Genomic DNA, 57,671 nt, shown 5'->3' with positions numbered 1-57,671 from the left:
CGGCTCGATCGAGATCGCCTGCTGCATGCCGGAGGGCGCGGTCACACCGGCGGGAGGCGCGCTCTTTATCACCTTTTGCTGCGGCGTCGACTTGAGATTGCCCGCGGCCTCCGCGCGCTGGCGCAGGGTCTGCACGGCGCTCATCACGTCCTGCTCCTGCGCGAGGAAGGCGTCGCCAAGGTGCTGGGTCCAGTCGAGCTTGTCGTTCATCATCTGAAGAACCTGCGGCACCGCCGCGAGGGCCTTGACGCTCGGATCCCACGACTGCTTCTGCATGGCGTCTTCGAGCGCCTTGCCGGTGACGGTCTTGTTGTCTTGCGACCAGCGCGCCGCCTCGACGACTTCCAACGGATAGGTCGACGCCATCAGGATCTGCGACAGCAGCGCGTCCGGATAGAGCGCGATCGGCGCGACCAGCTGCTCGATCTGTCCGTTCGGAAGCTTGCTGGCTGTCGGGCCCGGCGCCGGCGCGGTAGCCTGGTCCTGGGCCGGCTTCTGGTCCGCGGGTGTCTGCGCGTACGCCGGGCCCCCGAGCATCAGACCAACCGCCAGCGCCGCGCTCGCGAAGGTAAGCCGACGCATTCCCGGAAGAAGTCTTGTCATGATGCCTCCTCGTTCTTCGTCTCGCTTGCATCACCGGCGGCGCTGGCGTGCTCCGCGGCGCCGGGCGTCAGCGATGACTACGCAATCCTTCGGCCTCTATTCAAAACGGAACATGCGTTTCCAGTCGTCTTTCATGCTAACCACGATCCAGCCATTGGCGCTCGCCGCGTCGAGCGCCTTGTCGAGTTTGCCGAACGAGGACTTCCGATCGTATGCATATTCTCGTTCGGCATCGGTGTGATGCACGATCAGGCCAAAGCGTTTCCCCGATGATTGCGTCGCCCATTGCAGCATCTGGAAGTCGCCGTCCGAATTGCCGAAGGCCGCGATCGGCCGGCGACCGATATGCGAGTTGATGCCGACCGGCTTGCCGGGTCCGTCGTCGACGAGATCGATCGCCGGCAGCCGGATCAGTGTCGGCTTCCCCTTGTCGATCTCGAACTTCGTCTTGATGCTCGATCCCACGACCTGCTCGGGCGGGATGCCATAGACCCGCTCGCTCCATGGCCGCATGAACTCGATGCCGCCGCCCGAGACGATGAAGGTCTTGAAGCCATTGGCCCGCAGATGGGCGAGCAGTTCCAGCATCGGCTGGTAGACGAGGTCGGTATAGGGCCGGTTGAACTTCGGGTGGCGCGCACTCGCGATCCAGTCGCCGGCAATCTGCGCGAACTCGGCCGTTGTCATGCCGGCATGGGTCGCCATGACGAGTTCGACCAGGCCCTTCTCGCCGGCCTTGGCCAGCGCAGCGATGTCGTTGTCGAGAACCGCCCTGAAGGGCTGCTTCTGCTTCCACTCCGGATGTTTGGGAGCGAGGGCCTTCACCCGGTCCAGCGCAAACGCAAGCTGCACATACATCGGCTGCTCGCACCAGAGCGTGCCGTCATTGTCGAATGTCGCGATGCGCTCTGGCGCCGGCACGAAATCCGGCGTGCCTTCCCGCATCACCGCGGAGACGAAGTCCAGGATCGACTTCTTGGCGCGGCCCTCATTCCAGGAAGGCAGAGGATCGCTTTGCGCGCGAGCGATGCGGCCGGAAACCGACAGGGTGGCCGCCGACACCAGCAGACCGGCCAGGATCGTACGGCGGTCAACCAAGCTTTCGTTCACGAATCACCGTCCTCCGGTTCAGCCATTCGCAACAGCGGAACGGCCCCTCGATGTGGGGCCGCTCCCATTCGCATCGATCAGTTGCCCGTCGGCAAGCCGATCTGGAAGCCGTCCTTGGCGAGTTGATCCCTGAAGAACGCGAAGCGCTCGTACTGCTGGATGGTGATCGGTCCCGCGTAGGTCTCGCTCTGTATCTTCCGTGGCGGATACTTCACGTAAGTCTGCATCAGATCCTTGATCGCGGCATTGATCGAAACCAGGGACCAGGTGTGCTCGGTGTAGTTATTCATGAAGATGTCGTAGCGCTCCTGCGGGTCCTGCCAGAGATCGAAGACCTGTGGAACGGTCGCCACGTAGGACTCCGGTCCCTTCCAGCCGAGGTTGCTGTCGACCGCCAGACCGCCGGTCTTTGCGCCGTTGTCGCCGCGCAGATTGAACACCGCCTTGTAATTGCCGACACGGGCGGCGCCAGGCGAGAGTTCGGACTCCGTGAAATAGAACCAGTTCTTGCGCTCGGACTTGCCGGTTCCGAACAGAATCGGAGACATGTCGATGCTGTCGAAGATGATAGGCTTACCCTCGCGATCGTTCTCCGGCAGCTTCACGCCGGCAAGCTTCGCGAACGTCGCCATGTAGTCGAGGCCGCCGACGATGTCCGAATTCTTCGAGCCGGCCTTGATGCCCGGACCCCATGCGATCGACGGGACGCGGTTGCCGCCCTCGCGAACCGTGCCCTTGGTGCCGCGGAACGGCGTGTAGCCGGCGTCCGGATAGACGTCCTGCCAGGCGCCGTTGTCCGTCGTCCAGAACACATAGGTGTTCTTGTCGAGCCCGAGGGACCGCACCTTGTCCATGATCCGGCCGATACGCGTGTCGTTCTCGACCACGGAGTCGGCGTACTTGCTCTTGGACATCGACTTGCCCTGGAATTCGGGCGCCGGCATGTTGGGCTGGTGCACCTTCATGAAGTTGATGCTCATGAAGAACGGGCCCGATGACTTGTTGCGGTCCAGATATTCGAGCGAGGCCTTCTCGACATAGTCGTCGAAGAAAGGAATGCCGACGACGCCCTTGTCCGGCGTGTTGACATACTGGCCGTTGATCTTGAAATCTTCCTTCGCCGGCTGCCCGGCATTTCCGGAAAGTGCGCCTTTGGTGACCTTCTCGAACATCGCCCTGAGTTCGGGGTCCATGTCGGGAAACCAGGTCGGATCGGCGTAGGTGTAGGCATTGAGATGATAAAGGCCGGCATACTTCATCTCGTCGTAGCCTTGCGCGCTCGGCAACGCATAGTCGGCCTCGCCAAGGTGCCATTTGCCCGTGAAGAACGTTTTGTAACCACCGGTCTTCAAAACCGAGGCAAGCGTCCATTCCGCCGCCGGCATGCCGCCGCCCTGGCCCTGGAACGCGACGGTCGTCATGCCGCTGCGATTTGGAATCCGGCCGGTTTGCACCGCGGCACGACCGGGCGTGCAACTCGGCTGCGCATAGAAGGACATGAATTGCAGTCCTTCATTCGCGAGGCGATCGATGCTCGGCGTTGGCATGCCGCGATTTTCGCCGCCACCATAGGGCCCGGAGTCACCATAGCCAAAATCATCCGACAGGATCAGGATGATGTTCGGCTTTGCGCCGCCGGCCGCGCTCGAGGGTTGCGTGGTCCCTTGCGCCTGGGCTGTCTGGATGGGCGCCATCGCCGAGAAGGCGGCGATGGTGGCGAGCGAACTGGAGGCCGCGAGCAGGTTGCGGCGGCTGAAGGTCTCTGTCGTTGTCTTCTCAGTCATCACTTTCTCCCTGAACGTGTGATGCAGCGAAATCCGAGATGGCTGGTCGACGTATCGATCGGCTCGGCATGGCGCGCCGCCGGTCGATAGCGCCGGCAATAGTTCGGCGCGCAGAGATGCGAGCCGCCCTTGATCACCTTGCGCGGTATCCTGCTGAGCGGCAGCGACGGATCGTGGCTGTCGTGCTCGCAGCCGCCCCGCGGGTTCTGGGGAATGCAGCAGTCCTTCTTTGCGTCGGCGCTGTGTTTTGGAGCCCACCAGTCACTGGTCCACTCCCAGACATTGCCGATCATGTCGAACACGCCATAGCCGTTCGGCGGAAAGGTCATCACCGGCGACGTGCGCGCATGGCCGTCCTCACACCGGTTCTCGAACGGGAAGTGACCTTGCCACGTATTGGCTTGATGCACGCCGCCCGGCACGAATTCATCGCCCCAGGCGAACTCGGCGCCATCGAGGCCGCCGCGTGCGGCAAACTCCCACTCCGCTTCGGTCGGCAGGTCCTTGCCGGCCCATCGGGCGTAGGCCAACGCGTCGGCGTATGCGATATGGACGACCGGATGGTCGTCGAGCGATTTGATGTTGCTCTTGGGGCCGTAGGGATGCCGCCAATTCGCGCCCTTGAGCAGCGTCCACCATTGGCCGTAGTCGCGCAGATCGACCGGATAATCCGGGGGAGTGAAGACGAGCGAGCCGGCGAAGATCAAATGCGGCAATGCATCAGGATAGTCCTTGGGATCGGGAGCGACCTCGGCGAAGGTGACGTGGCCCGTGGCACGCACGAACTGCTTGAACTGCCGGTTCGTCACCGGCGTGCGGTCCATCCAGAACCCGTCGACGCTCACCATGTGGGACGGCGCTTCTTCCGGATAATGCCGATCCGATCCCATGCGAAACGTGCCGCCGAGAATGAAGATACTGTCTGACGCGCCGGTTTCGTCCACGTTCGGGACCGGTCTCTCGGCAATATTCAAGAAGGTTGCCTCCAGTTACTCGTTGCGGCCGATTGCGTGCTTGGTCGGTTCGGCGGCCTCGCTGCGCAGGTTCTGTGTCTGACCGATCGCAGCACGCAGCATGCCCGCGGCAAGCACGCCTGATATCGAAAGGTTGATAAGAATCGTATCGTTCACGCACTGCTCCAGTTATGCGAACGCCCCTCGATCACGGCCGGTTCAGATGAACCAGGGCCTCGGCTTCCAGGTCGGCAACGAGCCGTTCGTAATCCGCGGCCTTCCGACTTCCTTCGCGGTCGCCTTGCTTTGCCGCCTGTTGCCAATGACGAAGCGCTTTCACAGCTTCGTCATAATCTGCGCAAATGGCTCTAAACTGCGCGTCGCGATTGAAGCAGCGGCGAATGTCAAGTTCGCGCAGCGGAAAGCGGGTCACAATCGCGCGGAACTCCTCCATGATGAACTCGCTTGTGGCCAACGTGACCTTTGCTGCTGGTTCATCGGGGCTTCAAGGTACGAACATGTTCGTACACGGCGCGACGCTCGTTGAGCGCGCTGTCTCAGGCGCGACGGCTTCAAGGCCGATGCGACCAGCTGTCGCTGCAGTCGGGAACTCATTGTTCTGATGATCGAAAGCTGTCGCGTCAGCGCCGGCTGCCTGCTTCGCTTACGAGTTGCAACATGTACTGGGAAGGCCTACCGTCGATCGACGATTGGGGTTGCCGGTTGATGCCTGATGTACCCTTCGCTCACGACGCCGTCAGCGGCGCATCCGAGGTCCCGCGTCGTGATGATTCCGCGGTGCCGCCGGCGCATGTAGCGAAAGAGCTGGACCGCATCCTCGCAAGCCCGCATTTCCAGGCGAGCGAACGGCGGCAAGCTTTCCTTCGTTTCATTGTCGACGAGACGCTTGCAGGCCGCGCTGAAAGCCTGAAAGGCTACACAATTGCCTTGGCCGTGTTTCGGCGCGACGATTCTTTCGATCCCCAGGCTGACCCTGTCGTTCGTCTTGAAGCTCGACGATTGCGCCGCGACCTCGATAGCTACTATGTGGATTCGGGCCGGGATGATCCGGTACGCATCACAATTCCAAAAGGCTCCTATGTGCCCCATTTTGAGTGGCACAAAATGCATGTTGCCGACACTCCATCTCGCGAACCTGCCCTTGAACTCCACGATCATTCGACAACTGCTGCTGCTACACGTGCGAATTGGACGACCAAGTTTGGCATCAGACGCTATGCGCTCGTCGCTGCCGCGCTGGCAGCCGGCGTGACGGCTTGGATATGGCTTGCAGCAAGACCGCCGCCGTCCCCAATGACGCCACGCGAACCCGCGGTCCTCGTGATGCCGTTCGAGCCACTCACTCCCGGGGAGAACACGCGGCTCTTCGCCATCGGCATGGGACAGGAACTGACCAGCAACCTGTTTCGATTCGGAGGATTTCGGCTCTATACGTCGCCCCCGAATGCGCTCTCCGCAAAAGGCGACAAAGCGCCCCAACCCGGTCGTCCTCTCGGTGCTTCCTATGTCGTCCGTGGAAGCGTTCAAACGAGCGTCGAAGAGGTGCAGGTCACAACGACCGTCTTCAACGCCGAGAACGACGAGATCGTATGGATGCGGACATATGCTCGACCGTTCGATCCTCAGTCGCTCATGAATGTCCAGCGCGAGCTCGCAAGCGAAATCGCAACTGTCGTCGGCCAATCCTACGGCGTGGTCAGAAACGATATTCGCGCGGATCCACCGAGGAATATGGAAAGCTATCTCTGCGTCCTGCGCGCTCAGGCCTATCGCAGCACGTTCCGGCGCATCGACTTCGATCCGGCCATGCAGTGCCTTCAGCAAACCGTTCAGCGGGATCCGCAGTATAGCGATGCATGGGCCATGCTTGGGTGGCTGCATCTCGACGCCGGACGGTTGGGCTATTCAGCCGACGGCAATCGGCAAACGGAGTATGACAAGGCCCTTGAGGCCACGTCGCGCGCCATCGCCCTGCAGCCGAACAGTCCCCTGGCGCTGAAGGCCCTGGCTGCGGCCTACCATTTCACCGGACGTTACGCCGATAGTGATCGCATCAGCCATCTGGCGATCGATCTCAATCCTAACGATCCCGACATACTTGCCCAGTTCGGCTGGCGGCTTTCCATCCGCGGGAACTTCTCGGAAGGAGTTCCGATGCTCAAACGCGCGATCGAGCGCACGTTGCATCCGCCAGCCTGGTATCTTCATTTCATCGCGGTCGACCTTTACTTGAAGGGTGAATACAAGCAGATGCTCGATGTTGCCGAGACGGCATCGTTGCGCGATTCCGGATTCAGCCAACTGTTGATTGCGATGGCGAATACAGAGCTGGGGCGCCGCGATGCGACCCAAACGGCCTTGAACGGAATGTCGCAGTACAAAGCGTTGGCCGATGATCCGGCCGGCTTCTTGCGCCGCAACGGAGCCGCAGATCAAGTTGTCGACGTTCTCATGACCGGATTGCGCAAAGCCCAGGCTCTCGTCGCAAGCTGACGTTCCCTGCAGTTTCGGCGCCGCTCAGCCGGCATCCTCGGCTTTCGACGGCCATGCTGCCGTCGCCGTTTTTCACTTGTCGCATCTGCGCATGGAATAGACCGCCCGAAGGCGGCCTTCCATGGGTTAGCGGAAACCAAAGCAATGCTTACGGGCGAATACCGTTCTTTCGCGCGCAATCCCGATAAGCGGAATAGCCCGCCGAGTTTCGGGCGGCAGTCGCCCCGCTTGTCATGTTCGCACCGCCGGCGGCAGCGGCTTCATTCGCCTGCCTGAAGCATTCAGCACGAATTGCATCGACATTCTTGCCACTATTCTTCGGAGCCGCATTTGCCGGAACCGCGACGAGCAAAACCAGCGCGCCAAGCACTCCTGTCTTCCACATGGTCGTCTCCCTGTAGTGGACCAGCTGCCGTACCGGCTCGCCAATCCTGCTGCGCCGGCACGTGAGCATCAGCATTGTTTCATGCGGGGAGGCCATCAAGGTACGAACACGTTCGTACCTGCCTTGCGCAGCCGAGGTCCGGAGGATTGAACTCAACAATTGCCGAGAACCGCGCTTGCCTCCCAAGCCGCGACGCGTTTTTTGAGTATGCAGTTTGTGCCAACGCGATACGCAGTTGAACCAACGGAACGAAGCACGTTCGGCGGGATTGATCGGGACACCCTTGCAAGGAGTCCAGATATGCGACCAACCAAGGCTTTGCTTGTTCTCAGCTTCATCGCATCTGCAGCAATGATACTTCCTTATGACGCGCAGGCCCGGCGCGGAGGAGCCGGCGCTCGATCGGCTCACTTCCACGGCGGAGGAATGCGACCTGGTTGGCACGGTGGCGGTACGCGATGGCATGCCGGCGGCTGGCACGGCGGCCGCGCGCGTTGGGCCGGCGGCGGCTATTACCGCGGGGGCGGTTACTATCGCGGCGGTTGGGGCCCCGGAGCTGCCGCAGCCGGTTTGGCGACTGGCGCAGCCATCGGAGCCGCGACGGCCTACAACTCCTGCTATCAGACGCGAAACGTGTGGAACGGTTATGCGTATGTTCAGCAAAGCGTGAGGGTCTGTTAGGCATCTCCTCGTCCGCGATACCGGACTGACTGCAATTTGGCCGGGTCTGCGCGAGCGCGTTCGGCAACGAGGCCTGCGCGCGCGTGTGGCGAACGCAGCTTTGCGTCTTCGCCGACGGGGCGCGGCATTTTGATTCATGTGGTGTGGCTTGGCCCCTCCTCAGTCGGCACTGCGCCGCGCCTGTGCCGCTTCGAAGTCATTCTTCCAATCGTCCATCAGTCACGTCGATTTGATGCTGCGCACGAGATGCACAGGAACCACTTCCGGAGGTTGCATTTGGTTAGGTGCGAGAAAACGGGAACTCGCAAGCCAACTTGCAGACTTGGCATTCAGTCATGCCAAGCGTCGCAAGCAAACCAAATCCAGGGAGCAAGCCATGATGAGTCTAAGAGTTCTTGGCGCGGCCGTGATAGTGGCGTCCGCAGTTTCGAGCCCCGCATCGGCGCAAGCGGTCTTCTCCAACCCGGCCGCCTGTTCATCTCAATTCGCCAGCGCCAACTGCCTCAACAGAGGAGCCGGGAGCCCGTACGACAGCAGGCGGGGCTATTATCAGCGGCGAACCGCCTATCGTGAACCCGTGGGACCGGTGGGGGCCGCGGCCGGCGTGGCCGGCGCTGCCGTCGGAACAGCCGCGGCGATCGCGACCGCTCCCTTCGGCGGCTGGCGCAATTCCTACGCCGCATACGGCACGTATGATCAATCCGGTGCATATGGCGACTACTACGCGTGGAACGGCGACTGGAACACCTACGCATCGCACAATGGGATCGTCTGCAGGCCCGGTACCACTTTCAAGGGGTCCGACGGACTCCAGCATCTCTGCCAATAGAGCTCGTCTGCTCGCAGGCTAATCAATCCAGGCGGCCTGCAAGGGCCGCCTGCCTCTTGCCCTGTCGCTGGCGGCAGCGTCGTCACCGGCGCGGCTGCAGGTCACGTTCGCGCCTGAGCGGTCGACGCATCGATTGCTGATTACGGTAGGTAGCATCAAGGGGATGGTGCCCAGGGAGGGAATCATACGCAACCACCGACACGAGGAACCGCTGTTTGTCCTTCGTATGGTGGCGTGAGCGCTTGGCACGGTGGGGGAGCTTCGGTACATCGCAAAATCCGCAATGGCGGGAGCCTGCTTTGCTATTGGCAGCCTAATTCACTGGGAGGCACCACCTTATGCCCACGCTAGGTGGCCGGCGAGATGAGCGCGCCAAGCTCTCATCTCCCCGGTTGCTCGTCATTTCACGAGTGCATCATACGCTCGAGACCGGAGCAGCCTTCATCGCCGGCTCCGAGTCCGCATCGGCCTTGAAGCCCTTCGCGGACAAATCCCGACCGAGCGTCTCAGGAAGCAGAAGAGAGGCAAGAACGAAGACAGCTGCAGCGGGAAGGGCCACGGCAACCATGCCGTTCAGCAGGCTTCCGCCGAAATGAGTGGCCGCAAGGGGCACGATAACCGGCGCGATGCTGCCAAGGCCGCGACCGCCCATATAGAATGTAGACACCGCCGTCGCGCGCAGGTTGACCGGATAGAGCTCCGAGATCCAGACGCCCGTCACGCCGAGCGCAACGTTGCCAATACCGAAACCGATATAGAGCCAGAACATCGGCCACTCGGCCTTCGAGCCGGCGTAGAGCTGACTTCCCCACACCGCCATGCCAACCAGGGATCCGACCCAAAACAATGCCGGCACGAGAGCACCGAACCGGCGGCCAGCCCTGTCGTTGAAAAAGCCGTTGGCGAGGTAGCAGATGCCGCTGACCACGGAAAGAAGAACGGCCGTGGTGCGAACGACGTCGCCTGGCGTGTGCATGTCCCGGAGCAACAGCGTGGGAATGAAGGAGACTACGCTGTAGTAGCAAAGCATGTAGCTCATCAGCCACACGAAAGCAGTGACGGTCTGCCGCGCCAGACCATTGCGGAACAAGTCTGCAAGGGGAAGAGTGCGGGCCGCGGCCACGACCGGACCGGCCTTGCGTTGCGCCTCGTACTCCAGCCAGATCTTCGACTCAGGCATGAAGAAGCGAATGAAGATGATCAGCAGGATCGGCACTCCGCCGCTCAGCAGGCCGATGCGCCAGCTCCACTCGTCGCTGAACGTCGCGATAAGCCAGATCCCGACGATCGAAGCCGTGGACGATGCGATCACGGCGCAGCCCTGAAGCGCAGCTGCACCCAAGCCTCGGCTGCCTTTTTTCCAGGCCTCGTTGAAAAGCACCATGCCAACGCCATACTCGCCGCCAAGACCGATGCCGGTGATGAAGCGCAGCACTGCAAGCGACCAGTAATTCCATGCGAACGCGGAAATGATCGCCGCGACCGAGAACAGCGCGATGGCGAGCTGAAGCGAGGTCTTCCGGCCAAGGCGATCACCGATGACGCCGAACAGAGCCCCGCCGATCGCCGATCCGAATAGTGTCAGGGCCTGCAGAGAGCCGATCTCTGTCAACGATAGCGACATCGACCGCTGGATCGCGGGCAGGAGAAACGGAAAGATCAGGACATCATAGAAGTCGAGAATGTATCCCAGCATCGCCGAGATCATGATCGAATACCGTTGCCTGGCCGTGTAATCTTCCGCGCCTGAGAGGGTTTTGGACATGCAATGCGTTTCCCATTGAAAGAGCTGGACAGTGGATGGTCGTTGCCGAAACGCTTTCCGCGTTATTGGGAACCGCGGATGCGGCTCCAGGTCTTGATCAGGCGGGCGCAGCCTAGCGGCCGGGTGCCCTCAACTCCGGGTAGGCAAACTCGCCCCTGTCGAGGATATGGACATCGTCGAGCCAGAGGCTGCAGCCGCGAAGTGGGATGTCGAGATGACACGGCGTGTCGTTCGTGCCGCCAAGCTCGGTATTCGGCCCCGTCGAGAACAGAACGTTTCCATAAAAGGAAAGGGCGTTCATGATATGCTCCGACGCGATCTGCTGAGATGCAGCTATGTGGTGCCAGTCGGCGCGCTCATTTGATCCCCACCCGATATGCGAGATTGCCCATCCGCGCCGATCGCCGAAACTGTCGATATAGTTCTTGATGAGCGTTGCGTCGGTCCCTTCGCCCTTGAGGTCGACAATGTAGCCGTCCTTGATGGTCAGCGTGACCGGAGACTGAATATAGCGCTTGAATGCGCAGAGAATGTCGCCTGGCATCAGAACGACAGTTCCGTTGACGTCACCATCCGTGGCTTGCGTGAAAGCAAATCCTGACGGGAAATGATCCCAGCGGCCCGGTTCATCGGTGTATCCGTACTCGGAAATGACCGGATACTGCTTTAAGCCGTAGGTCACATCCGTTCCGCCCGGCGACGTGATGCGCATGGTTCTGGCTGACTGCAGGAGCGTTCGTGAGAGCTCGGTCCGCCGGCGGAGATCCTCAGTCGGGAACATCTTCTTGAGAATGTGGAACGGCTCCATGACGCGCAGAATGCGCGTGCCCGCCTCCTGAATCTCGAGCTGCTCGCGCGAGAACAGCAGGCCCAGAAGATCAATCACCATATCCACGCGCTTGAGCGTGTCGATTGCCGGCTGGTTGCCGCTCAACGCGTGCCTGCCCTGCTGGCCCGCAACCTTGCTCTGGCCGTACTTTGGAACATTGAGGTGGAAGGTTGTCGCGCCAAGGCTCCGCGCGGCCAGCATGAACGTCTGGGCATACTCCGACTGATCCTTGCCGCCGCTCAGGACAGCCACGACCTCGCCTTCCCTCACCTTGCAGAGTGCAAGTTCGGCCTTGAACAATTCCAGCATTTCAACATCGATGCGTTGCCGGGTCATCTTCAGTCATCTCCTTTGCCAGGCATGTATTCGCAGCGCTCCGACCGGTCCTTCGAGGGGTCAGGCGAGGACGTCGCTGACGATCGAAAGGAAGCCTTCCGTGTCGTCGATGTGCATTTGGTGACCTGCGCTCTCCAGTCGCTTGATCTCGATGGACGGCAATAGTCTTTGAATCTCTCTTTCATCTTCGGGGCGGATGACGTCGCCTTTGCCTGCAACGAGTAGCCAAGTACGGACGCTGAGGTTGGCAAGATCATTGTGAATGTCATCGTGATGAAAGCCCTTGTGACTTTCGATCAGGGCGCGCTCGTCGCAGGTGTGCATCCACTCGGCCCGGGCACGAATGTGCCTTTCTGGCCAGCGCGGCGCGGACGGGCTTCGCAGCACCGCGTCTGCTTCCCCAAGGCTTGCGCTATGAAGCAGCTTGAGAAGAGGCCCGATCGGACTTGGATAGGCGCGGCGTCCGGGTCCGGAGACCGGCGGATCGACCAGGATCAACTGTCTCATGGACGATGGCCGCCAGCGCGCGGCACGAATTCCGATCCGGGCGCCCATGGAGTGGCCGAGCAAGGTATATGCGCCTATTTCCAGCGCCTCGGCGAACGAAATCAAATCGGAGGCGCAGGCATCCAGCGAATAATTGAGATGCGGTCCGCTTTCGGAAAGGCCGCGCCCCCGGACATCGAGCACATAGACGTCGTATCCGACGCACAAGCGTTCCGCGATGAACGCCCATTGTGCCGCAGTCGTCGAGATGCCCGGAACGATGACGATGGCGGGCCCGGCTCCGCCGAACCGCAGGTAATGTTGGCGGATGCCGTTCGCACGCACATGAGCGCCGTAAAGCAGACCGGATACCGGGGCGACACTCATGTCGACCGATCCTTGGTACGTTCATCCGCCAGCGCGCGAAGCCGCTCGATGGCTGCCCGGGTCGGCATCACATCTCCGTACTTGCTGGCAATATCGAACAGGTTGACAGCGTGCGAAGTCGGCGAACGATCGTAGACGGCGTCGCTCGGCACGATCGATTTGAAATTCAGCGCGCACGCATCGACTACCGACGCCCGGACGCAGCCGCTGGTCGTGCAACCGGTCACCACCAGCGAATCGATTCCGGCCCCGACGAGATACGTCGTCAACGGGGTGCCGAAGAATGCGCTTGCCTGCGTCTTTGGCAGCAGCAGTTCCCCCGGCTCCGGAGCCACCTCACGAACAAAGTCGTAGCCCTCGGGCGGAATTTGCATGATGCCCGGAATTTTTGCCGCGAATGCCCCCTGGTCATGGCTGACCTTGCAGGCGACATGCGGAAATATCACCGGCCATCCTCTCCCGCGAAACAACCGCATCAGTTCGGAAATCTGCGTTATGGCCTGCCAACCAGCCTCACCGCAGCTGGTTGGATATTGCTTGATCGCTTCGCGGATCGGCATCCGGCGGTCACCGACCGAGCGGTACTGCACGTCAATCACCAGGAGTGCGGGCCGCTTGCCGAATCCAGCCGTGCCACCCAGCCCTGCGATGGCATAGGTCTCGCGCTCTTCGAGCGGTATTACGTCGTCCCAAGGCTGCTCTTTGCCGATCATCCTTGTGCACCGGTGCTCGTGGTGGAGAGATGTCAATGAAGAGGAACGGCGGTCGCGTCGTACTGGTAGATCCAGTCGTAACGAGCGGCCGTGGCTTCCGGCGCCCACTGGGTCCTGATGTAGTCTCCCGCCGTTTCGGCCTTGCACAGTGCCGAGTTATGGAAGATCGGCAGCATCCCGGCAGCGGACTTCACGACCCTGGTTGTGCGATCAAGTCGCAGGCTCTGGTATGTCTGGAAAGCTCTCGCGAGATCGTCGGGCTGATGCTCGAAGCAGCGGGCGAGAACGGACGCGTCCTCCAACGCCATGTTCACTCCCTGACCGAGATACGGCAGCATCGAATGGCAGGCATCTCCAAGAAGCGTGACCCGTCCTTGCGACCAACCAGCCAGCGTAGGCCGCACGAACAGGCCCCATTTGTGAAGGCTATCGACGTTGCTGACGAGCGCGATGATGTCGGGATGCCAACCTAGGAAGTCCTTCAGGCACTCCTCGACAGAGCCCTTCTCCGACCACGATTCCAGGAGCCAGTCGTTGCGATCGACCTGACCCGAGAACGTCATCAATTCCGTGTTCTGCCAACGGACCGGATATGCCGTGACATGCGCGGTCGGCCCGATCCAGGTAGACACCACGGGCTCGCGCTGATGCGGCTCGAGGCGGTCGACCGGCACAAGACCACGCCAGGCGATTGCATTGGTGTACTGGCTCTCGATCTGGCCGATCAGCCCGGTACGAACCTTCGAATGGGAGCCGTCGGCGCCGATCAAGGCGCGACCTTCGATCTCACGGCCATCTGCGAACTGCGCCCGAACTCCCTCGTCGTTCTGGCTGAACCCGACAACATGGGCGTTCAGATGGATGGCGTCCGCCTTCAATCGCCGCACACCGTCGACAAGGATCTTAAGCAGGTGCGCGCGCAGCAGAAGATAGGGTTGGTTCCGGGCCGCGTCGGAGCTCCGATTATAGAGCGACCACGTTTCACCGGTGTTCCAGAGCCGGATGGAACGTCGCTCGGCCGCGATGCAATTCTGTTCGACTTGCTCGGCGAGGCCGAGATCGCGAAGTACGCGCACACCGTTCATGGAGACCCAAAGGCCGGCGCCTACCTCGCGCAACTCGGACGCCTGCTCGAAAACGTCGCAATCGATGCCGCGTCGAAGCAGCGATAGCGCCATCGCCAGACCGCCGATGCCAGCGCCTGCGATAAGGACACTCGTTCTTTTGACCTGATCAATACTCATGATATCTCCAGAAGGTAGCTGCGCTGTCTCGCGCGGATTCAAACGCCATCCTGCGAGGCCTGCTGGATCGCGAGGCTCTTCACGGCTTCGAAAATCTTGGTGTAACCGGTGCAGCGGCAAAGATTGCCGTGCAGGTAGTGCCGGATTTCCGCGTCTGTCGGGTGTGGCGTGGTCTTCAAGAGCGCCGTGACCGCCATGATGAACCCGGGCGTGCAGAAGCCGCACTGCAGACCGCCATGAAGCACGAACGCCTCCTGGATCCGGGATAGTCCGTCTGGCGGCGTCACACCCTCGATTGTGGTAACCTCGCGCCGATCCACATCGACGGCGAGCGTTGTGCAGCTCGAGACCGGCTCACCGTCGAGAAGGACCGTGCAAGCGCCGCATACTTCCATGTCGCAGGAACGTTTCGTTCCCTTCAGGCCCAAACGATCTCGGATAAGATCGATCAAGAGCACATAGGCCGGGATGTCGACGGCGATCGTCTTGCCGTTCAACGAGAACGAGATGGCCAATACCTGTGTCATTTCAGCCAGCTCCCGCCGGCGATGATCGCCTCATCGGCGTTACGCAGAAGAAGCACGCCTGCAAGGTGACGCTTGTAATCGGCCCCGCCATGCCGATCCGCGTTGACTTCAAGCTGATCCAGCGCCGCGGGAAGAGCTGTCTCAATCGCCCGACGGGCCTCTGCTACCGCTACGTTTCGGAGGGCATCTTCGACGGCCGTCAGAGGCTGTGGCCGCGAACCAAGCGCGCCGACCCGTACACGGGCGCTCCTGATCGTGCTCCCGCCGGCGTTCAGTGACCAGGCCATCGCGACGTTCACTGAGGGCCTCTCACCATGCTTGAACCGGCGATAGGTTACCGGTCCCGCGGGCCGCGGGAACACGATGACTCTCAGCAGCTCGTCAGGTTCGCGCACAGTTTCCATTTCGCTTCGGATGAAATCCTCGGCGTGAATTTCACGCGTGCCCTTGGATCCCTCGAGCACCAGCCGTGCTTTGAGGGCGGCGAGCATCGTCGGCGGATCGGCGTGAGGCTCTCCGAAGCAGAGATTGCCGCCGATTGTTCCAACGTTCCGGACCCTGATGTTTGCCACCTCGGCGCAGAGCGATGCGAGCGCCGGCACGTGCTCGCGGATGACGGAATCGCCGGCGATCTTCTTGTGCGTGCAGCGCGCGCCGATCTCGATCTCGTTCATGTCGTTGACGGCGATGCAATCGAGCCCAGGGATGCCCTTGATGTCGATGAGGCGGTCCGCACGGATGACGCGCATTTTCATCGCGAGCAGCAACTCGGTCCCGCCGGCGTAGAACATGCCGTCGCCAGAATCTCCGACGGCACGCACGGCGTCGGCGATCGTCGAAGGCCGCTCGAATTGGAAGGGTGACGGCAGCATGATCAGGCCGCGCCCAGCATTTCTTTGAGCCGCTTCTCGAACTCTTCGAAGTTCTGATCGACCCGGCGCTTGATGATGCCGAATCCCATGGTCGCAAGGCGGCCCTGCACGTCGACTTTCGCGTCCACGGCAAATGTGGAACCAGACCCTTCCTGCGTGACGGTCACGTCGAGGACAACCGCCAGCCGCGTTCCTGTGATCTTGTCACGGCCCGTAGCGCGGGTGCGCACGTGAGACGGCTCGGTGATCGATTCAACGATGATGTCAGCCGGCACTTCGAGCTTGAATGGACCGATCTTCTGCTTGACGGTCGCCTTGTAGGTCGCAAGCCGCTGGATTTCCTCGACGCTTTCGCACCCGGGGATGCAACTTGATATGCGCGGAACGTCGAGCAGCGTGCTCCAAAGCTGCGCCGGCGTCGCTGGCACCGCCATCGACATGTTGAATTCCATGAATTCAGCTCCTCTTCTGTAGCGCGCGCCACACTTTTTCGGGTGTCATTGGCAGATCGGTGATTCGGATGCCGTAGGCGGCGAACAGCGCGTTGGCGATCGCCGGTGCGACCGGCAGGATCGCTCCCTCGCCCATTCCCTTGGCGCCGCCAGGCCCCGGCCCGTCGCCGTTTTCGACAAGTATCGTGTCGAACGAGGGCGGCACGTCGGAGATCCGTGGTATCGAATAATCGATCGGCGTCGCGTTGACGGGCTGCCCGTCCTGGAACTCGAGGGCCTCGTAGAGCGCGTGACCGAGCCCCATGACAGCAGCGCCCTCGTCCTGACCTTCCGCAGCGACGCGATTGATCACACGACCGACGTCGGCGGCGCTGGCGTACCGAGGAACATGGATCTCGCCGGTTTCTTCATCGACGACGATCTCTGCGAGACCCGCGGATGTCTCCCAGAACAAAGGTGACTCGGCCAGGGAGCCCTTCCTCGAACGCGGCGTTATGGCGCCGCGGCCGACGACTTCTCCCGAATCGACACCCAGGCTGCGGTGAAATATCTGATGGAAAGCGAGAACTTCTGAACCGGTCGCAACGCCCCCCTCGACGAGTGACAGGCTGTCGCGGGGAAGCTCCCAGACCTCGGCAACCATTTCGAGAATCTGATCGGCCGCGTCGAGAGCGGCGCTCTCGACGGAGAGGCCAACGACGACGGTCGAGCGGCTCGCGCCGGTACCCCAATCATATGGGGCGACCGCCGTATCGGAGCGCAGGACGGTGATCGCAGAAACCGGCTGCTTCAAGGTTTGCGCGGCGATTTGGGCCATGGTCGCGTGCGCACCCTGGCCGACTTCGATACTCGAAACCGAAACGAGGACCGATCCATCGATCTTGAGACGTACGATGGCGTTGCTGATCGGCGTGTTCGCCGGATCGGTTGCGGCAACGGCCAATCCGCGTGCCTGACGATTGGACGCCTTCGTCTCCGATGCGAACGATTGCGCCACCCGGCCAATCAGCTCGCTCATGTCCATGTCGAGCGCGCGCAGATCGGGGCGGATGCGCTCACCGCGCGGGACCAAGTTGAGCAAGCGGAACTCTGTCGGATCCATTCCGATTGCCGCAGCCACATTATCCATGTGCGATTCCTTGGCCCATACGGCTTGCGGGCCACCGATTGAGCGAAATGCCGCGCCCGGGAGGGTGTTCGTGTAGACCGCACATGCCTCGAGGCGCAGATTCGGCGCCACATATGGCCCCATGATGCGATTTGCCGATTTCGTAGCGACTGCTGAGCCCGTATCTGAATACGCTCCGCCGTCGAGCAGAAGCCTGGCACTCTTCGCGAGGATCCGTCCGTCGGCATCGACCGCGGTTCGAATCGTGATGTCAGCGCCGAGCCTTCGGCAGGTGAGCATCGATTCCGCCATGGATTGAGCGACGCGAACTGGGCGCCGCACCTTCCAGGATGCGGCGGCGACCAATGGTTCGATCTTGACGGATGCCTTGCCGCCGAATCCCCCGCCAACGAATGGGACGATCACGCGGACTTTGGCCAACGCCAGGCCAAACAGCCTGGACAGGACCTTCTGAACCGCGGTCGGCGTCTGCGCACCTGCCCAGACCGTCAGGGAGTCTCCCTGGAAGTCGGCGATGACCGTGTGCGGCTCCATCGCGAAATGCGAGATCGCCGGAAACGTGAAGTGGTCTTCGTGAATGTACGCCGCGACCGCCTCCGCAGCGTCAACATCTCCAACTTTGTTCCTGTAAGTGTGGAAGATGTTGCTGCCCGGTGTCGGCCTGGCGCCGCCCTTGAAGTAGAAGTCTTCGAGGTTTTCGTGACGCTCATGGATGAGCGGCGCATCCGCCATCATCGCTTCACGGATGGTCGTCGCATGAGGGAGTTCGTCGTACGCGATCTCGACGAGCTCCGCGGCAGCTTCGGCGATCTCGATGGTCTCAGCGATCACCACGGCGACCGGCTCGCCCACATACCGGACTCGGTCGATTGCCATGATCGGCCGGTCCTTGAGCACGACACCCCAGCAACCGAACGAGACGACATCCGCTCCGATGAGCACGTCGACGACGCCGGGTATGGACCTGGCGACGCTCGCGTCAATCGACGAGATGCGCGCGTGAGTAGCCGGCGAACGAACCACAAAGCCGTGCAACATCCCCGGGATCACGAGGTCGGTAACGTATTCAGCCCGCCCCGTTACCTTCTCGATGAGGTCGGGTCGTACGGCACTCATGCTGTCATTCACCGACATGCTCGGATCCGGGGTGCGAGGTCGCCGCCGATGGTCAGAAAGCCTGCGCGGCTCCTCCCAGGCGGCAATTCTCAACGCCTATCCCACTTATCACTCGTATACAAGTGCTACACTCGCATGCGAGTGATCTCTTCTGTCGCACCGGACGGATCAGGCTCGCGGTCAGACGGCATGGATTCTTGGCGGCAACGAATGTAGACAAATGACCAACTCGGAACTTCCGAGGCCGAGCCATCCAGCTTTGTTCAAGCCGAGCCACGGCCAAGTGCCGCAAGAGGACGAAAATCGTGCAACCGAAAACCAAGACGGCTCCGACGGAGAAGCCGAAAGAGGCCGCACAGCCTTACAGGTTGGACGATGCACCAGGATTCCTGTTGCGCGTCGCGCTCCGGACCCACACATCGATCTTTGTCGCGAAAATGATCGAAGAACTGACCCCACCCCAATTCTCGACGCTGGCGAAACTGAGGGAAGTCGGATCATGTTCTCAAAATCACTTGGGACGACTGATCCACTATGATTCAGCAACGATCACCGGCGTCATCAATCGCCTCAAATCGCGCGGGCTGATCAAGAGCTCCAAGGATCCTTTGGATCCACGACGACGGCAGATCGAACTAACGGACAAAGGGAGGCGGACGGCGGACGCTGCGATCGAGACCATTGGCGAGATTTCCGGCGAGACATTCGCCCCCTTGACGAGGGAAGAATTTCGGACCCTGACCGAGATCCTCAAGAAAATCATACGCCGCTGAGCCCCACAGCGCTGAGCCGGCCGACAAGCTGATCCCGTAAACGCTTCAGGTCCCGCCAAGCAAAAAAATGGCCCGGCACGAGCCGGGCCAAGTCCAGGGAGGAAGCGAAGGATGTGGATCCTTCGCAAACGCCGAACGCGGATCTCGATCGAAGACAGCTCAACGAACGATCTCAGCGACAGAACTATCCGGTATACCGCCCGGCATTTTGTGCTGAAGAAGATGGACTTGCACTAATTTCCGGCATTTTCGCGTGACAAGGCCGGGATGAGCCACATCGGTCCGCGCCATGCTGCATGAACCGGAGGCCAGTCGGTCGATAGCCGACGACGACCCGATCACAACAATCGATTGATCCCATCACCGGCCATCTTTCGAATGCCGGCTTCATCGCATGATCGATCGACGCCGTTCCCTGAGCGGCTATCCCGCGCGCCTGCGCAGAGCGCGGACGATTTTTGTCCTGAAGCGCGCGAGATCAAACAGCAATCTGGGTGCTCTCCTGATCGCAATCGCTTTACCCAGGATCGCGAGCCGCAGAACGCGGACCAATCTAGCCAGGCCCAATTCCATGAATGCCTGCCGGACATGTGGCTGGTTGGCGATCGAAAGCATATTGTTCGCTACAATGATGGACGATCTGAGCTCTGGTTTCTTCTGCAGAACAAAGTCTCGGCACGCTGCCGCGAACTCCAGTTCCTGAGCGCTCAAGGATATGCAGAAGACAGTTCGATTATCCTCCGCCATATTCAATTGCCCCCGAACGATCGCACGGCGCGGCCTTCCGTCTCTCGACCTCACAGCCTGCGCGGCCTGGCTTTCGCCTTCCAATCAGCAACACGTACGTGCCGACTTTCTGCGCAATGCTCCTTGGTAGCATTGGGGCTCGCGGCATTTTCTGGCGAAAACCCTTGCGGACAGCCGTGAAGGCGCGATCGGCGGAGCCGATTGACGCGGGAACGCGGCATTTTCTACCGTCGGGGCGGTGCCCGGTCACACCCCAAGACGCGTCTTGTCGCAGCAGCTTCCTCGTTGAGCCTTCCGGCTGCTTTCCCCATCGCGGAGCCCGGCGATGAGCAGCCGTGACAGTCACCAAGATTCTCGTTCCGGGAAGGGACGAGGCTAACCCGCAGGACCGGATTCTCGCGTTCTCGCATTACTTTTCGGTGACGAGCATTTCCCGGAGCGCTATCGTCACCCGGACTCCAGCCGCGCCCTTATCTCCGCCTCCTGAATTGCGGGAGCCGTAGCCAATAACGAGCGAATTCGATGAGCATGTTATCCACGTCCGAAATGGATCCTGGCTTTGCTAGAATGAATTTGCCCGAGCTTCGGATCAACTACGATCCGATTGATCCGGATCAGTTCGATCGGCCGATCACCTCATTCTGCATCGAAACCGGTGAAGACAACGACGAGCTTCCGCTCCACTCACACAAGAAAGGGCAACTCGTTGTCGCTTCACATGGATCGGTGATGTGTCGTGCCCCCGGCGGACTATGGATCGTTCCGCCACAGGGTGCCGTGTGGATACCGGCCGGCGTCATGCACAGCAATTGCGTCTCGAACAATGGCAAGGTCTACGTCGTCTTCATCGATCCGCAGGCGAGTACGCTTCCGAGCACATGCTGCACATTCACGATATCATCGCTCGTCCGTGAACTGATCCATCGGCTCTCCGTTTTTCCTCCCCTGTATCCGGTCGACGGGCCGACCAGCCGGCTCGGACGCGTGCTGCTTGACGAATTGGTGCAGATGTCCACCGAACAGATGTACTTGCCCATCTCCACCGACAGCCGACTTCAGCATCTCGCGGCATCGCTGCTCAATGACCCCGGCGATCGCAGCACGATCGACGAACTAGCGACCAGATATGCGATGAGTGTCCGGACCTTCGCCCGCCTGGTGCTGAAGGAAACCGGGATGACGTTCGGACGCTGGCGACAGCGCCTTCACATCCTCGTCGCGCTGCAGAGGCTGTCTGCGGGATCTTCCGTTCAGGCCGTCTCGCTCGATCTGGGCTATGAGACCCCCAGCGCCTTCATAACCATGTTCAAGAAGGCAATGGGCAAGAGCCCGCGCCGCTTTCTTGCCGAGCGATCCAGTTTCGTAGGCCGTGAGCCCTTGGCTTGAAGACCTTCGCCCGGGAACCCTGGCCCCAACATCGCCCGCTGGGGCCGCAGTTCGCGGCGTCTCCTATCGCGAGTTGAATGGGACGAGAGGGTATTGGAGCGCAGCTTCGGCGACCGACTGCGGCGCCACCACGCGAGGCTTCCCGTTCTGCCCTTGAAGGATGGTCACGTCGCTGCCCATATTCTGGCCATTGGCGTCGAACTTGATCTTGCCGCTGGACATCAGGATAGGCGTCATGTCCGTTCCTTTAAGCGCGGCGTGGATCGCAGCGGACTCGGAAGAACCGGCGCGGCTTACGGCGTCCGCAACAATCTGAACAGCTTCGAAGGCACACCCTGAATTCCCGTCGACCCAGTCATTTGGATAATCGGACGCAAATCGCTTCAAGATCGCCGCGGCGTCGGGCGCCTTCGGATTGTACCACAGGGTCGAGAGTATCGCGCCGTCACCGTACTTGCCCAACGCGTCATAGTACGCCTTGTCCTGCGCGCCATTCGAGTTGGGTGAGAAGATCATTTTGGGATTCCACCCCTGCTTGGTGCATTCCCGAATGATCATGATGGCATCGTTGACACGCGTGACGGAGACCAACGCGTCCGCGCCTGACGCTTTGGCTTTTGCAACCTCGACCGAGAGATCCTTGGCTCTTTCATCGTATGGAATATACTCGGCAATCCTGAGAGGCACTTCGACCTCCTTCCAGGCCTGATCGATGCTCGCCGCGGTCGACTGTCCCATCGTATTGTTGAGGTGCATGACGACGGCGCTTGTTGGAGCGTCCTTGATCGAGGACAGGATGGACTTCAGCTCCATGAGGGACTTCCTGACGATTGTCAGGGACGTCGGGTAATACCTGAACACCTCGGTGAATCCTTGAGAGGTCACCTGGGTCGCGCTCGCGATGTGAACGACCATCGGCACTTTTGCGGCTTCTGCGGCCTGAAGCGCGGAGATGGTTGCTCCGGAATCCCACGCGCCGATAAGTACCGTGCACCCCTGCCTGATCAGGTTCTCGGCGGCAATCCGTCCGTTTTCCGGCCGGCTTTGCGTGTCCGCATGGATGATTTGCAGCTCTATACCGAACTTCTCCTTTGCGAACTTCGCACCCACATCGATGCCGCGTACGCAAGCCTGCCCCGGAAACGCCAGGACGCCACTGCTCGGATTGATTGCGCCGACGCGGACCTTGGCCGGGGTGGCCGCTCTTGACCGCCACGATGCGAACCCGACGGCGGCGCCAATTCCGCTACCGATCAAGGACCGGCGGGTCAAACCGCTTTCGCTGTGCTTTCTCATGTAGTTCCCCCTTTGGTTGGCTGCAAGAATAATGATGCGGTCTGATAGCGCTCACTGAACAGTCAGGCGCTATCGCGCCAGGGACGTGTACTCGCGCCCCGGCGCTTCACGAGATCCGCCGCCCGCGTGATTTGGCTCAGGGTCTGATTTCTGCCTTGACGAGGTTTTCTTCGCTCTCGTCATAAAGCGTATCGATTAGTGATCGATACCTCTCCATGATCTGCTTCCGACGCTTCTTCCGAGTCGGCGTCATCGTGCCGTTCTCGGGAGAAAGCTCTTCCGGCAATATCCGGAACGCCTTGATCTGCTCGGCCCTGGCGAGCCTGCCATTCGCCTTGCCGATCTCTGCTTCGATCATCCGCACCACGATTTCGGAGTTCGCCAGTTCCGAGTACCGATCGATCCGAAGACCGTGCGATCTGGCCCAATCCATCGTCGCGGTCGCGTTCACCTCGATCAGCGCGGTGAGGTACTTCTTTCCTTCACCAAGCACAGCCGCCTCAGAGATAAACGGGCTGCGCCTGAGCTCGTTTTCGATCTGCGTCGGGCTGATGGATTTTCCATTGGAAGTGTTGATGATCTCCTTTTTTCGATCGACCAGCCTGAAGAGGCCGGTCGAATCGACATCCACGATGTCCCCGGTGTAGAGCCAGCCATCGCGCAGAGCGGATTTGGTCTCTTCCGGCTTATTCCAGTAACCGACAAAGAGTCCGGGTCCCCTGACAATCATTTCCCCGTCTTCGAGAACAGCGGTCTCCCAAGCCGGATCCCGCAGAGGTACGCCCACGGTGCCGGCTTCCGGCCATTCCGCCATCTGCACTAGGTTGGCGCCAACCAGCTCTGTCTGTCCGTAACATTCCTTCAGCTGCAATCCCCATAGCTGCCACAGCGACATCAGCTCGGGAGGCATCGCCGCGGACGAGGTGTATGTAACCGTGAGTTCCTCGAACCCGACCTCACAAAGCAGCGGACGGAAAACCTGTTGCTGGCACACGGCAAAGAGGCCGGAAATGAACGGTTCCGGCACGCCTCCGGCCTGACGATCATCAAGGGCCTTGCGGGCGATGGTCATCGCGAGCTGATAGTCCTGCTTCTGCTTCTCGGACCCGGAGTGAACCTTGCTGAGGATCTGGGTAGCATACCGCTGGAAGAACCGCGGCGGAGCCATGAAGTAGGTCGGCTTCACTTCCTTGACCGTTTGAGCGAACTCTGCGCTGTTCTCGCCGAAATACGGCACCAGGCGGATGAGCAGAGGCAGTGTCGTTGCCTGTGCGCGTGCCACCGTGTGTGACATCGGCAGGTGCACGACGACACGGTGGACATCGGAGCGCAACTTCGACGTGAACAGGGTTACGCTGTGCGCGCCGGCGAGCAGCGACAGATGGGTCAGCATCGCTCCCTTCGGAAATCCCGTCGTTCCGGACGTGTACCCGATGCTGGTCAGGTCGCTCGCCTTTGCTTTCGCGACCTGCTCCTGCAGCAAGATGTCGGCGTCAACCGATGTTTCGCTCCAGAAATCATGAAGAGAGACGACGTTCGCCGGCCCGCCTGCCTTTTTCCAAGCGGGATCGAGCACAATGATTTTTTTCAGCTGGTCAGCATGGCCCGATGCAAGGACGGTACCGAGCTGAAGTTCACTCCCGACGAACATGAACGACGTTCCGGAGTCGCCGAGATAATAGCCGACCTCCTCCGCCGATGAGGTGAAGTAGACGCCGACCATGATGCCGCCGGCACAAATGATCGCCATGTCCGCAAGAAGCCATTCCTGGGACACATCCCCCATGATCGCCGCGCGATCGCCGCGTTCGAAACCAGCCTTTTGCAAAGTGGCCGCCAACTTGGCCACCTCGTCCGAATACTGCTTCCAGGTCGTGGCGATCCACTCACCGCGACGTTTTTGCTTGAAAGCGATCTCGTCAGAAAGCTCCACCCTCCGCCGGCTCAGGAGCTGCGGAATGGTCACGTCGGCGAGTTGGGCGCCCGACGCAAAACCCTCGGCGCTCACCTCAACGCTCCGCGAAGCGCTTGCGCTTTTCAGCGAAGGCGGCAACGGCATCGCGCCGTTCGGGCGCGGCAAAGGTGATCGTCTCGAGGGCGGTCGAGGTGTCAAGGAGCAGATGCGCGTACTGCTTGATAATCTTGTTCACGCAATACTTGGTCCAGATGATTGATTCTCTTGGGCCGCTCGCGAGCATCTCCGCGTACTCGATTGCAGCATCCTTGACGTCCCTGTTCGAAATCACCTCGTTGATCATGCCGATGGACGCGGCCTTTTCTGCGGAGATGAAGTCACCGGTCATCAGGTAGTGCTTCGCACGGACGGGTCCCATCAACAGGGGCCACATCACCGCGCCGCCATCGCCCGCGACCACACCTGCGGTAACATGCGTGTCGGCAAATCTCGCGGCCGGGCTCGCGAATATGACATCGCAGAACAAGGCGAGAGTTGCCCCGAGACCGACCGCGACGCCGTTGACCGCGGCGATGATGGGCGCCTCGACTTCCAGCATGTTCCGGATCAGATGGCGTCCGCCCCGGGTCGGCGACGGGATTGGACTCTTGTCGAGCGTTTTCTGATCGCCGCCCGAACAGAACCCCCGTCCCGCCCCCGTCAGAACGATCGCGCGGACCGCCTTGTCCTCGTCCAGCTCGACGAAGACGCGCTCGAGCTCGCTGTGCATATCCCAATTGATCGCATTGAGGATCTCCGGCCGGTTCATCGTGACAATGGCGACACCGCTCGGCCGCTTCTCGACGATCAGATATTTATAGTTCTGCTTCGACATGGCTATCTTCCGTTTGTTCCGGTTGGCTTACTTTTGCGGTCGCATGGCGCGGATCTGTCCGAGAATATCTTCCGTAGGCCGGACGACATTTTTTCTGTCGTTGAAGTGGGGGATCACATACCGGCCACACATGTCGATCGCTTCCATGATTTTCTCGTGATTGACGGAGTCGAGATGGAGAAGCACCTCGTCTACGCCCATCGCCTGGAACTTCTCGATCTGACGAATGACAGTGTCCGGGCTTCCGCAGACCGTTGTCGCGGAGTGGTTGAGCAAGTAGTCCCAGTCCTTTCCCGCTCGCTCCATGGCTGGCACGCTCTCGCTCATATACGCATAGTCGTCGGCAAGCTTCGCGAGACGGGGATAGGCGTCCGTTGAAATCCTCGCATAGCGCATGAGGGGCTCGGCGTAATCGTCCTTCGCTTTCTGATCGGTTGACCCGATGCCGAAGAAAAGTGGAATGCCGATGCGCGGCCGATCGAGCGGACCTTGTTCGTCACGCTTCCAGCCGCGACGGTAAGTGTTTAGAAGTTTTTCCTGGACCTCCCATCCCTGGTAGATGCAGTTGCTCATGACGGCGAGGCCTTCGGATCCGGCCCAGCTGTGGCTCCGCTCGCTGGTCGCAGCGATGCCGATCACCGGATGCGGCTTCTGTATCGGCTTCGGCACCAGCATCCGCGGCGGGATCTGATAGTACTTGCCCTCGAAGGTGAAGATATCTTCGCGCATCGATTTCTTCAGGAGCGCGATACCTTCCTCCATCTGAGCGAGCGTTTCGCCCGGATCAACGTTGAAGGCGCGCATGGCGATGGTCGTGTTGGCCCGGCCGGCGTAGAATTCCATGCGGCCATGCGACAGGATGTCGGTGACTGCCAATCGCTCCGCCGATCGCAAGGCATGATTGATCTTCTGGGGCATCAGCGTCACCGCTGACCTCAGCTTCACGCGCGACGTAACGGCTGCAAGGTACCCGTAGACGACCTCCGGCGCGGAGCTCGAGATACCGCCGAGTGCAACGTGTTGCTCGGAAAGCGCGACGCAGTCGAATCCGACCTTTTCCGCCAGACGCACCTCGTCCACGAGTTCATGGAGTCGGCGGGCATAGCTCTGCCCGACCTGGGTTTCTTGCTCCGACCAAAACCCGAACGTAAGTGCCATCTTCTGGATCCTCATGGAGTGTCAGATGGCGAAGCATTTCATGGGCGCGGCAACATTTTTGTTCGAATGCGCCCCGCAGTTACATGACTTTCCAAATTTTGTGCTGTGAGCAGTCGATGCTTGTCCCTTTCGCAGCCAACGCCGCTGAGCGTGGCTCGACAACCATTCTCGGCGTTCATCTGCGGAGGAGCACGAGAGATTCAGACAACGTTGCTTTGGCTTCCAAACGAGACAGCCAGAAGATCTGCTATCGCCGCGAGACATCGCTCGCCGATCCGGGCTGTCGAGCCGAACGGGTTGCCGATGATGCCGTTGGCGGTGACGGACTTGATGCCGTTTCTCCACATTGCCTGAAGCTGCTCCTCGGATAGCGCGCCGAGATGCCCGACCTCGAACCGATCGAGCCGAACGTTGTCGGGGCGGAGCAACATCATGAGCGAGGTCTCCGCGATATCGGCATGTCCTCCAACCGCATTCGGGTCACCACCCGCTTGCTCGACGGCGCTTCGCCATGCCTCGATCCAGGCGACTGCATCGCAGTACGCGTCGATCTCGACGTCTGCCGGAACGGCGCTCCTCAGCCGGGGAAGCATGTCCTGGAGCGCGGGAAAATTCCCGATGTGGCCTGAGAACAGCAGAATGCGCCTGAAGCCGTGCCTCGCAAGGCTTGTGCAATAATCCAGGCAGATCGATTCGAACGTCTCCGGGCGGATGGAGATCGTCCCCGGGAAGACCAGATGGTGGGCTGAACAGCCGACCTTGATGGTGGGCGCGATCAGGGTGCGTCCCAGATGCCGCGCCAGCCTCGCCGCGATGGCGTCTGCATGATCCGCATCCATGCAGAGCGGAAGGTGCGGTCCATGTTGCTCCACAGCTCCGCACGGTATCAGGACGGTCGATACCCCCGCAGCAAGGGCGACCGATACCTGTTCGAAGCTCATCAGTTCAAGACGGAGCTCGTCAGGCAATGCCGGTGCGGTCATTCACGCTTTCCTTGGCTGTTTCGACAGGAAGCGCGAACGCGCCTGTGCCGAACTATCGTCTACCAGATAGGCCGCAAGGTCCTCGATCGTCACCGCCTCGAGCGCAGCATCGTCCATTTGGCCCGTCAGGTTCAGCGAACGCTTGATCGCCGCAAACAGCTTGCGCTCCTTTCCACGAAGATACCTGCATACCTCCCCGGCCCTCACCATCACTTCCGCGGTGCTTGCGATCTCGTTGATCGCCCCAATTTGGCGTGCCCTTTGGGCGTCGGCCAAGTCGCCCCAGTAGAGCAATGCCTGTGCCTCACGAAGCCCAAGCTTCTGAACTGCCTTCCGGATTCCCTTGGCTGCAGGCAACAGGCCGTGGTTGATTTCCGGGAACCCGACCTTGCATTCATGGTTCGCTACGACGTAGTCGGCGTGAAGAAGAAACTCCAAGGCCCCGCCGACGGCGTATCCACGCACGGCACACACGAAGGGCCCGGGGTATCTCTCCATCTCGCAAAGAAGCGCATGGAAGCTCCTCATCCGAGGCCGTGATATTTCGATGCCGCCGACCTCCTTTATGTCTCCGCCCGCGCTGAAGAAGCGCTCGCCCTGGCCGGTCAGGACAATGCCCGGCGGCGACGCCTCGCGAGACAATGCGCGAAACGTGTCCAGCAGCTGGCCAACAAGGGCGTTATTCAATGCGTTTGCCGGCGGCCTGTTCAGGGTCATGGTGACCACATCGCAGTCGCGTTCGATCAGAAGGGCGTCATCGGCTTCCATAAAAACAGCCTAAGCGAGGCCTTATGGAATTGATTGCGGTACACCCTTTCCCCGACGCCGCTGCTCGACACAAATGGTCGTGCCCGGGCTATTTCGCGGCATCTTCTGCCGCGATCGCTCGGCCGCCTTTTCGGATGACGGGCTAGTCCCGCCATTGAGGACCGTTACAATCCAAGATAAGCGCGCTGAATCTCGGGATTGTCCAGCAACTCGTCGCTGGATCCGTGGAGCACGATTGAGCCGTTCTCCAGAACGTAGCCGCGATTGGCCAACGCAAGCGATTTCGCCACATTCTGCTCTACCAGCAAGACCGTGGCTCCCTGCTCGTGCAGGGACTTCACCACACGAAACATGACGTCCGTCAGCGCGGGCGACAACCCGATGGAAGGCTCGTCAAACATGACGACCTCGGGCTTCGACATGATTGCACGGCCGATAGCCAGCATCTGCTGCTCGCCGCCCGATAGCGTGCCGGCCAATTGCCCCCGGCGCTCACGAAGCTTCTCAAACAATTGATAAACGAAATCGAGCGTTTCGGACTGCCCGGCCTTCGCGCGCTTCAGCGCCCCTCCGAGCAACAGGTTTTCTTCCACAGAAAGACTTCCGAAGATCTGTCGACCTTCCGCGACCTGGGCAATGCCGCGCTCGCAGATCTCCCACGGCGGCATCCCGGTGATATCAACACCGTTCATCTTGATGACACCGCTCGACGACCGAACGATGCCCGAGATAGATCTGATGAGTGAGGTCTTCCCTGCGCCGTTCGCGCCAACGACGCAGATCAATTCGCCTTTATGAATCTGCAGGGAGACGCCGTTCAATGCGCAGGATCCATCGTACGCGACACAAAGTCCATCGATCGTCAGAAGCGCACCACTAAGCATGGAAGCCTGCCCCCAGGTAGCTCTCGAGGACTTTCGGATCTGCAACCACCTCTCCGGGAGGTCCCTCTGCGATCTTGGCGCCGTGATGCAGCACCACCACACGCGAGGCCACTTCCATCACGATGCGCATCACGTGCTCGACAAGGAGGATCGTCAATCCACCTTCGGCAAGCTTCTGCAGTACGCCTACAATACCCGCAGCTTCAGTCGGTCTCAGACCCGCCATAACCTCGTCCAGCAACAGCAATTTGGGCCGGGTCGACAGCGCCTTGGCCGTTTCCAGCATTTTCCGGTCCGGTAGCGTTAATTGATCCGTCCTCGCGTGGGCCTTGGCGGCCAGACCAACGCTTTCAAGAGACTCGTACGCCTTCGATCTGGCCTCGCTTACGTTTCTGGTCCAGCTGAAGGCTCCGATCATGGCATTCTCAAGCACCGACATCTCACGCATCGGCCGCACGATCTGAAATGTTCGCGCGATGCCCATCCTGCAAACAGTCTCGGGTGGCGAATTGTCGATTTGGCGGCCTTCGAACAGCACCCGGCCGCTGGTCGGCTTCAGGGCACCAGCGACCAGGTTGAAGCATGTCGTCTTTCCCGCTCCATTCGGTCCAATCAGCGCTGTGATCCGCCCGGCTCGAAGTGAGAAGCTTACATCCTTCACCGCGACCAAGCCTCCGAACGATCGGGACAGGTTCTCGACCTCGAGCAGAGTTGTCATTCTTCGACCTTTCGGGACTGCCACAGCCATGCCGTGGGTGGCGCCTGGATAGCTTTGCAAAGGCGCACAATCGCCGGCCAGATGCCGTCTGGCAGGAACCAGACGACCGAGATCATGACAACACCGTAGGTAATATTGTTCAGTCCCGGGATCCGAAGACTGTCGCCGAGCGCGCTCATCAAGTGATTGAGCGGAATCGCGGCGAGCGACCCGACCAGCGGACCGAACGTGGTCCCCAGCCCCCCGACCACGGGCCCTATCAGGACGTCTACCGATAGCCCCATCCCCATGATCGAGTCCGGGAATATCGACCCTTGAACGAGCGCCAGAACTCCACCGCCCGCGGCAGCCGTTGCGGCCGATATCGAGATCACGAGAATCTTGTGCTGGAAGGTCCGGACGCCGAGTGCGCGTGCGGCCGATTCGTCGTCGCGCATCGCCCGCCATACGTATCCGAGGTAGGATCGTGAAATAAATTCGGTTCCGATTATTCCCAACGCCGCCAGTGCAAGCGCGACGAAGTAGTAGAAGCGGGCATCGCCGCGAAGCATGGAGATCTCAATCCCGCCTGTTGGCGCAGGAAAGAACAATCCCTGCATTGCGCCCACGAACTCCCAGCCACTGAACATGATCCTGGCGAACTCGGCGGCGGCAATCGTGAGCAGCGCGAAATAGATACCGCGAACCTCGAACCGAAAGCTCAACCAGGCGATCGACGCGCCAACGGATCCGGCGAGGATCATTCCGGTCAAGAGCCCGACCCAAGGCGAAATGCCGTACTTTACGTAGAGGACACCGACGGAATAGGCTCCCAGCCCGACAAAGAGGGCGTGACCGATCGATAGCTGCCCGCCGATCCCAAGCATCAGGTTCCAGGACTGTCCGAGGAAGGTGAACAACAATACGATCGTCATCAGCGAGATGACGTACGGGTTTGCCAGCATCCCGACCAATCCCAGGACAGCGAAGACCGTTATTCCGGCAAGCCACCGTGTCCTTTCCAGCCCACGGTCAAATTTCTTTTGCACCAAAAAACCCCCTCGGACGGAAAACCAGGATGATGATCAGGAGCGCGTAAGGAAGCGCCGTCTTCATCGAAGGCGTGAACATCAACGCCGCGATTGCCTCGGCGACGCCGATCACCAGACCTCCGAGGAGTGCTCCGCCAAAGCTGCCGAGCCCGCCCACGATGACCGTCACGAAAGCAAGGAGAGTGAAATCGACGGCGAGATATGGTTGAGCGTCGAACAGGGGAGATATCAGGGCGCCGGCGACCCCTGCGCAAGCTGCCCCGATGCCAAAGGTAACGGCATAGACTCGTGGAATGTTCAGTCCAACGATGAGGCCGCCCAAACGATTGTCCGCCGCCGCCCGCAGCGAGCGGCCGAACGAGGAGAACTTCAGATACGCTCCAAGCAGAGCTATAAGCAGCCCGGCGGTCGCTGCCGCCTGCAATCTCGCCAAGTCGAGCGTCACAAGGCCGAGAGATACGGTCTGAAACGACAGCTGCGAAGCAGTGGGACGCGGATCCGGCCCGAACGCGACCAACAGGGCTCCGCTAAAGAGCAACGACAGGCCGATGAAAACAATGAACTGATAGTGATGCGGCCGGTTCACGAACCGCTTCACGATCAGCGCTTCTAACAGATATCCGAAGACGAACATCACGACCGCGGCGATTGCTGCCGCCACGATGATTGGGACGTTCCACAGCCGAACCGTCCAATAGCCGATGTAGACACCGAACACGACCATCTCGCCGTGCGCAAAATTTACGACGCGCATGACGCCGAATATGATGGTCAGGCCTAATGCAACGAGGCCGTAAACGAGACCGAGCAGAATGCCGCTCGCAAGAACATTTAGCCAGAGCGAGAGCATCAGCAAGCACTGGCCGGCGCGAGCGAATGCCGGGTATTGGACACCGCAACACTCAGTAAGGCTGCCACCCGCAGCTGGCCGCGCTCGGATAGGATCGAGACCACCCCAGCGTTGAATTCCCACCTGATCTGGTCAGCGAACATGATCCCCCGCATTGGCATTTCTCCTGCGTTTGTGACAGATATCCTCTTGGCCGCCGGACGCTATGACCTGAGCCTTTGCTTCGCATTCTCGGTCGGCGTCCGGGCGCTATTCTCACTGAGTGCGACACTCATTCGGCAGCCCATGCGCGGGACCTTCTAACGCTTCGGTACGGTGAATTCGCCGTTTACGTAGACAAGCGGCTCGCGATCGAGGTTGGTTGTTTGGGCAACAACTTCGCCGACGAAGATCGTATGGCTGCCGGCATCGTACGAACCGGACACGCGACAGTCGAAGCTGCAAATTGCCTCGATGAGACTCGGCGCACCTGTCGTGAGTTGACGCCACAAACCGTCAGCAAAGCGTATGTCGCCCTTGCTTCCGTCCTGCCCGGCAAACTTCTTTGCCAGCTCGGCGTGATCCGCCGTGAGAATGTTCCAGCAGAATGATCCACTCTGCTTTATTGTGTCGTGGCCACCGGCGGACTTGTTGACGCAAACGAGCACGCTCGATGGTTCGGTTGACAATGAGCACCCGGCCGTCAACGTCAAACCGTGCCTGCCCGGTCGCACGCCCGTCGTCACGATAGACACCGCGCCGGGCACGTTGCGCATTGCGCTCCGGAATTCCGCGCTGCTGAACACCGGGGATGGTTGGTTTGGCATCGGTGACACTCGGAAATTCATGGTGATGGGTTCCCGCAAATACTCGAACCGAGTTGTCCGGAGTCGGCTAGCCGCCCTGCTTGTTCGACGCTTGAAAGAGCTGGATCGTGTTGTTTTGCGGATCCTTCAAGCAAGCCACACGGCCATGCGCCCCCATGTCCCGCATTTCGCCGAAAATCTCGGCTCCCAGGGCGCTGGCCCGATCGAGCATCAGCTCCAGATCATCCACTTCAAATACGACGACCGCGTTCCGAGCCCCTTCGGAGGCCGACTCTCCGGGGCCTGCGATGCAGAAGGCGGCCTTCTCTCCGGCGAATTGAATCCATTTGGCGCCGTCGGCGAAACGGATCGTCAGTCCAAGCGCTTCATAGAAGCCGGCTAACGCTTCAGGTTCCTGGGCGGTAAGATAGATGTGCTTGAGCTTCATCTCTTGCTTTCGATTCCGAGCGCACCATCAATCCGTGACCTCCGGCCACGCTTGTCCGATGATCTTTGCGCCGCGCGGTCGGCATTAATGTTCGAAGTTTTCACCGCGCGCATCGCCCATCAGCATATTATGCTGCAGGCTATCGGGGCCGGCTTGTTAAATTTTCAGCGCATGCGACGACGAGAGACGATTCATTGCGTCATCTTCCCGACAGAGCCTTCGGGCGCGTATCATCGCTTGCGCCGGCTGCGATTTTCCTGGCGCTCTCCTTTGATCATCCATGTCAACCCGCCGCTGGTGAGCGCTTGCGCAACTCGCGAATTATCCGATGACCGAATTTTCCTTTATTGGACCCTGCCGGCGCATTCGCGCATCTGCGAACAAGCTCGATTCTTGAGCCGTCGCATGTCGCATGAACAAGGCTTTCAGAATGCTCACTTCATCGTGCCGTGGAACTACGCACGCCTTGATGTGGTGGGAACTGAAAGCCAGATGCGGGCGCAAAATCGGTCAACCTTGATCGCCCGCAGCCCGTTGCATATGGGGGCGATCGCCCTTTTCCCGCCTTGGGTTAGCCGACATATCCTTACGGTAGAATGCGAAGATCGCGATCCCTATTGTCAGGCGAACTCCAGGATCAGCGCGTCGACCGCGAGCGTGGCGCCGGCGGCGGCGTGGATCTTCTTGACCGTGCCGTCACGCTCCGCGCGCAGCACGTTCTGCATCTTCATGGCTTCGACCACCGCCAGGGTCTCGCCGGCCTTGATCTCCTGCCCCTCGGTCACCGCGATCGACACCACGAGCCCAGGCATCGGACACAACAACTTCTTGCCGGTGTCGGCGGCCGAGACCACCGGCATCAGCTGCGCCGAGGTCGCCTCGGTCTCGGTGAAGACGTAGGCCGGGACCTCAAAGCCCTGATGCGCGAGGCGGAAGCCGTTGTTGATCGCCCGCACCTGCACGGCGACGAAGTTGCCGTCGATGGTGCCCTGCCAGACCGGCTCGCCCGGCACCCAGCTCGACACCAGATTGTGCGGATTGCCGGGCAGCCCGTCAGCGCCGATGAATCGCACCGCGATGGCGTCATCCTCACGCGCGACGTCGAGCGCGATCTCGGCGCGATCGAGCCACACTGCGCGGCGGCGCTCGCGCAGCACCACGCGGCCGCCCATCTGGCCGGAAATCTGCCGCTTGCGCTCGCCGAGCACGTGATCGATGGCGGCGCCCACTGCCGCGAGCCGCCGCGCGATCTCGCCCTCGGCCGCGCGCGCCGAAAATCCCTTGGGAAATTCCTCCGCGATGAAGCCGGTCGAGAGCCGCCCTTCGCGCCAGCGCGGATGGTTCATCAACGCCGACAGGAACGGAATGTTGTGCCTGATGCCGTCGACATAGAAGCCGTCGAGCGCGGTCGCCTGCGCCTCGATCGCGGCGGCCCGCGACGGGGCGTGGGTGACGAGCTTGGCGATCATCGGATCGTAATGGATCGAGATCTCGCCGCCCTCCTGCACGCCGGTATCGTTGCGGATCGTGATGCCGTCACGGCTGACTTCCGCCGGCGGACGGTATTTCACCAGCCGTCCGATCGAGGGCAGGAAGTTGCGGAACGGATCCTCAGCATAGACGCGGGATTCCATCGCCCAGCCGGTCAGCGTCACGTCCTTCTGCGCGATCGCGAGCTTCTCGCCCGCCGCGACGCGGATCATCTGCTCGACGAGATCTATACCGGTGATCAGCTCGGTGACGGGATGCTCGACCTGCAGGCGGGTGTTCATCTCCAGGAAGTAGAAGCTCTTGTCCTGGCCGGCGACGAATTCCACGGTGCCCGCCGAATCGTAATTCACAGCCTTGGCCAGCGCGACCGCCTGCTCGCCCATCTTGCGGCGGGTGATCTCGTCGAGCAGCGGCGACGGCGCCTCCTCAATGACCTTCTGGTTGCGGCGCTGGATCGAGCATTCGCGCTCGCCGAGATAGATCACATTGCCATGCTTGTCGCCGAGCACCTGGACCTCGATATGGCGCGGGTCGACGATGAATTTTTCGATGAAGACGCGGTCGTCGCCGAACGACGACTTCGCCTCGGCCTTGGCGAGGTTGAAGCCTTCGGCGACCTCGGCCTTCAAATGCGCGATGCGCATGCCCTTGCCGCCGCCGCCGGCGGAGGCCTTGATCATCACGGGATAACCGATTTCTTCCGCGATCTGGACCGCGTGCTTGTCGTCCTCGATGACGCCGAGATGGCCGGGCACGGTCGAGACCTTGGCCTTCGCAGCCGCCTTCTTGGATTCGATCTTGTCGCCCATCGCGGCGATGGCGCCGGGGTTCGGGCCGATGAAGACGATGCCGGCGGCTTCCAGCGCACGCGGAAACGCCTCGCGCTCGGACAGGAAGCCGTAGCCGGGATGCACCGCCTGCGCGCCTGTCTTGCGGCAGGCCTCGACGATCTTGTCGATCAGAAGATAGCTCTCGGCCGCGGCGGGCGGTCCGATCAGCACGGCTTCGTCGGCCATCTCGACATGCAGCGCGTCGCGGTCGGCCTCGGAGTAGACGGCGACCGTCTCAATCCCCATACGGCGCGCAGTCTTGATGACCCGGCAGGCGATCTCGCCGCGGTTGGCGATCAGGATTTTCTTGAACATGGTCACAGAGGCAGATTGTCGTGTTTCTTCACGGGGATCTCGACCTTCTTGTCCCTGAGCATCGCCAGCGCCCGCGCGATCCGGCGCCTCGTCGAATGTGGCATGATGACATCGTCGATATAGCCGCGCTCGGCGGCGATGAAGGGCGACAGAAAGCGGTCTTCGTATTCCTTGGTGCGCGCGGCGATCTTGTCGGGGTCGCCGATGTCGGAGCGGAAGATGATCTCCACCGCGCCCTTGGCACCCATCACGGCGATCTGCGCGGTCGGCCAGGCGTAGTTCATGTCGGCGCCGATCTCTTTCGACGCCATGACGTCGAAGGCGCCGCCATAGGCCTTGCGGGTGATGATGGTGACGAGCGGCACCGTGCATTGCGAATAGGCGAACAAGAGCTTGGCGCCGTGCTTGATCAGGCCGCCATATTCCTGCGCGGTGCCCGGCAGGAAGCCCGGCACGTCGACGAAGGTGACGATCGGGATGTTGAAGGCATCGCAGAAGCGGACAAAGCGCGCGGCCTTGCGTGAGGCGTCGGAGTCGAGCACGCCGGCCAGCACCATCGGCTGGTTGGCGACGAAGCCCACGGTGCGGCCGGCGATGCGGCCGAAGCCGGTGACGATGTTCCTGGCGAAAGTCTCCGAGATCTCGAAGAAGTCGCCCTCGTCGACGACCTTCAGGATCAGCTCCTTCATGTCGTAGGGCTTGTTCGGATTGTCGGGGATCAGCGTGTCGAGGGACATATCGACCCGGCCGATATCGTCGAAGCTCGGCCATTCCGGCACGCCGTCGGTATTGTTCGAGGGCAGGAAGTCGATCAGACGGCGCATCTGCAGCAGCGCGTCGACATCGTTCTCGAACGCGCCGTCGGCGATCGAGGAGCGCGTGGCGTGCACCGAAGCGCCGCCGAGCTCCTCGGCGGTCACCACCTCATTGGTGACGGTCTTCACCACGTCGGGGCCGGTGACGAACATGTAGCTGGTGTTCTTCACCATGAAGATGAAATCGGTCATGGCGGGCGAATAGACGTCGCCGCCGGCACAGGGGCCCATGATCACCGAGATCTGCGGGATCACGCCCGAAGCCTGCACGTTGCGGCGGAACACGTAGGAATAGCCCGCGAGCGCCGCGACGCCCTCCTGAATGCGCGCGCCGCCGGCGTCATAGAGGCCGATGATCGGCGCCCTCGCCTTCATCGCCATGTCCTGAAGTTTCGTGATCTTCAGCGCGTGGGTTTCGGAGAGCGAGCCGCCGAACACCGTGAAGTCCTTGGCGAAGACAAACGTCTTGCGGCCGTTGACCGTGCCCCAGCCGGTGACGACGCCATCGCCGGGGATCCTGGTCTTCTCCATGCCGAACTCGATCGAGCGGTGCTCGACGAACATGTCGAATTCCTCGAACGAGCCCTTGTCCAGCAACAGTTCGATCCGCTCGCGGGCGGTCAGCTTGCCGCGCGCGTGCTGCGCCTCGATGCGCTTTTCGCCGCCGCCAAGCCTTGCACCGACGCGACGTTCTTCAAGAGCTTCAATTGTGGAAATCACACAACACCCCCGGTGGGTCCGCGAGCAGGTCTTACCCCGCCATACACAAGCGATCCGAGGCCTGAGAAGGCTTGAAGACGCACATTTGCACATGTTACAAATCTGCAAACAGTAAATTGCGAAGTTGCAAATGGCAGGAAAGCTTTATATCGGTCGCAGGTTCCGCGAGGTGAGGGAGAGCACAAGGCTCACCCAGGCGGCATTCGCGGAGCGGCTGGGAATCTCGCTCAGTTACCTGAACCAGATCGAGAACAATCAGCGGCCGGTCTCAGCCTCCGTACTGGTGCTGCTCGCCGAAAAATTTCAGGTCGACCTGAGCTCTTTGTCGCTCAACGACAACGACAAAGTCATTTCGATGCTGGCCGAGTCGTTGGCTGATCCGATCTTCGCTTCCTACACGCCCAGCACACAAGAGTTGAAGCTGGTGGTTCAGAACGCTCCCGGTTTTGCTCAAGCGCTCCTGAACGCGCATCAGGCATATCGGCGCAACAGCGAGCAGCTCGCCAGTCTGGATGGCCAGATCGCCAACCTGGCGGGAGAACCGACGGCTTATGAGGAAGTTCGCGATTTCTTTCACCTGGTCGACAATTACGTCGATGAGTTGGATACCGCGGCCGAGGCTCTTGCCGACCGGCTGAATATTCCCGACAGCAACGCGACGACCGCGCTGATCAGCTACCTGGAAGCGAAACATGGCGTACGGATTCGCCAGAGCGGTCCGAACGAGACTTCATTGCGGCAATTCGATCGCGCATCGCGCACGCTTTTTCTGAGCCAATATCTGCCGACACCAACCCGGACCTTCCAGATTGCCCTGCAAATCGCGGCTCTTGAACAAGAAGAACGGATTGGTCAGATTGCAGATAAAGCGACATTTCGATCAGTCGATGCCCGAAACGTGTGCGCCGCCGGATTGCGAAACTATTTTGCGGGCGCCCTCGTTCTACCGTACCAACGATTCCTGCAATCCGCTCGAGAGCTGCGGCACGATCTCGAATTGCTCGCCACCAGGTTCGGCGCAAGCCTGGAGCAGGTTGCTCATCGCCTGTCGACGCTTCAACGGCAAGGCTCGAAGGGCGTTCCCGTTTTCTTCGCCCGACTGGACCGCGCCGGGAACATCACCAAACGCCACAGCGCGGCAAAACTGCAATTCGCACGCTACGGAGCCGCCTGCCCGCTCTGGAATGCACACCAGGCATTCGAGGCCCCAAGCCAAATCATTCGGCAACTCGCCGAGACACCGGACGGCATTCGATTTCTTTGCATCGCAACCGAACTTTCGAAAGGCCGGGGCGGCTTCGGCTCTCCTCGTCCGCGTGTCAAACGCCATCCGGAACTGCCCCCTTTGCGTCATGAAGAACTGCCCCCACCCTCGGGTTCATGATGTCGGTTCAGGGTTGGCTCCGCCGCTGACGGGACGGAGGGAGGCGGAGCCGACCGGAGGGCCGTCAGCGGCGGGCGGCTTGATGAGGCCGCTCTTTCGCTTGGCGCGGAGCCGGTAGCTGTCGCCGCGGATGGTCAGCACGTGGCTGTGGTGCAAGAGCCGGTCGAGGATCGCAGTGGCGACCACCGGATCGGCGAACACGGTGCCCCATTCGGCAACGCTGCGGTTCGACGTGATCAGCATGGCGCCGGTTTCGTAGCGGCGGCTGACCAACTGGAAGAACAGATGCGCCGCGTCGGGCTCCAGCGGCAGGTAGCCCAGTTCATCGATGATCAGCAGCTTTGGCTTCGCCAGCGCGAGCAGTTTCTCGTCCAGGCGTCGCTCGCCATGCGCCTTGGCCAGGCCAGCGACCAGGGTCGTCGCCGTGGTGAACTGCACCGTGTAACCGGCCAGGATCGCCTCTCGCCCGAGCGCGATCGATAAGTGCGTCTTACCGACGCCCGGCGGGCCGAGCAGCAGCACGTTCTCGCCGTTGGCGATCCAACGTGACGCGGCCAGGTCGCGGATCTGCTTCGGATCGATCGATGGCTGCGCCTCGAAGTCGAAGCCCGCAAGCTCCTTCACGGTCGGGAAGTGTGCGAGTTTCAGCCCCATCTCGATGCGGCGATGATCCTTGCGCGCGATCTCGCGCTCGCACAGCAGGATCAGCGTCTCACGCGCCGACAGGTTCGCGCGCGCCGCCTCGTCGAGCAGGTTGTCGAGCTGGTCGCGGATGCCGGAGAGCTGCAATCGCGCCAGCATGGCCTCGAGCCGATCGATTGGTGCTTCGGTAGCCTTCTTTGTGCGCGCCATCAGAAGCTCCCTCCGATCGCTGCTTCGTATTCGGCAAGAGGACGCAACAACGAGGGCAGTGGAGACGACCCCGGCACTGTCGGTTCGTTTGCCGGTCGGCAGACCGCGCCATCGCGACCGGCAACCCCGTCGAGGTGGGCGGAATCGACGATCCGCAGCCGGCGACCCTCCGATTGCTTGTGGACCGCAACCTCGCGCATGCCATGGCGGATGCGCACCTCGCCCGCCGCAACTGTCACCGCCACGCGCTCGCCGATCAGCCGCCACGGCACCGAGTAGCTGTTCGTGTCGATCTCGACGGCGCAATCGTTGCCGACGACACGGGCCAGTTCGCGCAACGATCCGAACGACGGCTGCCCGCCGAGCGGCTTCAACCGGTGTGCCTCGTCACGCGCAAAGCGAGCGATCGGCGCCTCGCCGGTCGTGCCGTGGATACGCACGTTCGCCACCTCACGCTCCCACTCGGCGAGATGCGCCTCGAATGCGTCCCAGCTCGCGAAGGAATGCCCCGCGATCGCGTTCTTCTTCACGTAGCCGACGCCATTCTCCGTCTTGCCCTTCGTGCGCGCCCGATACGGTGCGCAGGCGCGAGGACGGAAGCCCCAATGCTTCGCGAACGCGATGAGCTTGTCGTTAAACTGAACCGACCGGCTCACCGCGTCGTGGCGCACCACGAGCGCGCGTGGATTGTCCATCAGCACTTCCTCCGGCACGCCGCCGAAGGTCGTAAATGCGCTCTCGAGCCCGGCGAACCAGTGCTCTTGCTTCTCGGCCCGGAACGCACGCACATGCAGCCGCCGCGAATGCCCAAGCGTCGCCACGAACACGAATGCTTTGATCTTCACCCCGCCGATCTCGACCAGACGCTCCCCGAAGTCGATCTGCAGCTGTCGGCCGGGCGGCGTCTCGAACCGCGTCGTCGCCAGCGCCTCCGCCTTCAGCGCCTGGCGATAGGGCTGCACGGCGCGTTGCAGCGTCCGCCGGCTGACTGCCACGCCTTGCTCGGCCAACAGGTCCTGGCGCACTACATCCGCATTGCCGCGATGCCGAATGAACCTCTCGCGCAGCCAACCCTCGAGGCCATGGAGTCGTTTCGCCCGCTCAAGCGACTTGAACGGCTTCACCCCGCCCGCCGCCACGTAGTCCCTCACCGTGTGATGGCTGCACCCCAGCTGCCGCGCAATCCGCTTCAGACCCCACCCACACGCCCTCAGGCGCAACATCTCCGCCACGTCATCCGGCGTCTTCATCACCTGCCCCCGTGGATCAATCCACGACGAGCCTTCCGTGATTCGTTCCTCGTTCATTCGCTCTCTCCTCGGCTATCCAAGGAGGGGGCAATTCCTCGTGGCGCCGAGGGGGCAGTTTTCCATGGCGCGCGACACCGCGCTATGCCATCGCGCTGGGATGCGAAGTCTCCTATGCAAAAGATTTCGTATATGCAGACGGGCTCGACCTCACAAGCAAAGGCACTTTCGATCCGATCGGAATTTCTTGTCGAATCTGCGAGCGGACCAACTGTCCTCAACGCGCGATCCCGCCGCTCAAGAGCAGATTGAGAATAGACCGCGATCGCAGGGACATACTGCCCTACCAATTACCCGGCTAGATTCGTCGACGACAAAGCCGGGATCTGCAACGATCGCGGGCTTGGGCTGGGACCTGGTTCAGTTCCCGCGACCAGATCAGTGCACAGATTGCAATCGCGTTGCTCATCACGACGGCAGCAGTCAACTGCGCGCAGGCCACATGTTCGGGCGGCAAGATCAGATTGACCGTTTTTCGATACAAGTCGTCATTTTATCGAAATTCTACATGCCCGGGCGAGAGATAGCATTTGTTTCGTCGAGATGTCACCACGCGAAATAACGCGAGGGGCCGGGCCTCGATGGGACGACGAACGCTTGCCCATGGGAGAATGAAATGACGACGACGGCTTTGGACAGGATCGACATAAAGATCTTGAATGAACTGCAGCAGAACGCAAGTTTGACCAACGTTGAACTGGCTTCCCGCGTCAATCTCTCACCGTCCCCGTGTCTCGCCCGAGTTCGAACACTCGAAAAACTCGGGGTCATTGACCGGCGAATTGCGGTGCTGGATCCCGCAGTTCTCGGCATCGGCGTTACAGCATTCATACAAGTAAAGCTTGAAAGGCAGGCCCAGCCATCACTCGAAAGCTTTACGCGCTCAATTGATCGCCTTAGCGAAGTGATGGAATGCTACCTGATGACCGGGGATAGCGACTATCTTCTCCGCGTTATGGTGTCCGACATCGATGCTCTTGAAGACCTCATCGTAAACAAGCTCTCGCGAATAACCGGCGTTTCGAGTATTCGCTCGAACTTGGCCTTGAAGCGGATTTCCCACAAGACGGTCCTCCCTATCGACGCGAACCGGCCAGTTCAGGTCAAGTCGTGCAGCTCAGCTTCAAGGCGACTCGACAGGCCCGCCAAACAGCGATTTGACGCTTCGTCCCAGGCGCAGATTGATGGCGGCATGAATCTCGAGACTTCTCGGATATTTGATCACGGCACTGCCCGCCTTTAGCGACCGACCAGCACCAACGCCGTCCGACCTCAGGTCGCTTGTCCACAGCGGCATTGTCCACCCTAAAGGCCGTTTGGGAAGGCTTCGAGGTCGAGGAAAATCCGGCCGCATTGGTCGGCGAGGGCTCTTTCTGGAGGCCCACCATAGTAGTGGGTCATACGCAGCGGGCGAAAGTAACTTCTGTCGCGGAAAATCGAAAGCGAGCCAATATTCGAGGCCGCTATCATAGGGCTGGGCGGGCCGTGTCGCTGGTCGGAACCTGCCCAGCTGGATTGCAGGCGCAAATTCCGGACTGGATTTGAACGTACGTGAACTCAGCGAGCGCTGAGAATCCAGCGAACGCGATCGTACTCCAGCGCACAAAAGCGCAGTTATGGTGCCCAGGGAGGGAATCATACGCAACCACCGACACGACGAACCGCTGTTTGTCCTTAGTATGGTGGCCTGATGCGTGGGGCCGGGTTGGCTGCATCGACCTTGAGTCTTCCCCACGGCCATGTCGCACACCTCCGCGGGATCAGTGCGGCCAGGCGGAGCCAAGGATGATCGAACAGAAGTTATGACGGACATAGTTCATGTCCTTCAGCGCCAGGACGTCGGCCTTCACGTTTCCGAAAGTCGTCAGCGGCTTCTTGATGATGCCGTTGGCGAAGTGGTCGATGATATTCTCCTTGAAGTTTGTCTCGCGCGGATGATGGACGCAGACATGATCGCGCTGTTCATGCGTGAAGTCTTGATAGGCGATGCCGAGCACGTCCATCTCCACACCGGCGGTCACCAGCGCGATGGTCGGGCGCATATGCTCGGGGATTCCGGGCGTGGTGTGGAGCGCGATCGCGGTCCACACGTCCTCGATGTCACGCTCGGGCACGCCGTAGCTTTTCATGAATTTGCGGGCGGCATTGGCGCCGTCGACCTCGAAGCGCAGATCGGGGCTCGAATATTTCTCGGTGAGACCCATGTCGTGGAACATGGCGCCGAGGTAAAGCAGTTCCGGATCGTATTTCAGCCCGCGGCGCTCGCCCGTGAGCGCGCCCCACAGAAAGACGCGGCGGCTGTGGTTGTATAGCAGGTCGTCTTCCGTATCGCGCACGAGCTGCGTGGCGGCGCGCGCGATAGCACTGTCAGGCACGCGGATGCCGGCGATGATCTCGGACATGGAGCAATCTCCTCGGCTGGATAACGGGCTGGTTGCTTGCCCGGATTAGGCAACATAGCTCTGTTCCGGACAACAGGCGGGATGCTACGGATCAGGACAGCCGTACGTCGTTTCCTGACAAAAGGCCGCTCGGAGCCTTCAGGGCAGTAGGAGCCTGCGGTTTTGTTCTCGGATGACTCGCAAACTATTGCGGTTCTGCTCGCCGGAAGCTGGCGCGATACTGGACGGGAGTTACGCCGAGACGAGTGCTGAAGACGATTCTCATCCGGTCCGCCGATCCGAAGCCGCAATCGAAGGCAATGGCCTTCAGCGGTCTGTCGCTTGCTTCCAGCATCATGCGCGCGGCATCAACGCGGGCGCGCTCGATGAAGTCGTGCGGTGTGGTCCCGGTTACCTGCCCGAAATGCCGAGCCAGATTCCGGGGGCTCATGCCGACGACAGCGGCAAGCGACTCCAGCGTGTGGCGATCCCCAATATTGGCCATGACGTGGTCCTGGATGCGTGCGATGGGCGATTCCGGATCGGCAGGGGCCGTGAGATAGGGACTGAACTGCGACTGTCCACCCTGGCGCTGAGCAACCACGACCAACCGCTTGGCAACCTTGAGCGCCGTTTCCGCGCCGTGCCGCTGCCCGACGAGCGCCAAGCCCAGATCTATCCCAGCCGTCACACCCGCCGCGGTGATCAGCCGTCCATCGCGCACATAGATCAGATCCGGTTCGACTTTCGCCTTCGGGAATCTCGCCACCAGCGCTTGTGCATCCTGCCAATGGGTCGTGACTCGCCGATCGTCGAGGAGTCCGGCATAGCCGAGCACAAAAGCCCCTGTGCAGATCGATCCATAGACGCTCGAGCGCCACGGCAGCTCCTTGACCCACTGAAGCAGGGACGACTCGGGCTCCGCTTCCGGCGGCGTCGGAGTGCCGGCCACCAGAACGATGTCGAAGCCGCCCGCCGCCTCCTCGAAGGTCAGGTCGGCGACCATGCATATACCGTTCGACGCACGCAGCGGATTGCGGTGAGCAGCAACCAAAACGGTTTCGTAGCGATCCGCGCTGCCGAGAAACGTGTTCGCCTCGCTGAACACGTCCATCGGCCCCGCCACGTCTAGGGCCTGGACCCCCTCACAGACGACGATCGCGACAGCTTGTACCGGCACCTGCTACTGCCTCTCCACCCTGGAGCCTTATTATGCAGGTAGTCCGGACCCTGCAAAAGGCCTGACGCGATCCGGGAGGCAACAGAACCACCATCCGTGCATCCGGGATCACCCAGGGGGCTATGGACTTCTATAGGTCGATTTTGCTCTCCCAAGCCGAGCGGCCCATGCAGGTCCAAAAAAGATCGTCACGGCAACAGGCGATTTGTCGCCATTATTGTGATCCCGGGTCCTTGTCTGGCTTGGTCAAGGGCCCGTCCTTGGAATCCACAACGAAGACTGCCAGTAAACTGGCGGACTCCTTGTCACTCGCGTTCTCACTGACCCTGTGATGTGAACCGGGCATTTCGTAAAAGCTTTCGCCTGCGTGATAGATCTTCGCGGGTTCGTCGCCGACTTGACTGCGGATGGTCCCGGACAGCACATAGGCGTAGATAAAAGCTGACGCTGCGTGGTGATGAGCGAGCGATTTGGCTCCGGGAGGATAAGTCACCGTCACAGCAACCATTTTCTTTCCTTCGACATTCGGCAGTGCGCGCTCGAAGGCGATTTTCACCTGCTCCCGGTCCTGCGCGATCGCCGGCGAAGCTCCCAGGGCGATCACCGCTGCTATCAGCGGGACGGCGGCCGTTCGCATTGCTCTTCTCGCTGTGTTTGCCATGATACCTTGAGGGTTTGGTACAGTACCAGTCCGATAGGCAAATCCACTCGACATCATCGCACCTCCTCTTCTAACGAGTTCACGCAACTGCTTGAAACCGGGACGCAGAGCCGAACCGATGGTCATGGTGACGCTTCCGATGAGAAGCCATCGCCGCCGCCATCACCTTCGGCCTGATGTGCTGCTGCCGCTGAGCAGCACCGACAACAGAGCTGCCAGAGCAAATCCCGCAGCTACCCAGCCGAGCCGCTCCATCGCGCCGTTGGAAATGACCACAGCGCCCGCCGCGGCACCCATCGCGCTGCCGAGGTAGATCGCCGAGGAATTCATCGAGAGACTGATCGGCGCCAGTGCCGGAGCCAACGCCACCAGCCGCGCTTGCTGCGCCGTTATCAGCCCCCAACTGGCGAATCCCCAAATCAGGATGGCCGGCAGCAGGACGAGCATTGCCCGCGCCGGCTCGAGAGCCGCGCTGAGCGAGAAGGCAAGATAGGCCAGCAGGGCAAGCCCCCCACCAACGATCACGATACTGCGCGCGCCCCAACGGTCCGCCGCGCTGCCGCTGAGCTGGGTGCCGACTGCACTGGCCAAGCCAAAGCCTAGCAGGACCGGCGCCAGCGCCTGCGGGCCAAGGCCAGCGACGCCAGCTATGAAGAAACTGAGATAAGTGTAGACCGTAAAGGTGCCGGCCACTGTCAGCACGCTCGTCACCAGCACGCCTAGGATATCGCGACGCTTGGCCAGCGCCAGACGCTCACCGAGGCCGGCCGTGACGCCAGGCCGTTGGCGCGGCAGCCAGATGAGAATCCCTAACAGCGAGAACACCGACAGCCCCGCCACACCGAAAAAGGTGGCGCGCCAGCCGAAGCCCTGCCCCACCAGTACCCCCAGCGGCACGCCGGCGATGATAGCCAGGGTCAACCCGGTCGTGATCGTGGACAGGGCGCGGCCACGCCGCTCCGGACCGCCCAGTGCGGCGGCATATCCGCTGGCCGCCGGCATAAAGCTTGCTGCCGACAGGGCCAACAGCAGCCGCGCGGCCAACAGCCCGGCGTAGTCTGGCGCCAGCGCGGCTAGCAGGTTGCCCAGGGCGAAGCCGCCCATGGCGACAATCAGCAGCCGACGCCGCTCCAGCCCGGCCGTCAACACGGCCATGACCGGCGCGCCGATGGCATAAGCGAGGGAAAAGGCGGTGACCAGATGACCGGCGGCTGGCAGACCGACGTTCAGGTCTCGCGCCAGGGCCGGGAGTAGTCCGGCGATCATGAACCCCTCGGTGCCGATGGCAAAAGCGCCGAGGGTTAGCCAGATGAGAGAGGCCAACGAGTCGGCGCCGGTAGCCTGCGCGCGATCGGGATTCAGCCCCTGGAGCACAGGATAGGTCCTAGTCATGATGGTGAGCCTTGTGCTGGGAATCCGGGAAGGGCGAAGCAGCGATCAGGTCGCAGGCGTTGGGGCTCTTGAACCCCGGGATGAAACGTTCGCAGACGGCGGCGTTGACGGTGCCGTACGTCGTCGCCGGCTTATGCGCAAAACCGGCGAAATACTCCTGAATGAAGCCTTCTTTGAAATTTGTGCGGGGGTACTTGGCGACGATTTCCTCGCGCAGCTCCGCGGGAAACTGATCGAACCCCACCCCGATGACATCGAGAAGCACACCGGAGTTGAGAAGCGCCACTTCAGGTCCCATGTGCTTCGGGATGCCGGGGGTGGTATGCAGCGCAATTGCTTCCCAGACGGTCTGCACCTGGTCTTCAGCGATGTTGTGGGTGCTAAGAAACTGCCGTGCGGCATTTGCGCCATCGACCTCGAAGCGCTCGTCTGGGCTCGAGAACTTCTTGATCAGGCCGAGATCGTGAAATGCGGCGGCGACGTAAAGGAGCTCACGGTCGAAGCGCAGATTCCTCTGACGACCCTGCTCGACCGCGAACAGGTAGACGCGGATCGAGTGATTGAACAGCAAATCGGTGGAATGTTCGCGCAGGATGTCGGTCGCCTCTTTCGCGAGCAAAGAATCGGGAATGACGAGAGCCTGTGCGAGATTTGGGGTTGTCATGGTTGCGTCCTTTCAAGAGTTACTGCGGGGTTTCGTTACGCGCTCAACGACGAAATTATGCTGATCAACTCGCACCGGCGGCGAGCACGATCTTGCCTTTCGGCGGAGGCCGCACGCGTTCCAGCATCAAATGTGCCTCGCGCGCATCCGCGAAGGGTAGGACTGCCCCGACCTTTGTTCGCAGTTTTCCGCCATCGATGAAGCGAGCGATTTTTGTCAGATATTGGCTCGTGACGTCGACCAAGAAGAAGGCGGCTTCAACACCGTAGCGCTTTGCAAGATCCTGATCCGGGCGGGACACTGCCGAGATCAGCTTGCCGCCACGACGAAGGACCTGGAATGAGCGTTCTTGAGTTTCGCTGCCGACAAGATCAATGACAGCGTCCGCGTTCCGAACTTCTTCCTCAAAGCGCTGAGTTCGGTAGTCGATCACCGTGTTTGCACCAAGGTTACGCGCGACGGAAATATCGCCCGTCGATACGGTTGCGATAGTTTGCACACCTGCGAGATGGGCCAGTTGAACCGCATAGGATCCGACGTTGCCGGCCGCCCCATGAATAACCACGGTTTGACCTGCTTCGAGCTGGGCGTGATCAAACAACGCCTGCCATGCCGTCACAGCAATGACAGGGACGGACGCGGCTTCAACGTGGCTTAGCGAGGTTGGCTTGCTCGAAACCATCCCTGCGGACGCCACAGCGTACTCGGCATAGGCCCCGATAAACCGCGAGTTCGTAACACCAAAAACCTCATCTCCGGCACGTAGTTCCGTGTGTCCGGGTCCCATCGCGACGATTTCACCCGAAAAATCCGAGCCGAGAGTGAGGGGGAGCGGCTGCGGCAAAGCGCTCTTGCCGGACCTGATCCAGCCATCCCATGGGCCAACGCCAGCGGCCGCAACTTTGACCAGGGCCTCTCCAAGGCTTGGCTCAGGTCGCGGCACGCGCTCGAACTTCATGACCTCTGGCGACCCAAACTCGTGCACGCGCCAAGCCATCATTGTTGAATGAGTTCGCTCTTCGTTTGCCTGAGGAACGATGCTGCTGGGGGTCATCTCATGCTCCTTGCGCTCAGTTCGTCATGCTTGCCGTCGACCGTTCGGGGCGATTGATGGGACGGGCTCACCCGTATGTCGCAAGGAGACGTGCCCCGGACAACGAGCACGATCCCGCGGATCAGGACAGCCGTACGTCGTTTCCTGACAAGGCCCGTCCGAACCTTCACGGAGCGGTTTCGCCGTCAGATGATTCTCGATTTATTCCGGTTCCACCCAGCCGAAGCTGCCGCGATGTTGGGTAGGGGTAACGCCAAGGGGTACTCGTCTTCAGCCGGTCCCGGATCCGAAGGCGTGATCGGAAGCTGCGGGCTTCACTTAGGGCGCGTCATCGCACTTTTTGTTTTCCGAATATCGGTGTACGCCTTATTCAGGGAACACTTACGATTTTTCCCATCGCGGCTTCGGCCTACTGGCCAATCGCCATCGTCTTGCGTGGAGACGGCAACGCGCGGCGTGGCGCCGCGGTCCAGCGTCTCACGCAATGACATCGCATCAAATCGTAGTTCAGCGTGGGAAAGCGTAGTTTGATGCCCAGGGGGGGGATTCATACGCAACCAGCGACACGACGAACCGCTGTTTGTCCTTAGCATCGTGGCGTGAGCGCCGGCATCATGGCGGAGCGTCAGCCAATCTCCATTGAAAGATAAAGCATTTTCGACCTTCCAGGACCAAACCCACCATTTGAGCTACGGCCCGAAGTCACGTTCGGAAGAGGCAGGCTGATCATGGTCGAGGATGTAGAGCTGGGTTCTGCGCTTGAACCTCGTGTCCTCTTACCAACCGACGTCGGTACTAGCGACGATTAAGAACCGAGATTGCTTCCTCTGTCCTGAGGCCCGGCGGCCAACGATGCTAAGGCTTCGATCGCTCCTGAGATCTTGCGAGGGCCTGCAGTTCAGGCCTCGGACGGGAGTCGTTCCCGGCCGGAAGAGGCTTCGCCATGGCGTCCATAACCAAGCTCCAAAGGCGCATTGGCGCTGTCTAGGAATTCAACGGTGGTGAACCACAGGTCCGCATCGCCAACGTTTTCTAGATCGTGGATCTTGTATTCGCCCTTCCCATAGACGAAGTGACGGGTCTCGCCAACTGAATAGACGGCTTCGACGATCGTCCCATCCTCCGCGTGTGATCGCGCCTGGCCTGGCGTGACTGCGGTCCAAAAATAGTCCAACACGTGACGATGGAATCCAATGCGTTCGCCCGGAGCAAGCCGGATTTCCCAGACGCGCACACGTTCCGTTTCGGATAAGAGCCGCGTGCCGACCCGACCGTTGAACTGGTTGGCTGCGAACTCCTTGCGAATGAAGTCGGGCCAGGCAATCTTACCTTTTTCCGCCGCACTATTGCTCATGTAATGCCTCCTTGCGATGGGTTATCCAAAACGCGTTACTCGACGCCCAGCCCAGTCTGGGCGCGAACGTGCTGCGCGCCGAACGAGGCGCGGACCGACGCAGCCGCAGCACTGCGGTCCAGCACTGAAATCGCCCATGACACCGCGAAGGCCAGCGGGACCGAGACCAAGGCTGGATTGTCGTAAGGGAACGGTGCGGGCCCGAGCTTGAGCGTTGCAGTCCATACTCCCGGGCTGAGCGCGACCAATCCCACCGAAGCCAGCAAGCCCGCAAGCGATCCGCTCACTGCACCTCGCGTCGTGAGATCAGGCCAGACAATCGACAGAAGTATGACCGGGAAGTTCGCGCTCGCGGCGATCGCGAAGACCAGCCCGACCATGAATGCGATATTCTGGTTCTCGAACACGACGCCCAAGCCCATCGAAAGAAGGCTGATTGCGACTGCCGCGGCCTTGGACACCCGCACTTCCTCTTGCTCGCTCGCGCGCCCCTTGCGGACCACGCGGGCATAGAGGTCGTGGCTCGCCGCCGAGGCGCCCGCGAGCGTCAGCCCCGACACGACGGCGAGGATGGTCGCGAACGCTACCGCGGAGATGAACCCGAGCAATAGCGACCCGCCAACGGCGTCCGCCAGATGCAGGGCCACCATGTTGACGCCCCCAATCAGGCCACCCGACGCATCCCGAAACTGGGGATTCGCCGAAACGATCGCGATGGCGCCGAAGCCGAGTACGAACAGCAGGCTGTAGAAGATGGAGATGAACCCCGTCGCGACCAGCACCGACGTGCGAGCCTGACGGGCATCGCTCACGGTGAAGAAGCGCATGAGGATGTGCGGCAGCCCGGCCGTGCCGAATATCAAGGCCAGTCCTAGTGAGATCGCCGATACCGGATCCTTGACCAAGCCGCCGGGGGCCATGATGGCGTCGGCCTTCGGGTGCAACGTGATCGCCTCCCGGAAGAGCGCCTCCAGACTGAAGCCGAAGTGCCCGAGAATCAGAATCGACATCAGCACCGAGCCCGACATCAACAGCACGGCTTTGATGATCTGCACCCAGGTCGTCGCCAGCATGCCTCCGAACGTCACATAGACCATCATTAGCCCACCGACGATGCCGACCGCGTAGATATAAGGCAGCCCGAACAACAGTTGGATCAGCTTACCGGCCCCGACGAGTTGGGCGATGAGATAGAAGACCACAATCACGAGAGTGTTCACACTCGCGACGGCCCTCACCGGCACCTCCGACAGCCGATATGCCGCGACGTCGGCGAAGGTATAACGGCCGAGATTGCGCAACGGCTCGGCAATCAGGAACAGGATCATCGGAAAGCCGACAAGAAACCCGATGGCGTAGATCATGCCGTCGTAGCCCGAGGTATAGACGAGCGCCGTGACGCCCAGGAAGGTCGCTGCCGAGGTGTAATCACCGGCGATAGCGAGCCCGTTCTCGACGCCTGTGAGGCCGGCACCGGCGGCATAGAAGTCCTTTGCCGTGCTCGTGCCTCGTCTTGCCGCCCACCATGTGATCGCAAGACTAACTGCGACAAAGCCAAGGAACATGGCGATCGCCGTCGCGTTCAGCGATCGCCGCGTGCCGGTCGCGGCAGTCAGCGCGTCGGCCGCCGCAGGACTGGAAAGAAGGGCGAAGGCGATTCCGAACAAGGCCCCGCAAGCCGAGCGCGACATCATTGGAGGTCCTCCAGAAGGAGCTGACCGAGCTGATCGAAACGGGAATTGGCTCGCCGGACGTAGGCGGCCGTCAGAACGAAGCCGAGCGCGATCAGACCAACGCCGATCAACACGCCCCAGCTGATCACGGTGCCATGCCACAGGGGATGCCCGAGCAACCGCGGCCGGAATGCGATGGTCAGGATGTAAGCGAAGTAGGCCGCAGCCATGACCATCGACATACCCACGCCAAGGCATGCGCGTTCGCGCGCAAGCTGTCTGAACGCGGGATGGTCCTGGATGGTTTTCAGGTCCATTGGTCTTCCTCCTCCCTTTTGAATTCGGTTAGGCGGCGATGCCCGTCGCGACCGCGGTCTCCGCCATGACCGCCTCGGGGCTGCGATGCCGCTCCGCCATCGCCCGCTCTTCGGCAGTGGCGATTTGCGCCTGCATGTATGCGCCGAGATGGCGGGCACGCCGGACGACCGCAGCTCCGAAGGGAAGCCGGATCGACTCGAATTCTGCGAGCGCTGCGGGCAGATCGGCCGGATGCGCTCGCAATGCGTCGACCAGAGCAGCCGCGTCGGCCGCGGCCTTCGTCACTCCCATTCCGACGTGAGGTCTGGCGACGAACGCAGCGTCGCCCAGGATCACCGTCCGGGATCCGAGCGCCATACGTGGTGTCTCGAGATCCAGAATGGCCTGCATGAACGGCTGCGGCGTGAGGCGAACGACCTCGGCAAATTGCGGTGCGAGCAGTCTCTCCGCGTCCTGCCGCATTGAGGCGATCACGTCGGATCGAATCTTCGTCGGCGGAATTGACAATTCGTGGCGGATGCCATCGATGTCGGTCAGCAGATCTGCCAATCCATGATCGGCATTGGCTGGGCGGTACCAGACAAAATTGAAGCGGCGCTCGCCGACATCCATCTCTTCTTTGGTCCCGGCGACGGGATAGCCGAGCATCTGCTCCCCCGGAGGAAGGCTGAAGGCGAACCAGTCGCACAATTCTGCGCGGGTCCGAGGTGACAGGTCGCGCTCATTGACGAGGCCCCGCCAGGCGACATAGCCGACGTACGCAGGACGGACATCGATCGCAAGCTGTGCCCTGACGCATGAGAATATGCCGTCGGCGCCGATCAGCAGATCCGCCGAAACCTCAGAGCCATCGGAGAAGCGCGCCACCACGCGATCGCCAAGCTCCGCGACTTCCACCAGGTTCTTTCCGTGATGATAGTCTTCTGCGGGGAGTGCTGCTTTTAAAAGTCCGTAGAGGTGTCCCCATGAAGTAAGGACCTGCCGCAGCCCGAGTTCGCCCACGATACGGCCGCTCCGGTCCAGCACACGCCGTCCCGGAACGACGACTCCGACGGCGGCGGCTTCAGTATCGATGCCGGCCCTGCCCAGCACCTCGAACAACTCGTGATGGGTGACGATGCCCGCGCCACGACCTGCCAGTTCGGAGCCGATACGCTCGTATACATCGACGTTCCAGCCTTCCCGCCGCAGCAACAATGCGGCGAACAGTCCGGCCATGGACCCGCCGATCACGAGTGCTTTCGGCCGCACCCGGCGCTTCCAGCGATCGCCACTCATGAGCGGCCTCCCTTCTCGGCTTGTTTATCACTTGATCAATTATTGGGGCGTCGTTGATGCAAGTCAACGATTATTTATCATATGATAAACAAAATGTGATGGTGTCGCGGCCGATCGGCTGCGGTGGCAAATCGGTGTAGAAGTGCCAAAAGCACTCAAACTGGCGAATCAGGTGTGAAGCAACCCAGCAGAGCGCGTCTCCGAACGCCGATCCGAGAGCAGCAGAGGCTGGACCCGTCCGAGCGGGAAGCCATCATCGCGCGGGAAGCCGTCTCGTTTTTCGCCGAGTACGGCTTCGAGGGGCAGACCCGCGAACTCGCAAAGCGGCTGCGCATTACCCAGCCCCTGCTCTATCGCTACTTCCCGAGCAAGGAAGCTCTCATCGAGCGGGTCTATCAGGAAGTCTTCGTCGGGCGCTGGAAGCCGGCCTGGGAGAAAATCATCACCGATCGCTCGGTACCTCTGAAGGCGAGGCTGACCCATTTTTATCGCGAATACGCCGAGGTCATTCTCACATACGAATGGATCCGCCTGTTCATGTTCGCGGGCCTGAAGGATCTTGGATTGAACGCCCGCTATCTCAAAATGCTGCGCGAGCGCGCATTCGAGAGAGTCGTCGAGGAGATCAGGATCGAGTATGGACGACCCTCGACTGGCGAACTCCCGATTACCGTTCTCGAAATCGAGATGGTGTGGGCGCTCCACGCGGCGATCTTCTATCTCGGCGTGCGTCAATTCATCTATTCGATGCCCCTAGAAACGGACGTCAACTCGATTATCGATGCAAAAGTGGCGACGTTCCTTAACGGTGTTCGCTCCGTTTTACCGGCGAAAGCAGCAGTCTAGGCCTGGAAGGCACGTGTGTTGCCTTCTTCGAAAAGCAAACTGGAGGCAGTGGGCGTATTGGCGCGCCGTACCTCTACGACGCGTTCAAACCTCCAGTCATTCCCTCCGATCAGACCGCAATCGCTCTCTTGATGCGGGCTGCAGTTAACGGAAGTTCATGCATCCGAACGCCGGTCGCATCCCTGATCGCATTGGCAATCGCGGCTCCCGCCGGCCCTTGCGCCGCCTCAGCCACACCGTAGAAGGCATCGCCGGGCCGATCTATCAGGTGGACTTCGACCGACTCCGGGACGCTGTCAAACCGCATGATCGGATAGGCTGACCAATCTACCGATGTTACGCGGGTGCGATCGAACGTCACCCGTTCGAAAAGCGTCCAGCTTATCGACTGCAAAATGCCGCCTTCGATCTGGTTGCGGACACCATCCGGGTTCACGACCTGGCCGGTGTCCACCGCCGCCACGACGCGACGGACGCGAACGATGCCGCTTTGGCGCGGAAGGTCGATCTCGACGGCCACCGCACACCAAGCCTCGAGGTTCTTGTAACGCGCAAAGCCAAACCCGAAACCGGTGCTCTCCGAACGCTTGACCCGCGTAGTCCAACCGAAACGCGATGCGGCGGTTTCGATGACTTCACGAGCTCGAGGATCTTCGGTGTGCCGAAGTCGAAACGTCACGGAGTCTTGCCCCGAGCGGGCTGCCAATTCGTCGAGGACGCTCTCGATCGAGAGGACGTTGAGATAACCGCCCAGGGAGCGCATGGACGAGCCTCGCAAAGGCATGTCGGGCAGGAAGTGGCTGATTACCTTGCAGTTCGCGATAGCGTAGAGCGGAATCGCGTTCCGGTCACCGCCTCCCTCCGGCTGCGCAAGGGCGACGGGTGGCGCGGGCGGAAAGGCGTCCGACTTCAGTCGGGCGGCGATCAGCGTCCCCGGCGGACCGGGCCGCATCATGTGCGACTGGCTCCAAACTTCGTGGTGCCAATCGGCGATCGCGCCGTCGGCTCCGATCGTCGCCTTCAGCTTGACCACCATACCGGGCCCGAACGGATCCCACGCGTGCTCCTGCTCGCGCATCAGTTGGACCCTGACCGGCCGCCCGGGCACCGCGACGGCGAGTATCGCCGCGTCGGCCGCAACGTCGTCGGCACCGTTGTGGCCGTAGCACCCGGCGCCCTCCGCATGGACGCAGCGCACGTTCTCGGCGGGCATCCGCAGCATGCCGGCGATTGCATCCCGAAGGAAGAACACACCTTGGGTATGGGTCCAAATCGTGAGCTTTGCTTCCTCAAGTTGCGCAAGCGCGCACGCCGGTCCGATCGATCCATGCGTGAGATAAGGCCTGCTGAACGTGCCTTCGACCAGGATTCCCGGCGCGCCGGGATTTCCGGTGCCGTGAATCGTTGTGTCGCGCGATGGCAGATTCATCAATGCGGCCGGCAGATCCGCCTCGTCCGGCAGCTCCTGCCGTTCTATCCACGTCGTCGCGGCCGCCAAGATTCGCATCGCCTGGACCGCGACCCACTCGTGTTCCGCGACGACGCCGAGGAAATTGCCGTCCCGCACGACCTTGACGATCCCTGCCATCCGCTCCACCCGCGCGACATCGCAGTCCTGCAACGTGGCACCGTAACTCGGCGGGCGAACGACGCGACCATGCAGCATCCCCTCGGGGCGCAGATCGTGGACGTACGCCGCTCCACCTGTCACCTTGGCCGGAATATCGACCCTTGGAACGGGCCGGCTCATCACGCTGAAGTCTGCCGGCGAGGTCAGGCGCGAAGTCTGACCGGCGTCGACCGACAGCAATTGATCGCGAACCAATTCACCATAGCCGAGGCGCTTGCCATCGGCTCCGAACACCTCGCCGCCGCGTACCTTCAGCGAGGCGGCGGACACGCCGAGTCTGCGGGCCGCCTCGTCGCGGAGCAGTTCGCGCGCTTGCGCTGCCGCATGCCGAATCGCGGTGCCGGAGTCCTGCATCGAATGGCTGGCGGCTGTGTAGCCTTCATTGGGCGTCCGCGCCGTGTCGGCCATGACCAGCGATAGCCGCTCTAGCGGCAACCTCAGCTCCTCCGCCGCGACCTGAAGAAGCGCCGTTTTAAGGCCCTGCCCAAGCTCGGCCTTTCCGGTGAGGATCGTCGCGGCACCGGACGCGTCGATGCGGATCCACGCGTCGATCCTCGGAGTGTCGTCGAGGCTTCCTGGCAGGCCGTGCTTCGAGGGACTTCCGCCCGTGCCGGTTTCGGTCTGTGCGTGCGTCCCGGAGAGCCGGAAGGCGACGATGAGCGCGCCGGCGCCGGCCAGAACGCTGCGCCGAGAAATAGCTTGCATCATCGACCTGTCCTCGCCTCGACTGTCTTCGGCCGCATCTCTTCTGCGGCGCGCCGGATCGCACGCAGGATACGCATATGCGTTCCGCATCGGCAGAGATGAGGCTGCAATTCCGCTCTGATCGACTCGTCGGTCGCGTGCGGATCGCGATTGAGCAATGCTTGGGCACGCATCATCATGCCGGGAATGCAGTATCCGCATTGTGCGGCCTGTTCGGCGATGAAGGCGCGCTGCATCGGGCCAGGAGCGTCCCGGCTCCCGATTCCTTCCAGCGTGGTGACCGTCCGTCCCTCCAATACCATCACCGGCGTCACGCAGGAGAACACAGCCTTGCCATCGACAATGACCGTGCAAGCTCCGCATTGGCCGAGCCCGCACCCGAATTTCGCCGCGTACAGACCAAGTTCGTCCCTGAGGACGTAGAGCAGCGGCGTGTCAGGGCTCGCCGCGATGGATCGGCTCTCGCCGTTGACGATCAGGGTTGTCATGCTGCTTCGCCGAGCCTCCTGTATCCTTGTTCGGTCCAACTCACCGGCCGCCTCTTGCTTCCGCAACCGCTTTGGCCAACCCATTCCATTGCGGCCTTCCGGCAAACCGGGTGCGCAAGTAGTTGACGAGATCGGATATCTGCCGGTCGTTAAGGACATCGCCGAAACCGGGCATGATGGGATGCGCGGAAGCGCCGGCAGCCGCCGGTATCCCCCGCACCACCAGATTGATCAGGTTAGCGGGCGTCTCGTCTGCGACCGCGGTGGAGAGATCGAGTCTCGAGCCGCCGAGCGGCAAGGGTCTGCCGCCATCGTGGCACGACGCACAGACGGTGGCGTAGATCGCACCGCCCGGCTCGGACGGGATGGCGGGCGTCGCTGCCTGAGCGCCGGCGGCTTGCGGCAGGCGCCCCGGACCCGAAGCTGCCCGCTCCGCACCATTCCGCCCCTCTCCTTTGCCGAGAGAGGCGAGATAGTGGGCCATTGCGCCGATGTCCGCGGGATCAACCTGGGACAAATTGTCGACCACGTTCGCCATAGGCCCCTGAGCGGTCCCATGCAGGGGATGCGAGCCGCGCGCAAGATAGTCCGCGAGGGCGGCTTCGTCCCATGTGACTGGCGATAGTGAACCTCGCCCGAGCGCATAGGCGCGCCAACCTTCGGCCTCGCCTCCTGCAAAACCAGCCGACGTCCTTTCCGCGCCGAGAAGATTTCGAGGGGAATGGCAGGCACCGCAATGCCCCAGTCCGTCAACCAGATACTTTCCCCTGTTCCATTTCTCGTCCTTCGACGGGTCGGAAACGAAACGCGCCTGGCGGAGGAAGAGAATCTTCCAGCCGGCCAGCGTCAGACGGACGTTGAGCGGAAACGGAAGTCCGTTAGGTGGCGCCGATGACCTGACCGGATCGATCGACATGAAGAAGGCGTACAATGCCTTCGCATCGTCGTCCGACACACGCGTGAAATGGTCATACGGAAAAGCTGGATAGAGGTGGCGTCCTT

52 protein-coding genes and 1 pseudogene (2 of these 53 running past the window's edge) are annotated in these 57,671 nt (G+C 61.2%); 8 read left to right on the top strand and 45 right to left on the bottom strand.

The genetic code is table 11. From position 1 onward, the window contains the following. From JEY66_RS04835 to JEY66_RS04810, 6 genes are all read right to left on the bottom strand, one after another. Positions 1 to 603, bottom strand: the 5' end (the start) of a protein-coding gene (locus JEY66_RS04835; RefSeq protein WP_240536809.1) for a DUF3300 domain-containing protein. It extends 702 nt beyond the left edge of the window; the window shows 603 of its 1,305 coding nt (coding positions 1-603); the start codon lies at positions 601 to 603; the stop codon falls past the left edge of the window. A gap of 96 nt (positions 604 to 699) precedes the next feature. Next, complete coding sequence (locus JEY66_RS04830) at positions 700 to 1,713, bottom strand: HAD family hydrolase (RefSeq protein ID WP_016840513.1); 1,014 nt, start codon at positions 1,711 to 1,713, stop codon at positions 700 to 702. 77 nt (positions 1,714 to 1,790) lie between these two features. Further along, positions 1,791 to 3,497, bottom strand: coding sequence for an arylsulfatase (locus JEY66_RS04825; protein ID WP_016840512.1), 1,707 nt, complete (start codon positions 3,495 to 3,497; stop codon positions 1,791 to 1,793). Next, a complete protein-coding gene (locus tag JEY66_RS04820; protein ID WP_018268983.1) occupies positions 3,497 to 4,471 on the bottom strand; it encodes a formylglycine-generating enzyme family protein in 975 nt (324 codons plus the stop codon). Before JEY66_RS04820 ends, JEY66_RS04825 begins: the two co-directional genes overlap by 1 nt. Before the next feature lie 15 nt (positions 4,472 to 4,486). Further along, positions 4,487 to 4,627 (bottom strand): hypothetical protein, encoded by a 141-nt coding sequence (locus JEY66_RS04815; protein ID WP_016840510.1) that lies wholly within the window; start codon positions 4,625 to 4,627, stop codon positions 4,487 to 4,489. Positions 4,628 to 4,658: 31 nt separating this feature from the next. After that, positions 4,659 to 4,904: a hypothetical protein gene (locus JEY66_RS04810; protein ID WP_240536808.1), complete on the bottom strand. Its 246-nt coding sequence runs from the start codon at positions 4,902 to 4,904 to the stop codon at positions 4,659 to 4,661. A 224-nt stretch (positions 4,905 to 5,128) separates the two neighbouring features. Between JEY66_RS04810 and JEY66_RS04805 the strand changes: the two genes are divergently transcribed. Beyond that, positions 5,129 to 6,964, top strand: a complete 1,836-nt coding sequence (locus JEY66_RS04805; RefSeq protein ID WP_240536807.1) for a tetratricopeptide repeat protein — start codon at positions 5,129 to 5,131, stop codon at positions 6,962 to 6,964. 148 nt (positions 6,965 to 7,112) lie between these two features. On the opposite strand, the gene JEY66_RS04800 is transcribed toward JEY66_RS04805, so the two are convergent. Next, on the bottom strand, positions 7,113 to 7,349 hold the full coding sequence (locus JEY66_RS04800) for a hypothetical protein (RefSeq protein ID WP_125459201.1): 237 nt from the start codon (positions 7,347 to 7,349) through the stop codon (positions 7,113 to 7,115). A 1,057-nt stretch (positions 7,350 to 8,406) separates the two neighbouring features. Here JEY66_RS04800 and JEY66_RS04795 point away from each other — a divergent pair. Next, a complete protein-coding gene (locus JEY66_RS04795; protein WP_026191897.1) occupies positions 8,407 to 8,859 on the top strand; it encodes a hypothetical protein in 453 nt (150 codons plus the stop codon). Between the two features lie 415 nt (positions 8,860 to 9,274). On the opposite strand, the gene JEY66_RS04790 is transcribed toward JEY66_RS04795, so the two are convergent. The 9 genes from JEY66_RS04790 to JEY66_RS04750 form a co-directional block, all read right to left on the bottom strand. After that, positions 9,275 to 10,624, bottom strand: coding sequence for an MFS transporter (locus JEY66_RS04790; protein WP_038378677.1), 1,350 nt, complete (start codon positions 10,622 to 10,624; stop codon positions 9,275 to 9,277). A 112-nt stretch (positions 10,625 to 10,736) separates the two neighbouring features. After that, positions 10,737 to 11,789 (bottom strand): 2,5-dihydroxypyridine 5,6-dioxygenase NicX family protein, encoded by a 1,053-nt coding sequence (locus tag JEY66_RS04785; RefSeq protein WP_018268987.1) that lies wholly within the window; start codon positions 11,787 to 11,789, stop codon positions 10,737 to 10,739. A gap of 60 nt (positions 11,790 to 11,849) precedes the next feature. Continuing rightward, positions 11,850 to 12,662, bottom strand: coding sequence for an alpha/beta fold hydrolase (locus tag JEY66_RS04780; RefSeq protein WP_016840502.1), 813 nt, complete (start codon positions 12,660 to 12,662; stop codon positions 11,850 to 11,852). Further along, positions 12,659 to 13,375 carry an isochorismatase family protein gene (locus JEY66_RS04775; protein ID WP_016840501.1) on the bottom strand — a complete coding sequence of 239 codons (717 nt, stop codon included), beginning with the start codon at positions 13,373 to 13,375 and terminating at the stop codon, positions 12,659 to 12,661. Before JEY66_RS04775 ends, JEY66_RS04780 begins: the two co-directional genes overlap by 4 nt. A 32-nt stretch (positions 13,376 to 13,407) precedes the next feature. Continuing rightward, positions 13,408 to 14,619 (bottom strand): FAD-dependent monooxygenase, encoded by a 1,212-nt coding sequence (locus tag JEY66_RS04770; RefSeq protein ID WP_026191898.1) that lies wholly within the window; start codon positions 14,617 to 14,619, stop codon positions 13,408 to 13,410. A gap of 38 nt (positions 14,620 to 14,657) precedes the next feature. Next, positions 14,658 to 15,146, bottom strand: a complete 489-nt coding sequence (locus JEY66_RS04765) for a (2Fe-2S)-binding protein (protein WP_018268988.1) — start codon at positions 15,144 to 15,146, stop codon at positions 14,658 to 14,660. Then, positions 15,143 to 16,018, bottom strand: a complete 876-nt coding sequence (locus tag JEY66_RS04760) for an FAD binding domain-containing protein (protein ID WP_016840498.1) — start codon at positions 16,016 to 16,018, stop codon at positions 15,143 to 15,145. Before JEY66_RS04760 ends, JEY66_RS04765 begins: the two co-directional genes overlap by 4 nt. A 2-nt stretch (positions 16,019 to 16,020) precedes the next feature. Then, a complete protein-coding gene (locus JEY66_RS04755) occupies positions 16,021 to 16,470 on the bottom strand; it encodes an SRPBCC family protein (RefSeq protein ID WP_016840497.1) in 450 nt (149 codons plus the stop codon). 4 nt (positions 16,471 to 16,474) lie between these two features. Then, positions 16,475 to 18,733, bottom strand: coding sequence for a xanthine dehydrogenase family protein molybdopterin-binding subunit (locus JEY66_RS04750; protein WP_075968542.1), 2,259 nt, complete (start codon positions 18,731 to 18,733; stop codon positions 16,475 to 16,477). 287 nt (positions 18,734 to 19,020) lie between these two features. Between JEY66_RS04750 and JEY66_RS04745 the strand changes: the two genes are divergently transcribed. Further along, entirely contained in the window at positions 19,021 to 19,488 is a 468-nt protein-coding gene (locus tag JEY66_RS04745; protein ID WP_050994044.1) for a MarR family winged helix-turn-helix transcriptional regulator, read from the top strand. Positions 19,489 to 20,757: 1,269 nt separating this feature from the next. Beyond that, a complete protein-coding gene (locus JEY66_RS04740; protein ID WP_240536805.1) occupies positions 20,758 to 21,621 on the top strand; it encodes an AraC family transcriptional regulator in 864 nt (287 codons plus the stop codon). Positions 21,622 to 21,684: 63 nt separating this feature from the next. Here JEY66_RS04740 and JEY66_RS04735 read toward each other — a convergent pair whose 3' ends face one another. The 14 genes from JEY66_RS04735 to JEY66_RS04670 form a co-directional block, all read right to left on the bottom strand. After that, the gene (locus JEY66_RS04735) at positions 21,685 to 22,917 is read right to left on the bottom strand and encodes an ABC transporter substrate-binding protein (RefSeq protein ID WP_018268989.1); all 1,233 of its coding nucleotides are present in this window, start codon (positions 22,915 to 22,917) and stop codon (positions 21,685 to 21,687) included. 136 nt (positions 22,918 to 23,053) lie between these two features. After that, on the bottom strand, positions 23,054 to 24,925 hold the full coding sequence (locus tag JEY66_RS04730) for an AMP-dependent synthetase/ligase (RefSeq protein ID WP_016840491.1): 1,872 nt from the start codon (positions 24,923 to 24,925) through the stop codon (positions 23,054 to 23,056). Between the two features lies 1 nt (position 24,926). After that, the gene (locus JEY66_RS04725) at positions 24,927 to 25,640 is read right to left on the bottom strand and encodes an enoyl-CoA hydratase/isomerase family protein (protein ID WP_244620905.1); all 714 of its coding nucleotides are present in this window, start codon (positions 25,638 to 25,640) and stop codon (positions 24,927 to 24,929) included. A gap of 93 nt (positions 25,641 to 25,733) precedes the next feature. Further along, positions 25,734 to 26,864 (bottom strand): LLM class flavin-dependent oxidoreductase, encoded by a 1,131-nt coding sequence (locus tag JEY66_RS04720; RefSeq protein WP_026191900.1) that lies wholly within the window; start codon positions 26,862 to 26,864, stop codon positions 25,734 to 25,736. Between the two features lie 200 nt (positions 26,865 to 27,064). Further along, positions 27,065 to 27,847 (bottom strand): creatininase family protein, encoded by a 783-nt coding sequence (locus tag JEY66_RS04715; protein WP_026191901.1) that lies wholly within the window; start codon positions 27,845 to 27,847, stop codon positions 27,065 to 27,067. Continuing rightward, entirely contained in the window at positions 27,848 to 28,615 is a 768-nt protein-coding gene (locus tag JEY66_RS04710) for an enoyl-CoA hydratase/isomerase family protein (RefSeq protein WP_016840487.1), read from the bottom strand. 164 nt (positions 28,616 to 28,779) lie between these two features. Continuing rightward, positions 28,780 to 29,436 (bottom strand): ABC transporter ATP-binding protein, encoded by a 657-nt coding sequence (locus tag JEY66_RS04705; RefSeq protein WP_240536804.1) that lies wholly within the window; start codon positions 29,434 to 29,436, stop codon positions 28,780 to 28,782. A gap of 55 nt (positions 29,437 to 29,491) precedes the next feature. Further along, on the bottom strand, positions 29,492 to 30,217 hold the full coding sequence (locus JEY66_RS04700; protein ID WP_018268995.1) for an ABC transporter ATP-binding protein: 726 nt from the start codon (positions 30,215 to 30,217) through the stop codon (positions 29,492 to 29,494). Beyond that, entirely contained in the window at positions 30,214 to 31,161 is a 948-nt protein-coding gene (locus JEY66_RS04695; RefSeq protein WP_016840482.1) for a branched-chain amino acid ABC transporter permease, read from the bottom strand. Before JEY66_RS04695 ends, JEY66_RS04700 begins: the two co-directional genes overlap by 4 nt. A 67-nt stretch (positions 31,162 to 31,228) precedes the next feature. Further along, the gene (locus JEY66_RS04690) at positions 31,229 to 32,098 is read right to left on the bottom strand and encodes a branched-chain amino acid ABC transporter permease (RefSeq protein ID WP_016840481.1); all 870 of its coding nucleotides are present in this window, start codon (positions 32,096 to 32,098) and stop codon (positions 31,229 to 31,231) included. Positions 32,099 to 32,397: 299 nt separating this feature from the next. Further along, positions 32,398 to 32,853 carry a flavin reductase family protein gene (locus JEY66_RS04685; protein WP_229197888.1) on the bottom strand — a complete coding sequence of 152 codons (456 nt, stop codon included), beginning with the start codon at positions 32,851 to 32,853 and terminating at the stop codon, positions 32,398 to 32,400. A gap of 118 nt (positions 32,854 to 32,971) precedes the next feature. Beyond that, entirely contained in the window at positions 32,972 to 33,331 is a 360-nt protein-coding gene (locus JEY66_RS04680; protein ID WP_016840477.1) for a VOC family protein, read from the bottom strand. A 620-nt stretch (positions 33,332 to 33,951) separates the two neighbouring features. Continuing rightward, entirely contained in the window at positions 33,952 to 35,967 is a 2,016-nt protein-coding gene (locus tag JEY66_RS04675; protein WP_026191903.1) for an acetyl-CoA carboxylase biotin carboxylase subunit, read from the bottom strand. Positions 35,968 to 35,969: 2 nt separating this feature from the next. Continuing rightward, complete coding sequence (locus tag JEY66_RS04670; protein WP_370146039.1) at positions 35,970 to 37,499, bottom strand: acyl-CoA carboxylase subunit beta; 1,530 nt, start codon at positions 37,497 to 37,499, stop codon at positions 35,970 to 35,972. A gap of 133 nt (positions 37,500 to 37,632) precedes the next feature. Between JEY66_RS04670 and JEY66_RS04665 the strand changes: the two genes are divergently transcribed. Then, entirely contained in the window at positions 37,633 to 38,886 is a 1,254-nt protein-coding gene (locus JEY66_RS04665) for a helix-turn-helix domain-containing protein (RefSeq protein WP_018268999.1), read from the top strand. Here the strand turns inward: JEY66_RS04665 and istB are convergent. After that, positions 38,881 to 39,738 (bottom strand): IS21-like element helper ATPase IstB, encoded by an 858-nt coding sequence (gene istB, locus JEY66_RS04660; RefSeq protein ID WP_018269000.1) that lies wholly within the window; start codon positions 39,736 to 39,738, stop codon positions 38,881 to 38,883. The two genes, JEY66_RS04665 and istB, sit on opposite strands and share 6 nt — an antisense overlap. After that, positions 39,738 to 41,045, bottom strand: a complete 1,308-nt coding sequence (gene istA, locus JEY66_RS04655) for an IS21 family transposase (protein ID WP_050999401.1) — start codon at positions 41,043 to 41,045, stop codon at positions 39,738 to 39,740. Before istA ends, istB begins: the two co-directional genes overlap by 1 nt. Positions 41,046 to 41,125: 80 nt before the next feature. Between istA and JEY66_RS04650 the strand changes: the two are divergent. Together JEY66_RS04650 and JEY66_RS04645 are read left to right on the top strand one after the other, a co-directional pair. Continuing rightward, a pseudogene (locus tag JEY66_RS04650) lies at positions 41,126 to 41,347 on the top strand (short-chain fatty acyl-CoA regulator family protein); the annotation flags it as partial. A gap of 314 nt (positions 41,348 to 41,661) precedes the next feature. After that, the gene (locus tag JEY66_RS04645; protein WP_016845349.1) at positions 41,662 to 42,288 is read left to right on the top strand and encodes an Lrp/AsnC family transcriptional regulator; all 627 of its coding nucleotides are present in this window, start codon (positions 41,662 to 41,664) and stop codon (positions 42,286 to 42,288) included. 517 nt (positions 42,289 to 42,805) lie between these two features. Here the strand turns inward: JEY66_RS04645 and JEY66_RS04640 are convergent. From JEY66_RS04640 to JEY66_RS04595, 10 genes are all read right to left on the bottom strand, one after another. After that, a complete protein-coding gene (locus JEY66_RS04640; RefSeq protein ID WP_016845350.1) occupies positions 42,806 to 43,447 on the bottom strand; it encodes an HD domain-containing protein in 642 nt (213 codons plus the stop codon). A 184-nt stretch (positions 43,448 to 43,631) separates the two neighbouring features. Then, complete coding sequence (locus JEY66_RS04635; protein ID WP_026191905.1) at positions 43,632 to 44,606, bottom strand: GlxA family transcriptional regulator; 975 nt, start codon at positions 44,604 to 44,606, stop codon at positions 43,632 to 43,634. A gap of 214 nt (positions 44,607 to 44,820) precedes the next feature. Then, positions 44,821 to 45,243 (bottom strand): cupin domain-containing protein, encoded by a 423-nt coding sequence (locus JEY66_RS04630; RefSeq protein WP_016845352.1) that lies wholly within the window; start codon positions 45,241 to 45,243, stop codon positions 44,821 to 44,823. Positions 45,244 to 45,429: 186 nt separating this feature from the next. Then, on the bottom strand, positions 45,430 to 46,659 hold the full coding sequence (locus JEY66_RS04625; RefSeq protein ID WP_018269003.1) for an MFS transporter: 1,230 nt from the start codon (positions 46,657 to 46,659) through the stop codon (positions 45,430 to 45,432). Next, positions 46,652 to 47,323, bottom strand: coding sequence for an HD domain-containing protein (locus tag JEY66_RS04620; RefSeq protein ID WP_026191907.1), 672 nt, complete (start codon positions 47,321 to 47,323; stop codon positions 46,652 to 46,654). Before JEY66_RS04620 ends, JEY66_RS04625 begins: the two co-directional genes overlap by 8 nt. A gap of 64 nt (positions 47,324 to 47,387) precedes the next feature. Continuing rightward, the gene (locus JEY66_RS04615; protein ID WP_085964738.1) at positions 47,388 to 48,377 is read right to left on the bottom strand and encodes an NADP-dependent oxidoreductase; all 990 of its coding nucleotides are present in this window, start codon (positions 48,375 to 48,377) and stop codon (positions 47,388 to 47,390) included. An 898-nt stretch (positions 48,378 to 49,275) separates the two neighbouring features. Next, positions 49,276 to 49,731: a cupin domain-containing protein gene (locus tag JEY66_RS04610; protein WP_018269004.1), complete on the bottom strand. Its 456-nt coding sequence runs from the start codon at positions 49,729 to 49,731 to the stop codon at positions 49,276 to 49,278. A 35-nt stretch (positions 49,732 to 49,766) separates the two neighbouring features. Continuing rightward, the gene (gene actP / locus JEY66_RS04605) at positions 49,767 to 51,422 is read right to left on the bottom strand and encodes a cation/acetate symporter ActP (protein ID WP_100213800.1); all 1,656 of its coding nucleotides are present in this window, start codon (positions 51,420 to 51,422) and stop codon (positions 49,767 to 49,769) included. Further along, entirely contained in the window at positions 51,422 to 51,721 is a 300-nt protein-coding gene (locus JEY66_RS04600; protein WP_016845358.1) for a DUF485 domain-containing protein, read from the bottom strand. The genes actP and JEY66_RS04600 overlap by 1 nt, the downstream gene beginning before the upstream one ends. Positions 51,722 to 51,749: 28 nt before the next feature. After that, complete coding sequence (locus JEY66_RS04595) at positions 51,750 to 53,000, bottom strand: FAD binding domain-containing protein (RefSeq protein WP_018269006.1); 1,251 nt, start codon at positions 52,998 to 53,000, stop codon at positions 51,750 to 51,752. Between the two features lie 174 nt (positions 53,001 to 53,174). On the opposite strand from JEY66_RS04595, the gene JEY66_RS04590 reads away from it, so the two are divergent. Further along, positions 53,175 to 53,846 (top strand): TetR/AcrR family transcriptional regulator, encoded by a 672-nt coding sequence (locus tag JEY66_RS04590; RefSeq protein WP_016845360.1) that lies wholly within the window; start codon positions 53,175 to 53,177, stop codon positions 53,844 to 53,846. Positions 53,847 to 53,955: 109 nt separating this feature from the next. Here the strand turns inward: JEY66_RS04590 and JEY66_RS04585 are convergent, their stop codons facing one another. The 3 genes in view from JEY66_RS04585 to JEY66_RS04575 are tightly spaced (at most 40 nt apart) and all read right to left on the bottom strand, a layout consistent with a single transcriptional unit that may run on beyond the window. Beyond that, positions 53,956 to 56,184, bottom strand: a complete 2,229-nt coding sequence (locus JEY66_RS04585) for a xanthine dehydrogenase family protein molybdopterin-binding subunit (protein WP_016845361.1) — start codon at positions 56,182 to 56,184, stop codon at positions 53,956 to 53,958. After that, a complete protein-coding gene (locus tag JEY66_RS04580; protein WP_026191909.1) occupies positions 56,181 to 56,669 on the bottom strand; it encodes a (2Fe-2S)-binding protein in 489 nt (162 codons plus the stop codon). Before JEY66_RS04580 ends, JEY66_RS04585 begins: the two co-directional genes overlap by 4 nt. A gap of 40 nt (positions 56,670 to 56,709) precedes the next feature. Next, a protein-coding gene (locus JEY66_RS04575; protein WP_016845363.1) for a c-type cytochrome crosses the window boundary here: on the bottom strand, positions 56,710 to 57,671 show its 3' portion. Its footprint extends 343 nt past the window's final position; 962 of the gene's 1,305 nt are visible here — the last part of the coding sequence; its start codon lies off the right edge, out of view; the stop codon is at positions 56,710 to 56,712.

This window comes from Bradyrhizobium elkanii USDA 76 (assembly GCF_023278185.1).
In the GTDB taxonomy this organism is placed as follows: domain Bacteria; phylum Pseudomonadota; class Alphaproteobacteria; order Rhizobiales; family Xanthobacteraceae; genus Bradyrhizobium; species Bradyrhizobium elkanii.
The sequence above is the reverse complement of the archived record's forward strand: the minus strand, read 5'-3'. Positions and strand labels throughout refer to the sequence as shown.

What these genes read in the sequence shown, in the direction of transcription:
- JEY66_RS04695 (WP_016840482.1), bottom strand. Translation starts at nt 31,161, where the DNA reads ATGCTGGCAAACCCGTACGTCATCTCGCTGATGACGATCGTATTGTTG.
- JEY66_RS04630 (WP_016845352.1), bottom strand. Translation starts at nt 45,243, where the DNA reads ATGCGAACGGCCGCCGTCCCGCTGATAGCAGCGGTGATCGCCCTGGGA.
- JEY66_RS04825 (WP_016840512.1), bottom strand. Translation starts at nt 3,497, where the DNA reads ATGACTGAGAAGACAACGACAGAGACCTTCAGCCGCCGCAACCTGCTC.
- JEY66_RS04810 (WP_240536808.1), bottom strand. Translation starts at nt 4,904, where the DNA reads ATGGAGGAGTTCCGCGCGATTGTGACCCGCTTTCCGCTGCGCGAACTT.
- JEY66_RS04750 (WP_075968542.1), bottom strand. Translation starts at nt 18,733, where the DNA reads ATGTCGGTGAATGACAGCATGAGTGCCGTACGACCCGACCTCATCGAG.
- JEY66_RS04665 (WP_018268999.1), top strand. Translation starts at nt 37,633, where the DNA reads ATGGCAGGAAAGCTTTATATCGGTCGCAGGTTCCGCGAGGTGAGGGAG.
- JEY66_RS04725 (WP_244620905.1), bottom strand. Translation starts at nt 25,640, where the DNA reads ATGAACCGGCCGGAGATCCTCAATGCGATCAATTGGGATATGCACAGC.
- JEY66_RS04680 (WP_016840477.1), bottom strand. Translation starts at nt 33,331, where the DNA reads ATGAAGCTCAAGCACATCTATCTTACCGCCCAGGAACCTGAAGCGTTA.
- JEY66_RS04685 (WP_229197888.1), bottom strand. Translation starts at nt 32,853, where the DNA reads ATGCGCAACGTGCCCGGCGCGGTGTCTATCGTGACGACGGGCGTGCGA.
- JEY66_RS04770 (WP_026191898.1), bottom strand. Translation starts at nt 14,619, where the DNA reads ATGAGTATTGATCAGGTCAAAAGAACGAGTGTCCTTATCGCAGGCGCT.
- JEY66_RS04715 (WP_026191901.1), bottom strand. Translation starts at nt 27,847, where the DNA reads ATGACCGCACCGGCATTGCCTGACGAGCTCCGTCTTGAACTGATGAGC.
- istB (WP_018269000.1), bottom strand. Translation starts at nt 39,738, where the DNA reads ATGGCGCGCACAAAGAAGGCTACCGAAGCACCAATCGATCGGCTCGAG.
- JEY66_RS04805 (WP_240536807.1), top strand. Translation starts at nt 5,129, where the DNA reads ATGTACTGGGAAGGCCTACCGTCGATCGACGATTGGGGTTGCCGGTTG.
- JEY66_RS04740 (WP_240536805.1), top strand. Translation starts at nt 20,758, where the DNA reads ATGAGCATGTTATCCACGTCCGAAATGGATCCTGGCTTTGCTAGAATG.
- JEY66_RS04735 (WP_018268989.1), bottom strand. Translation starts at nt 22,917, where the DNA reads ATGAGAAAGCACAGCGAAAGCGGTTTGACCCGCCGGTCCTTGATCGGT.
- actP (WP_100213800.1), bottom strand. Translation starts at nt 51,422, where the DNA reads ATGTCGCGCTCGGCTTGCGGGGCCTTGTTCGGAATCGCCTTCGCCCTT.
- JEY66_RS04775 (WP_016840501.1), bottom strand. Translation starts at nt 13,375, where the DNA reads ATGATCGGCAAAGAGCAGCCTTGGGACGACGTAATACCGCTCGAAGAG.
- JEY66_RS04690 (WP_016840481.1), bottom strand. Translation starts at nt 32,098, where the DNA reads ATGCTCTCGCTCTGGCTAAATGTTCTTGCGAGCGGCATTCTGCTCGGT.
- JEY66_RS04780 (WP_016840502.1), bottom strand. Translation starts at nt 12,662, where the DNA reads ATGAGTGTCGCCCCGGTATCCGGTCTGCTTTACGGCGCTCATGTGCGT.
- JEY66_RS04645 (WP_016845349.1), top strand. Translation starts at nt 41,662, where the DNA reads ATGACGACGACGGCTTTGGACAGGATCGACATAAAGATCTTGAATGAA.
- JEY66_RS04800 (WP_125459201.1), bottom strand. Translation starts at nt 7,349, where the DNA reads ATGTGGAAGACAGGAGTGCTTGGCGCGCTGGTTTTGCTCGTCGCGGTT.
- istA (WP_050999401.1), bottom strand. Translation starts at nt 41,045, where the DNA reads ATGAACGAGGAACGAATCACGGAAGGCTCGTCGTGGATTGATCCACGG.
- JEY66_RS04765 (WP_018268988.1), bottom strand. Translation starts at nt 15,146, where the DNA reads ATGACACAGGTATTGGCCATCTCGTTCTCGTTGAACGGCAAGACGATC.
- JEY66_RS04610 (WP_018269004.1), bottom strand. Translation starts at nt 49,731, where the DNA reads ATGAGCAATAGTGCGGCGGAAAAAGGTAAGATTGCCTGGCCCGACTTC.
- JEY66_RS04595 (WP_018269006.1), bottom strand. Translation starts at nt 53,000, where the DNA reads ATGAGTGGCGATCGCTGGAAGCGCCGGGTGCGGCCGAAAGCACTCGTG.
- JEY66_RS04760 (WP_016840498.1), bottom strand. Translation starts at nt 16,018, where the DNA reads ATGCTGCCGTCACCCTTCCAATTCGAGCGGCCTTCGACGATCGCCGAC.
- JEY66_RS04620 (WP_026191907.1), bottom strand. Translation starts at nt 47,323, where the DNA reads ATGACAACCCCAAATCTCGCACAGGCTCTCGTCATTCCCGATTCTTTG.
- JEY66_RS04720 (WP_026191900.1), bottom strand. Translation starts at nt 26,864, where the DNA reads ATGGCACTTACGTTCGGGTTTTGGTCGGAGCAAGAAACCCAGGTCGGG.
- JEY66_RS04755 (WP_016840497.1), bottom strand. Translation starts at nt 16,470, where the DNA reads ATGGAATTCAACATGTCGATGGCGGTGCCAGCGACGCCGGCGCAGCTT.
- JEY66_RS04710 (WP_016840487.1), bottom strand. Translation starts at nt 28,615, where the DNA reads ATGGAAGCCGATGACGCCCTTCTGATCGAACGCGACTGCGATGTGGTC.
- JEY66_RS04675 (WP_026191903.1), bottom strand. Translation starts at nt 35,967, where the DNA reads ATGTTCAAGAAAATCCTGATCGCCAACCGCGGCGAGATCGCCTGCCGG.
- JEY66_RS04615 (WP_085964738.1), bottom strand. Translation starts at nt 48,377, where the DNA reads ATGACCCCCAGCAGCATCGTTCCTCAGGCAAACGAAGAGCGAACTCAT.
- JEY66_RS04785 (WP_018268987.1), bottom strand. Translation starts at nt 11,789, where the DNA reads ATGACCCGGCAACGCATCGATGTTGAAATGCTGGAATTGTTCAAGGCC.
- JEY66_RS04700 (WP_018268995.1), bottom strand. Translation starts at nt 30,217, where the DNA reads ATGACAACTCTGCTCGAGGTCGAGAACCTGTCCCGATCGTTCGGAGGC.
- JEY66_RS04585 (WP_016845361.1), bottom strand. Translation starts at nt 56,184, where the DNA reads ATGATGCAAGCTATTTCTCGGCGCAGCGTTCTGGCCGGCGCCGGCGCG.
- JEY66_RS04625 (WP_018269003.1), bottom strand. Translation starts at nt 46,659, where the DNA reads ATGACTAGGACCTATCCTGTGCTCCAGGGGCTGAATCCCGATCGCGCG.
- JEY66_RS04600 (WP_016845358.1), bottom strand. Translation starts at nt 51,721, where the DNA reads ATGGACCTGAAAACCATCCAGGACCATCCCGCGTTCAGACAGCTTGCG.
- JEY66_RS04640 (WP_016845350.1), bottom strand. Translation starts at nt 43,447, where the DNA reads ATGTCCGAGATCATCGCCGGCATCCGCGTGCCTGACAGTGCTATCGCG.
- JEY66_RS04580 (WP_026191909.1), bottom strand. Translation starts at nt 56,669, where the DNA reads ATGACAACCCTGATCGTCAACGGCGAGAGCCGATCCATCGCGGCGAGC.
- JEY66_RS04795 (WP_026191897.1), top strand. Translation starts at nt 8,407, where the DNA reads ATGATGAGTCTAAGAGTTCTTGGCGCGGCCGTGATAGTGGCGTCCGCA.
- JEY66_RS04790 (WP_038378677.1), bottom strand. Translation starts at nt 10,624, where the DNA reads ATGTCCAAAACCCTCTCAGGCGCGGAAGATTACACGGCCAGGCAACGG.